The organism is Arthrobacter sp. NPDC093128 (assembly GCF_040683875.1).
In the GTDB taxonomy this organism is placed as follows: Bacteria; Actinomycetota; Actinomycetes; order Actinomycetales; family Micrococcaceae; genus Arthrobacter.
In genome coordinates, this window is record NZ_JBFBEY010000029.1 from 1 (window position 1) to 51,327 (window position 51,327).

46 protein-coding genes and 6 pseudogenes are annotated in these 51,327 nt (G+C 63.3%); 29 read left to right on the top strand and 23 right to left on the bottom strand.

From position 1 onward, the window contains the following. The 3 genes and pseudogenes from AB0N24_RS23880 to katG all read left to right on the top strand — a co-directional run. Window positions 1–213: pseudogene (locus AB0N24_RS23880) on the top strand (BCCT family transporter); the annotation flags it as partial. 332 nt (window positions 214–545) lie between these two features. After that, window positions 546–656: pseudogene (locus AB0N24_RS23885) on the top strand (DUF6457 domain-containing protein); the annotation flags it as partial. Between the two features lie 222 nt (window positions 657–878). Then, window positions 879–3,173: a catalase/peroxidase HPI gene (gene katG, locus AB0N24_RS23890; RefSeq protein WP_364130113.1), complete on the top strand. Its 2,295-nt coding sequence runs from the start codon at window positions 879–881 to the stop codon at window positions 3,171–3,173. Window positions 3,174–3,331: 158 nt separating this feature from the next. On the opposite strand, the pseudogene AB0N24_RS23895 reads toward katG, so the two are convergent. After that, window positions 3,332–3,489 (bottom strand): annotated as a pseudogene (locus AB0N24_RS23895) (leucine zipper domain-containing protein); the annotation flags it as partial. A 38-nt stretch (window positions 3,490–3,527) separates the two neighbouring features. Further along, window positions 3,528–4,460 (bottom strand): LysR family transcriptional regulator, encoded by a 933-nt coding sequence (locus AB0N24_RS23900; protein ID WP_364129990.1) that lies wholly within the window; start codon window positions 4,458–4,460, stop codon window positions 3,528–3,530. Between the two features lie 161 nt (window positions 4,461–4,621). On the opposite strand from AB0N24_RS23900, the gene AB0N24_RS23905 reads away from it, so the two are divergent. From AB0N24_RS23905 to fdhA, 3 genes are all read left to right on the top strand, one after another. Next, entirely contained in the window at window positions 4,622–5,923 is a 1,302-nt protein-coding gene (locus tag AB0N24_RS23905; protein WP_364129992.1) for an aromatic ring-hydroxylating dioxygenase subunit alpha, read from the top strand. Beyond that, window positions 5,920–7,335, top strand: coding sequence for a ferredoxin reductase (locus tag AB0N24_RS23910; RefSeq protein WP_364129995.1), 1,416 nt, complete (start codon window positions 5,920–5,922; stop codon window positions 7,333–7,335). The genes AB0N24_RS23905 and AB0N24_RS23910 overlap by 4 nt, the downstream gene beginning before the upstream one ends. Before the next feature lie 371 nt (window positions 7,336–7,706). Further along, a complete protein-coding gene (gene fdhA / locus AB0N24_RS23915) occupies window positions 7,707–8,927 on the top strand; it encodes a formaldehyde dehydrogenase, glutathione-independent (RefSeq protein ID WP_364129998.1) in 1,221 nt (406 codons plus the stop codon). A gap of 385 nt (window positions 8,928–9,312) precedes the next feature. Here fdhA and AB0N24_RS23920 read toward each other — a convergent pair whose 3' ends face one another. Then, window positions 9,313–9,786, bottom strand: a complete 474-nt coding sequence (locus tag AB0N24_RS23920) for a DUF805 domain-containing protein (protein WP_364130001.1) — start codon at window positions 9,784–9,786, stop codon at window positions 9,313–9,315. 688 nt (window positions 9,787–10,474) lie between these two features. On the opposite strand from AB0N24_RS23920, the gene AB0N24_RS23925 reads away from it, so the two are divergent. From AB0N24_RS23925 to AB0N24_RS23935, 3 genes are all read left to right on the top strand, one after another. Continuing rightward, complete coding sequence (locus AB0N24_RS23925) at window positions 10,475–12,160, top strand: hypothetical protein (RefSeq protein WP_364130004.1); 1,686 nt, start codon at window positions 10,475–10,477, stop codon at window positions 12,158–12,160. A gap of 120 nt (window positions 12,161–12,280) precedes the next feature. Continuing rightward, window positions 12,281–12,559 carry a hypothetical protein gene (locus AB0N24_RS23930; RefSeq protein ID WP_364130007.1) on the top strand — a complete coding sequence of 93 codons (279 nt, stop codon included), beginning with the start codon at window positions 12,281–12,283 and terminating at the stop codon, window positions 12,557–12,559. Between the two features lie 176 nt (window positions 12,560–12,735). Then, entirely contained in the window at window positions 12,736–13,548 is an 813-nt protein-coding gene (locus AB0N24_RS23935; RefSeq protein ID WP_364130010.1) for a biosynthetic peptidoglycan transglycosylase, read from the top strand. A 358-nt stretch (window positions 13,549–13,906) separates the two neighbouring features. Here the strand turns inward: AB0N24_RS23935 and AB0N24_RS23940 are convergent, their stop codons facing one another. Together AB0N24_RS23940 and AB0N24_RS23945 are read right to left on the bottom strand one after the other, a co-directional pair. Then, window positions 13,907–14,938 carry an NADPH:quinone reductase gene (locus tag AB0N24_RS23940; RefSeq protein WP_364130013.1) on the bottom strand — a complete coding sequence of 344 codons (1,032 nt, stop codon included), beginning with the start codon at window positions 14,936–14,938 and terminating at the stop codon, window positions 13,907–13,909. A 364-nt stretch (window positions 14,939–15,302) separates the two neighbouring features. Further along, window positions 15,303–15,416 (bottom strand): annotated as a pseudogene (locus AB0N24_RS23945) (recombinase family protein); the annotation flags it as partial. A gap of 149 nt (window positions 15,417–15,565) precedes the next feature. Here AB0N24_RS23945 and AB0N24_RS23950 point away from each other — a divergent pair. Continuing rightward, window positions 15,566–16,321: a GAF and ANTAR domain-containing protein gene (locus AB0N24_RS23950; RefSeq protein WP_364130015.1), complete on the top strand. Its 756-nt coding sequence runs from the start codon at window positions 15,566–15,568 to the stop codon at window positions 16,319–16,321. 37 nt (window positions 16,322–16,358) lie between these two features. Here AB0N24_RS23950 and AB0N24_RS23955 read toward each other — a convergent pair whose 3' ends face one another. Together AB0N24_RS23955 and AB0N24_RS23960 are read right to left on the bottom strand one after the other, a co-directional pair. Then, window positions 16,359–17,708, bottom strand: coding sequence for a permease prefix domain 1-containing protein (locus AB0N24_RS23955; protein WP_364130017.1), 1,350 nt, complete (start codon window positions 17,706–17,708; stop codon window positions 16,359–16,361). Then, window positions 17,708–18,070: a helix-turn-helix transcriptional regulator gene (locus AB0N24_RS23960; RefSeq protein WP_364130020.1), complete on the bottom strand. Its 363-nt coding sequence runs from the start codon at window positions 18,068–18,070 to the stop codon at window positions 17,708–17,710. Before AB0N24_RS23960 ends, AB0N24_RS23955 begins: the two co-directional genes overlap by 1 nt. 383 nt (window positions 18,071–18,453) lie before the next feature. On the opposite strand from AB0N24_RS23960, the gene AB0N24_RS23965 reads away from it, so the two are divergent. Beyond that, a complete protein-coding gene (locus AB0N24_RS23965) occupies window positions 18,454–18,708 on the top strand; it encodes a hypothetical protein (protein WP_364130023.1) in 255 nt (84 codons plus the stop codon). Window positions 18,709–18,919: 211 nt separating this feature from the next. Here AB0N24_RS23965 and AB0N24_RS23970 read toward each other — a convergent pair whose 3' ends face one another. Beyond that, window positions 18,920–19,459, bottom strand: a complete 540-nt coding sequence (locus AB0N24_RS23970) for a hypothetical protein (protein WP_364130026.1) — start codon at window positions 19,457–19,459, stop codon at window positions 18,920–18,922. A gap of 161 nt (window positions 19,460–19,620) precedes the next feature. On the opposite strand from AB0N24_RS23970, the gene AB0N24_RS23975 reads away from it, so the two are divergent. Both AB0N24_RS23975 and AB0N24_RS23980 read left to right on the top strand, forming a co-directional pair. Continuing rightward, a complete protein-coding gene (locus AB0N24_RS23975) occupies window positions 19,621–22,119 on the top strand; it encodes a nitrate reductase (protein ID WP_364130029.1) in 2,499 nt (832 codons plus the stop codon). After that, complete coding sequence (locus AB0N24_RS23980) at window positions 22,116–22,577, top strand: hypothetical protein (protein ID WP_364130032.1); 462 nt, start codon at window positions 22,116–22,118, stop codon at window positions 22,575–22,577. Before AB0N24_RS23975 ends, AB0N24_RS23980 begins: the two co-directional genes overlap by 4 nt. A gap of 232 nt (window positions 22,578–22,809) precedes the next feature. Here AB0N24_RS23980 and AB0N24_RS23985 read toward each other — a convergent pair whose 3' ends face one another. The 3 genes from AB0N24_RS23985 to AB0N24_RS23995 all read right to left on the bottom strand — a co-directional run bounded on the left by AB0N24_RS23985 (window position 22,810) and on the right by AB0N24_RS23995 (window position 24,658). Then, window positions 22,810–23,244 (bottom strand): nuclear transport factor 2 family protein, encoded by a 435-nt coding sequence (locus tag AB0N24_RS23985; protein ID WP_364130034.1) that lies wholly within the window; start codon window positions 23,242–23,244, stop codon window positions 22,810–22,812. Then, entirely contained in the window at window positions 23,235–24,041 is an 807-nt protein-coding gene (locus tag AB0N24_RS23990; protein ID WP_364130037.1) for an MBL fold metallo-hydrolase, read from the bottom strand. The genes AB0N24_RS23985 and AB0N24_RS23990 overlap by 10 nt, the downstream gene beginning before the upstream one ends. 122 nt (window positions 24,042–24,163) lie before the next feature. Next, complete coding sequence (locus AB0N24_RS23995) at window positions 24,164–24,658, bottom strand: MarR family winged helix-turn-helix transcriptional regulator (RefSeq protein ID WP_364130116.1); 495 nt, start codon at window positions 24,656–24,658, stop codon at window positions 24,164–24,166. A gap of 34 nt (window positions 24,659–24,692) precedes the next feature. Between AB0N24_RS23995 and AB0N24_RS24000 the strand changes: the two are divergent. Beyond that, window positions 24,693–24,909, top strand: a pseudogene (locus AB0N24_RS24000) (IS110 family transposase); the annotation flags it as partial. Between the two features lie 125 nt (window positions 24,910–25,034). Here AB0N24_RS24000 and AB0N24_RS24005 read toward each other — a convergent pair. Together AB0N24_RS24005 and AB0N24_RS24010 are read right to left on the bottom strand one after the other, a co-directional pair. After that, a complete protein-coding gene (locus AB0N24_RS24005; RefSeq protein ID WP_364130039.1) occupies window positions 25,035–25,964 on the bottom strand; it encodes an SDR family NAD(P)-dependent oxidoreductase in 930 nt (309 codons plus the stop codon). Window positions 25,965–25,999: 35 nt separating this feature from the next. Continuing rightward, window positions 26,000–27,040, bottom strand: coding sequence for an aldo/keto reductase (locus AB0N24_RS24010; RefSeq protein ID WP_364130042.1), 1,041 nt, complete (start codon window positions 27,038–27,040; stop codon window positions 26,000–26,002). Window positions 27,041–27,288: 248 nt separating this feature from the next. On the opposite strand from AB0N24_RS24010, the gene AB0N24_RS24015 reads away from it, so the two are divergent. Continuing rightward, complete coding sequence (locus AB0N24_RS24015; RefSeq protein WP_364130044.1) at window positions 27,289–27,912, top strand: TetR/AcrR family transcriptional regulator; 624 nt, start codon at window positions 27,289–27,291, stop codon at window positions 27,910–27,912. A 357-nt stretch (window positions 27,913–28,269) separates the two neighbouring features. Here AB0N24_RS24015 and AB0N24_RS24020 read toward each other — a convergent pair whose 3' ends face one another. Next, complete coding sequence (locus tag AB0N24_RS24020; RefSeq protein ID WP_364130046.1) at window positions 28,270–28,983, bottom strand: SDR family oxidoreductase; 714 nt, start codon at window positions 28,981–28,983, stop codon at window positions 28,270–28,272. A gap of 54 nt (window positions 28,984–29,037) precedes the next feature. Next, window positions 29,038–30,117, bottom strand: coding sequence for an alkene reductase (locus AB0N24_RS24025; protein WP_364130049.1), 1,080 nt, complete (start codon window positions 30,115–30,117; stop codon window positions 29,038–29,040). A gap of 171 nt (window positions 30,118–30,288) precedes the next feature. Between AB0N24_RS24025 and AB0N24_RS24030 the strand changes: the two genes are divergently transcribed. Next, the gene (locus AB0N24_RS24030) at window positions 30,289–30,891 is read left to right on the top strand and encodes a TetR/AcrR family transcriptional regulator (RefSeq protein WP_364130051.1); all 603 of its coding nucleotides are present in this window, start codon (window positions 30,289–30,291) and stop codon (window positions 30,889–30,891) included. Between the two features lie 275 nt (window positions 30,892–31,166). Here the strand turns inward: AB0N24_RS24030 and AB0N24_RS24035 are convergent, their stop codons facing one another. Together AB0N24_RS24035 and AB0N24_RS24040 are read right to left on the bottom strand one after the other, a co-directional pair. Then, window positions 31,167–32,027 carry an alpha/beta hydrolase gene (locus tag AB0N24_RS24035; RefSeq protein WP_364130054.1) on the bottom strand — a complete coding sequence of 287 codons (861 nt, stop codon included), beginning with the start codon at window positions 32,025–32,027 and terminating at the stop codon, window positions 31,167–31,169. 50 nt (window positions 32,028–32,077) lie between these two features. Next, a complete protein-coding gene (locus AB0N24_RS24040) occupies window positions 32,078–33,073 on the bottom strand; it encodes an NADP-dependent oxidoreductase (RefSeq protein ID WP_364130057.1) in 996 nt (331 codons plus the stop codon). Window positions 33,074–33,235: 162 nt separating this feature from the next. Between AB0N24_RS24040 and AB0N24_RS24045 the strand changes: the two genes are divergently transcribed. From AB0N24_RS24045 to AB0N24_RS24055, 3 genes are all read left to right on the top strand, one after another. Continuing rightward, window positions 33,236–33,925: a TetR/AcrR family transcriptional regulator gene (locus AB0N24_RS24045; protein ID WP_364130060.1), complete on the top strand. Its 690-nt coding sequence runs from the start codon at window positions 33,236–33,238 to the stop codon at window positions 33,923–33,925. Window positions 33,926–34,042: 117 nt separating this feature from the next. Then, the gene (locus AB0N24_RS24050; protein WP_364130063.1) at window positions 34,043–34,264 is read left to right on the top strand and encodes a HipA N-terminal domain-containing protein; all 222 of its coding nucleotides are present in this window, start codon (window positions 34,043–34,045) and stop codon (window positions 34,262–34,264) included. Beyond that, window positions 34,261–34,854, top strand: a complete 594-nt coding sequence (locus tag AB0N24_RS24055) for a HipA domain-containing protein (RefSeq protein WP_364130065.1) — start codon at window positions 34,261–34,263, stop codon at window positions 34,852–34,854. Before AB0N24_RS24050 ends, AB0N24_RS24055 begins: the two co-directional genes overlap by 4 nt. 267 nt (window positions 34,855–35,121) lie before the next feature. Here AB0N24_RS24055 and AB0N24_RS24060 read toward each other — a convergent pair. After that, window positions 35,122–35,199 (bottom strand): annotated as a pseudogene (locus tag AB0N24_RS24060) (IclR family transcriptional regulator C-terminal domain-containing protein); the annotation flags it as partial. A gap of 124 nt (window positions 35,200–35,323) precedes the next feature. Continuing rightward, complete coding sequence (locus AB0N24_RS24065; RefSeq protein WP_364130068.1) at window positions 35,324–36,658, bottom strand: MFS transporter; 1,335 nt, start codon at window positions 36,656–36,658, stop codon at window positions 35,324–35,326. 528 nt (window positions 36,659–37,186) lie between these two features. Here AB0N24_RS24065 and AB0N24_RS24070 point away from each other — a divergent pair. Beyond that, the gene (locus AB0N24_RS24070; protein ID WP_364130071.1) at window positions 37,187–38,035 is read left to right on the top strand and encodes an IclR family transcriptional regulator; all 849 of its coding nucleotides are present in this window, start codon (window positions 37,187–37,189) and stop codon (window positions 38,033–38,035) included. 42 nt (window positions 38,036–38,077) lie between these two features. Here AB0N24_RS24070 and AB0N24_RS24075 read toward each other — a convergent pair whose 3' ends face one another. After that, entirely contained in the window at window positions 38,078–38,377 is a 300-nt protein-coding gene (locus AB0N24_RS24075) for a hypothetical protein (RefSeq protein WP_364130075.1), read from the bottom strand. 27 nt (window positions 38,378–38,404) lie between these two features. Beyond that, entirely contained in the window at window positions 38,405–39,544 is a 1,140-nt protein-coding gene (locus AB0N24_RS24080) for an alcohol dehydrogenase family protein (protein ID WP_364130078.1), read from the bottom strand. Between the two features lie 345 nt (window positions 39,545–39,889). Here AB0N24_RS24080 and AB0N24_RS24085 point away from each other — a divergent pair, with 345 nt between their 5' ends. From AB0N24_RS24085 to AB0N24_RS24110, 6 genes are all read left to right on the top strand, one after another. Next, complete coding sequence (locus AB0N24_RS24085) at window positions 39,890–41,287, top strand: LLM class flavin-dependent oxidoreductase (RefSeq protein ID WP_364130081.1); 1,398 nt, start codon at window positions 39,890–39,892, stop codon at window positions 41,285–41,287. Further along, window positions 41,284–41,823 (top strand): flavin reductase family protein, encoded by a 540-nt coding sequence (locus AB0N24_RS24090; RefSeq protein WP_364130084.1) that lies wholly within the window; start codon window positions 41,284–41,286, stop codon window positions 41,821–41,823. The genes AB0N24_RS24085 and AB0N24_RS24090 overlap by 4 nt, the downstream gene beginning before the upstream one ends. A gap of 85 nt (window positions 41,824–41,908) precedes the next feature. Next, window positions 41,909–42,985, top strand: a complete 1,077-nt coding sequence (locus AB0N24_RS24095) for a betaine/proline/choline family ABC transporter ATP-binding protein (RefSeq protein WP_364130087.1) — start codon at window positions 41,909–41,911, stop codon at window positions 42,983–42,985. Then, window positions 42,975–43,892, top strand: a complete 918-nt coding sequence (locus AB0N24_RS24100; protein WP_364130090.1) for an ABC transporter permease subunit — start codon at window positions 42,975–42,977, stop codon at window positions 43,890–43,892. The genes AB0N24_RS24095 and AB0N24_RS24100 overlap by 11 nt, the downstream gene beginning before the upstream one ends. Further along, window positions 43,864–44,820 (top strand): glycine betaine ABC transporter substrate-binding protein, encoded by a 957-nt coding sequence (locus tag AB0N24_RS24105; RefSeq protein WP_364130093.1) that lies wholly within the window; start codon window positions 43,864–43,866, stop codon window positions 44,818–44,820. Before AB0N24_RS24100 ends, AB0N24_RS24105 begins: the two co-directional genes overlap by 29 nt. A 448-nt stretch (window positions 44,821–45,268) precedes the next feature. After that, window positions 45,269–47,425 (top strand): glycogen debranching N-terminal domain-containing protein, encoded by a 2,157-nt coding sequence (locus AB0N24_RS24110; protein WP_364130096.1) that lies wholly within the window; start codon window positions 45,269–45,271, stop codon window positions 47,423–47,425. Between the two features lie 79 nt (window positions 47,426–47,504). Here AB0N24_RS24110 and AB0N24_RS24115 read toward each other — a convergent pair whose 3' ends face one another. Together AB0N24_RS24115 and dapA are read right to left on the bottom strand one after the other, a co-directional pair. After that, window positions 47,505–49,016: an aldehyde dehydrogenase family protein gene (locus tag AB0N24_RS24115; RefSeq protein WP_364130099.1), complete on the bottom strand. Its 1,512-nt coding sequence runs from the start codon at window positions 49,014–49,016 to the stop codon at window positions 47,505–47,507. Between the two features lie 91 nt (window positions 49,017–49,107). Beyond that, on the bottom strand, window positions 49,108–50,007 hold the full coding sequence (dapA, locus tag AB0N24_RS24120; protein ID WP_364130102.1) for a 4-hydroxy-tetrahydrodipicolinate synthase: 900 nt from the start codon (window positions 50,005–50,007) through the stop codon (window positions 49,108–49,110). 508 nt (window positions 50,008–50,515) lie between these two features. Here dapA and AB0N24_RS24125 point away from each other — a divergent pair. The 3 genes from AB0N24_RS24125 to AB0N24_RS24135 form a co-directional block, all read left to right on the top strand. Next, window positions 50,516–50,755, top strand: a complete 240-nt coding sequence (locus tag AB0N24_RS24125; RefSeq protein ID WP_364130105.1) for a hypothetical protein — start codon at window positions 50,516–50,518, stop codon at window positions 50,753–50,755. 62 nt (window positions 50,756–50,817) lie between these two features. Then, entirely contained in the window at window positions 50,818–50,940 is a 123-nt protein-coding gene (locus tag AB0N24_RS24130) for a hypothetical protein (protein ID WP_364130108.1), read from the top strand. A gap of 73 nt (window positions 50,941–51,013) precedes the next feature. Next, on the top strand, window positions 51,014–51,327 hold a 314-nt coding region (locus tag AB0N24_RS24135; RefSeq protein ID WP_364130110.1), incomplete at its 3' end, for an aldehyde dehydrogenase family protein.

Below are 51,327 nucleotides of genomic sequence, written 5' to 3' on the forward strand. Positions count from 1 at the left end.
CGCGACCCCCTCGCCCTGCGGCAGCGACTCGCCACAACCGTCGTCGAACGCGCCATCCGCACCGGCGTGGAACAACACGGCGGCGTCCAATTCGACCTCGTGACAAAGCACGACTGCGCCGAAAAGTGCCCCGACTCGGACTGTCTGGGAGGGACTCCCACGGGGAGCATCCCAACCGTCCAGCCCCAGCATCCGGACCCAGACAGTAAATAGCTGCGCACCTTAAGTAGCAACCCACCTCGGCGGCTCGCGGCTTGTTCCGGCCCGTGCCGCCTAGGTACACCCACCTCCAACGCATAGCAAAGGTTATCGACATGTCCCAGCACCACGACCAAGAACAGATTCTCCGGGTTAGCAGCGAAGGGAAGGATTTCGTGAATATCCAGTTGGAGTCCTCGAGTCCAGTGACTGTTCGGCTGCAGCTGGATGGGGGCTGCAATTGCCAACACGACAACGGAACCCGCCCCGGCTCGTATGTTGACAGTGACCCCGGTCCCCGCTGACTGCGGCGGCGTCCCGCGGTCTGAATAGTAGTCCTTGGTGCCATGGCCATAGTTGCGACGGCCTCGGCATCAATACTGCTGGATCTGGCCCGGAAGTCAGCGGCCACAATTGCCCGTGCCGCCGCGCCGGTCACAGCCTTCCTGGTCGGTATCGGCACCACAAGATGGACCGGGGGAGGCTCCGAGGCGCCAATCCTGTGCGGCCCATCGGGGCGGGCGGGCGTACTGTCAACACGAAGGTTCTCGGTGCGTCAGGCAACCGGAGGTTTCCTTGCCGATGGGGCTCTTCCCCGCACACCCGCTCATGGTCAAATAGGAGGGTTGCACCGGCTGTCCGAGTCCGACCGCGGCCTCGGCCATATGGAAGGAAAGCACATGACTGATAGGCAGGAACACCCACCGGTCCCCACCCCCGGAAGCGCCCAGGGTTTGGACAGCAAGGTTGAGGGCGGATGCCCGGTGGCGCACGGCAGCGTGACCTCGCACGGCAGCGAAAGTGAGAATCCGGCGATCGACTCGCCGCAGCCCAAGGCGCACCGGCCGCGGACCATCGCGGACTGGTGGCCCAACCAGCTCGACCTCAGCGTGCTCCACACCGATCACCCAGCAGGCAATCCGCTCGGCCCAGCATTCAGCTACCGGGAGGAGTTCCAAAAGCTCGACGTCGAGGCACTGAAACAGGACATCATCCAGGTCCTGACCACCTCCCAGGACTGGTGGCCCGCAGACTTCGGCCACTACGGCGGCCTGATGATCCGCATGAGCTGGCATGCCGCCGGCACCTACCGCGTCCACGACGGCCGCGGCGGTGCCGGGGACGGCAGCCAGCGGTTTGCGCCGCTCAACAGCTGGCCGGACAACGCCAACCTCGACAAGGCCCGGCGGCTGCTATGGCCGGTGAAGCAGAAATACGGCCAAAAGCTCTCCTGGGCCGACCTGCTGGTCCTTGCGGGCAACGTAGCCCTCGAGTCGATGGGATTCAAGACCTTTGGCTTCGCCTTCGGCCGTGAGGACGTGTGGGAGCCTGAGGAGATTTTCTGGGGGCCCGAGGACACGTGGCTGGGCGACGAACGCTATACCGGTGAAGGCAAGATGGCGGACGACGTCGGCGCCACCGAAATGGGCCTGATCTACGTCAACCCCGAGGGTCCGATGGGCAATCCGGACCCGGCCGCCGCCGCCGCCTTCATCCGCGAAACCTTCAAGCGCATGGCGATGAACGACGAGGAGACCGTCGCACTGATCGCCGGCGGCCACACCTTCGGCAAGACCCACGGCGCCGGCAGCGCTGACGACCACGTCGGCCCCGAACCTGAGGCCGGCGATCTCGATGCGCAGGGCTTGGGCTGGCTCAGCACGCACGGGACCGGCAAGGGGGCGGACACCATCACCTCGGGCCTCGAAGTCACCTGGACCGACAAGCCGACCCAATGGAGCAACCGCTTCTTCGAGATCCTGTTCGCGCACGAGTGGGAGCTCACCCAGAGCCCTGCCGGTGCCAAGCAATGGGTAGCCAAGGACGGTCCGAAGATCATCCCGGACGCCCACGATCCGGAGAAGAAGCACCGGCCCACGATGCTCACCACCGATCTCTCGCTGCGCGTCGACCCGACCTACGAGAAGATCTCGCGGCACTTCCTGGAGAATCCGGACGAGTTCGCCCTCGCGTTCGCCAAGGCCTGGTACAAACTGCTGCACCGCGACATGGGCCCCGTCAGCCCCAACCTGCTTGGGCCATGGGTCCCGGACCCGCAGCTCTGGCAGGACCCCATCCCCGCCGTCGACCACCAGCTGATTGATGAGCGGGACATCGCATCCCTCAAGGGCAGCCTCCTGGAGTCCGGCCTGTCCATCGCACAGCTCGCCGGCACGGCGTGGGCGGCGGCCTCCACGTTCCGCAAGACTGACAAGCGCGGCGGCGCCAACGGGGCACGGATCCGGCTGGAGCCCCAGAGCGGCTGGGAGATCAACGAGCCCGGGCAGCTGGGAACTGCGCTGCAGGCCATCGGGGCCGTGCAGCAGCAGTTCAACTCCGGCCAGGCCGGGGGCAAGAAAGTCTCGCTCGCTGACCTGATCGTCCTCGGCGGCTGCGCGGCGGTGGAGAAGGCCGCGAAGGACGCCGGCTTCGCCGTCACCGTGCCGTTCCGGCCAGGGCGTACCGACGCCGCCCAGGACCAGACCGACGTCGAGTCCTTCCAGTACCTGCAGCCGCGGGCGGACGGTTTCCGCAATTACGTGCGCCCGGGGGTGAAGCTCCAGCCGGAGACCCTCCTGCTGGACAAGGCATACATGCTGGATCTGTCCGCGCCGGAGATGACAGCGCTCCTGGGCGGCATGCGCGCCCTCGGCACCAACGTCGGCGGTTCCGCCCACGGCGTCCTCACCGACAGGCCCGGGGTCCTGACGAACGACTTCTTCGTCAACCTGCTCTCCCCCGGCACCAAGTGGAAGGGCTCGGAGGTGGAGGAGAACGTCTACGAGATCAGCGACGTCGCCACCGGCGAGCTGAAGTGGACAGCCACCCCGGTGGACCTGCTGTTCGGCTCCAACTCCCAGCTCCGGGCGCTGGCCGAGGTCTACGCGAGCGACGATGCCAAGGAGAAATTCGTCAACGACTTCGTGGCGGCCTGGGTGAAGGTCATGGAGCTGGACCGCTTCGACCTGAACTGACCGATGCCTCCGGCCGGCCGCAGAACGCCCCGCCCTCCATCTACGGAGGGCGGGGCGTTTCGTCATTGAGATACAGGTCCCCACTGATGTAGCGCGCTACCAGATGTATTGACCTGGGAGGTTGGTGACGGCCGGTGTCTGACCTTTGAGTGAGGTGTGATTCTCGCAGGACCCCACCTGCGGTTCACGCGCACGGAGATAATCCGCCGCTCAGTCCGCGTCGCCGTGCGCCGGGAGAGAAATGCGGGCGGCTCGAGGGGTCCGCCATCGCCTCCGGGCCGTATTTGCTGTAACGCTGCGCCCAGCGCGCCGCCGTCGGGTGGCCCGTCGGCAACGAATCGCGGCCATGCGATTTCAGAGATCGTCTTCGGGTCGGGCGGCAAGGATCCGATTGGCGCTGACCTGCAGGATGCCGAGCGACTCCTGGATCAGGGGCGATGCGATGCTGCCCCTGCGCACCGCAGCGACAATGCGGCGCGCGGGCTTCCCTTTGCCAGTAATGCGCAGTCGAACCACGTTTTCGGCACTACGCAGGGGTGCCAGTCGCGGCAGCAGGCCTACGCCCAGCCCCGCACCAACGAAGGCGATCTGGGTTTCCCATTCAACGGCCTCATGGGCAATGCGCGGTGTCACCCCGACAGCCGTGAACGCCGCTGTGAACAGGGAATGGTACGTGGAACCGGCGGCCTCGGTGATCCATGGTTCCGATGCCAGCTCTTCGAGCGTCACCGTTTCCCGCGATGCCAACGGATGGTCAGCGGGAATGATCACGTCCAGGGGATCGTCGAGCAGAACGGTCTGTTCGAAGCGCGGATCGTCCTCAACATAGGTGTCGGACTGCATGGCGACGATGACCGCGAGGTCAATTCGCTCGGCAACCAACAAATCGAAGCAGCGGGCTGGGTTGGCCTCTAGTACCTGCACCTCCAGCTGGGGGCGTGTTGAGCGGAGGGTGGCGGCAAGCGGCGCGAGCAACTGGGCGGCCGCCGTCGAGAATCCGCCAAGGCCAAAACGGGACTGCACCTGGTCGCCGGCCTCCATGGCTGCGGCGCGAAGGCTCTCCCATTCGGCGATGAGCGTGTCCGAGCCCGCCACGAGAAACCGGCCCGTGGCGGTGAGCCGCACGCCCCTGCCGTCCTTCGTCAGCAGCTGCATTCCAAGCACGCGCTGGAGCTCCCGCAATTGCGCGGAGACAGCGGAGGGAGAATAACCCGTGAGCTCCGCGGTTGCGCCAATGGTGCCGCACCGGGCAAACACCCGAAGTGTGATGAGCCTCGCATCGATCATGCATCTATTGTGCACGGTTATCTTCCAAATCTTGCGCTTTTGTTGCGGTTCAATCATCCCTAATCTCATGAGTACAAGGTTTTTCGACAACGCCGCTCGCACCCACGCAGCCGTGGTCCCGACGAAACACACACTTACCCACGCCTCCCGGGAGGAAACACATGTCTGCTCCAGTCTTGCCCCTCAACTCACGCGGAAAACTCGCTTCTTCCTTGCCTGCAGAGCAGCTGGCGGAAATCAGCGGGTTGTTCGAGTTCCGGCGCAAGGGATATTCCCTCGATGCCCCCTTCTACACCGATCCCACGATTTTCAAAATCGACATGGAAGCCATTTTTGGCCAGCACTGGATCTTTGCCGCCAGCATCGCCGAACTGCCGGAGCCGGGCGACTACGTCACCGTCGACTACGGGCCCTACTCCCTGATCGTGCTGCGCAACGACGACGGCGGCGTGAACGTCCTGCACAACGTATGCCGCCACCGCGGCGCCCGCGTCCTGACCGAACCCGCGGGGTCAACAGGAAACCTGGTCTGCGGCTACCACTCTTGGACATACTCCCCCGACGGCAATCTGATCCACGCCTCGGCACCGGGGGAAACGAAGTTCGACAAGGGCTGCTTCGGCCTCAAGCGTGCCCACAGCCGCGTGGTCGCCGGACTCATCTTCGTCTGCATTGCGAACGAACCGCCGGCGGATTTCGACGAAACCGCTAAGATCTTCGAGCCTTACCTCGCACCCCACGATCTGTCGAAGACGAAAATCGCCTACCAGCAGAACATCGTCGAGGAGGGCAACTGGAAGCTCGTCATGGAGAACAACCGTGAGTGCTACCACTGCGACGGCCACCCGGAGCTCGCCTGTTCCCTCTTTCCCACCTGGGGCCTGACGGAGGGCCTGATCCCGGCCCACCTTGAGGAAGTGTGGGACCGCAACAAGGAGGCACAGTCCTCGCTCGAGGAGCGTTGCCGCCGCTATGGCCTTCCCTATGAGGTGGTGGAGGAGCTTGATACGCGCATAGCGGGTATCCGCATCTCACGGGAATCGCTCGATGGTGACGGCGAATCGTTCTCGCCCGATGGACACCGGCTCTCCAAGAAGCTGCTCGGCGACTTGCGGGACTTCCGCCTCGGCCGCTGCTCGATGCACCTGCAGCCCAACAGCTGGTTCCACTTCCAGAGTGACCACGTCATCACGTTCGGCGTCTTCCCCGTCAACGAGCACCAGACCCTGGTACGTACCACCTGGCTGGTAGCTGACGACGCCGTGGAAGGCGTCGACTACGACCTGGAGAAACTCACCTACACCTGGAAGCAGACCAACCTCCAGGACAAGGCGTTCGTGGAGCTGTGCCAGACGGGCGCCGGCAGCCCCGCCTACGAGCCCGGCCCGTACATGAAGAGCGAATACCAGGTGGAGGCGTTCATCAACTGGTACGTGCAGCGCGTGCAGGAGCACTTGGCATGATCGAAGTCCTCACTGAGACGGCAGTCCAGGAGCCACAGCGCATTCGCGGTCTTGAGATGCCGTGGAACAGGGTGATGGGCAGCACCGAGGGACCCGCCGGTGCCGCCCGTGCTTTGGGTCCCTGGCATCCGCAGGAGTTCATGGCCGAATGTGTCGAGGTTGTTCCCGAGGTGGGCGGCATGATGACCTTCGTGTTCCGTCGCTCCGACGGTGCGCCACTGGCGTTCCGTGCCGGCCAGTACGTGAACGTTGCCTTCCCCGTGAACGGCGAGGACCAGGATCCGGTGGACCGCAGCTACTCGCTGTCCAGTTCGCCCACCAAACCTTGGACCTTCGACATCACAGTCAAATGCGATCCCACTGGACTGGTCTCGCCCTGGGTGCACGAGAACGTCAAACCCGGCACCGTCCTCGAGATGCTCGGACCGGTCGGGGCATTCCACCTGCCCGACGCCGACCGGCGGGCAAGATACCTCTTGCTGGCCGCCGGCGCAGGCATCACCCCCATCATGTCGATGGTGCGGACTATTCACTCCCTGCCCGGACAGGCCGATGTGGTGGTGCTTTACCACGGAGCGGAGGCCGGAGGCTTTGCCTTCAACAAGGAGCTGGCCTACATCGCATCCGTGGACTCGCGCGTCAAGGTCTTCTACTCCTTGGGCGACCGCAGCATACCCGAGGGGTGGGAAGGGCTCACCGGAAGGCTGACGGCAGCCATGCTCGACGAGGTGGCCCCCGATGCCAACGGCCGTCAGGTCTACGCCTGCGGCCCCGAGGGTTACCTGAACATCACCACGGAGCTCCTGGGGAAGGTGGGTGTCGACGACACCTCCATCTACATGGAATTCTTCTCGGGAGACCGCCAGACGATCCTTGAATACCAGGCGGAGCTCGCGTTTGCAGTGGACATTGCGGAGGAAATCGCCGAGGAAATCGCCGATTCCCCCGAGGACTACTACGAAAGCCAGCCCGCCGCGTTCGGGCTCTACGAGCCCGGCTACGACGCCGAGGGAACCCTGAAGGCCACGGGGCTGCCGCTGGAAACCGTCGACCCGGAAGCGCCCAGTCCTGAAGCCCCCGACGGCAGTCCGGAGGTGGGGCCGGAGGCAGGGACCCCCGATGCCTCGAGCTTCGACACGGTCGGAACGGGAAGCCTCACCCTGGCCTTCATGCGCACCGGCATCAATGTGCGCATCGACCCCGACGAACATATCCTCGGGGTGGCCCAGCGTGCGGGCGTCAGGATCGGTGCGAACTGCAAGGAAGGCATGTGCGGCTCCTGCAAGGTCGTCAAGCTTTCCGGGGAGGTGGACATGAACCACCAAGGCGGGATACGGGCACGGGAAATCGATGCAGGCAAGTTCCTGCCCTGCTGCTCCACCGCACGGACCGATATGGTGATCGATGCCTAGCCGCTGCCAGCTGCTCTAGGCCGGACAGCGTCAGGGATTGTATCCACGGCAAGAATACAAGCGCGAGAATGCCACGCGTGGCGTATCGCTTGCCCCCTTTGGATCCCCGGGCTCCCCCGCCCACGTCGTGCCTTCCCGGGACATTAACGCACCACCGGCTCGAGGGCATGTGCGATCAAGATGCCGGCCACCAAACCCCCATCTATCGCCACAGCCGGCCTGAACGCCTTCGTTGCCCCGTAGCGATATGCGCTGCACGTATCAATTGACCCAACTTGCTTCACGAAAACTGACCACAACTACCTCACAGACAGTCTGATGCGACCAGCATCACCCGTGAGGGTTCGATCGCCAACCATAGGAGCCATTCAATGTCAGGTAACAAAGCCGTTGCATACAAGGCGCCGGGGATCGTGGAAATCATCGATACCCCGTTTCCCACCTTTGAACTGCAGGCCGGTCCCGGCGTCAATCCCGTCAATGTTGGCCGGAAGGTCCCGCACGGGGTCATCCTGCGCACCGTGAGCACCAACATCTGCGGCTCGGACCAGCACATGGTTCGCGGCCGCACCACCGCCCCTGCCGGTCTCGTCCTGGGGCACGAGATCACCGGGGAAGTCATCGAGACCGGGCCCGACGTCGAGTTCATCAAGGTCGGGGACATCGTCTCGGTCCCCTTCAACATCTCCTGTGGGCGCTGCCGGAACTGCAAGGAGGGCAAGACCGGGATCTGCCTGAACGTGAACCCCGACCGTCCCGGGTCCGCCTACGGCTATGTCGACATGGGCGGATGGGTCGGCGGGCAGGCGGAGTTCGTCCTGGTCCCCTACGCGGACTGGAACCTGTTGCGGTTCCCCGACCGGGACCAGGCCCTGGAGAAGATCATGGACCTGACCATGCTCTCGGACATCCTCCCGACCGGTTTCCACGGTGCTGTCACGGCAGGTGTCGGCGTCGGCTCCACCGTCTATGTTGCCGGGGCCGGTCCCGTGGGGCTTGCCGCGGCGGCCAGCGCCCAACTGCTGGGGGCCGCGGTGGTCATCGTGGGGGATCTGAATGAGGATCGCCTGGCCCAGGCCCGATCCTTTGGCTGCGAAACCGTCAATGTGGCCAACGGCGACCCGGCTGACCAGATCGAGCAGCTTCTCGGCGTCCGGGAGGTCGATGCTGGTATCGACGCGGTCGGTTTCGAGGCCCGTGGACACGGACACGGCACCGCAGCCCAGGAGGCGCCGGCCACCGTGCTCAATTCGCTGATGGACCTCACCGCCGCCGGCGGGTCCGTGGGCATTCCCGGCCTTTATGTCACAGGAGATCCGGGTGCCGCGGACGCGGCGGCCCAGAAGGGCAGCCTGTCCCTGTCCCTGGGCACCGGCTGGGCAAAGTCCCTCTCCTTCACGACCGGCCAGTGCCCGGTGATGAAGTACAACCGGCAGCTGATGATGGCCATCCTGCATGACAGGATCCACATCGCCAAGGCGGTCAACGCCACGGCCATTTCGCTCCAGGACGCCCCGCGCGGGTACGCGGAATTCGATGCCGGAGCCGCCACGAAGTATGTCCTGGACCCGAACGGCTACCTCAGCAACTAGTCCGAGGTAAAGGAAGGGGTTCTCTACAGGCAGGATAGAGCGGTCGTTGCACCACCCAGACAGTGTGGGTGGTGCAACGACCGCGTCGTAGTTGACAATGAAACCACCCGCCGCTGGAGATCCGTTGGGCCCGCGGGTCGGATCTGCGGCAGCGGATCTGCATGGCGCAGATTTGACGGAAGCAAACGTAGCAGGCGCGCATCTGTGGAGTGCCTCGGGCCCAACCGACATGCGAAATGGATCGGCAAGCCCCATTGCGTGCCGGGGCCCCGGAATGCCGAGAAAGTCGGAAGAAGGCCAAGGCTGAGGAACGGCTCAGCAGCACTGGCGCTGGCCACAAATGAGAAGGACCCGTCCGAAGACGGGCCCTTCTGTGTTGGGTGGTTCAGTTGCCGACCAGTACCTGCGCCTGGACGTTGCCCGGATGGTCGAAACGCTGGCCTTCCGGCTTGGGTCCCGTCAGGACGAACACGAGGAGGACAATGCCGCCGACGAGTGGAATAAGGCCGAGGAGCGCCATCCACCCGCTGTAGTTGGCATCATGCAGACGGCGAACAACCAGCGCCACTCCGGGGACGAGCGTGGCCAGCGTCCAGGCGAACAGGAGACCAAGCGCGATGACCGATGCAACGTTGGCATCGTTGACTCCGGCAAGCATAGCCAGGAGGTAGAACAGGTTGCTGACAACACCGTTGACGAGAATCATCCACCAGTATTCGCTGGGGCTGGCGCGGCCTGAGAACGTGGCGTACTTCTTGAAGAATCTGATGACGGCGTCCGGGGCGGATGCGCCGTAGAGGGGTGCCCACAGGGGCACATCAATGGACTCGACATACTGTTGTTGCGGTGCGTAGGTCATGCGGTTCTCCATGTGTGGTCGTGTGACGTTTGTGGTCGTGTGACGTTTGTGGTCGGTCGATGGGCGTCCATGCGGCGCAGCAGCCCAAGCGACAAAGGGATGAGTCGTAAGATGTGTGCCGCAGCGGCATTGCCGGCGAGATGAACCCGCCTGACCGGCGGGCCAAGATTTGCCCAGATGCTGCCGCCCCCAATCGGCGCCGATAGACATCGTATAGGGGCTTATCCATCCATCCGTGGCAGGAACTTGGGGAGAAGTGCCCATGCTGAACGTTCGGCTGGGCGGCGACATACTTCACGCGGATCAAAAAAGAGCGATCGCAAGTGCAGATCCTGCTTAACTATGGGAAAGTCGGACGCTGCCGATGACATGTGCAAGACGCCGGCCTCCAGGAAGTGAGCACGGGCCACCAACGGCGCAGCAGAGCCGACCGCAAGTCCGCCTCTTCCCCGGCCAAGAGGTGCTCGACTGGCTGGCGGCAGGCAACTGATAGCGGCCGTTATGTCGTGTTTGTGTTCAAAACGGGTGGCGGCGGCCGATCGTCAGCGTTCGGCCACTCCTCGATGCTCGAGGACCGCGGGATGCATGGGTCAGAAGTTACAGGTGTGAAACATGGTGGTGATCGGGTCGTCGCCGCACGTGGTTAGTGTCAGGGGCGACGACGCACCCACAACGAAAGTGATGACGCATGAGCGAGCAGCTGACGAGTACCCGAACACTGGAGCCGACTACGACGGCAGGTAACGCCGACGCCATGAGCGCAGCAAAGGAGAGCCTGGAGGATTACACGCTCCGGTTCGCTCCTCGCTCGTACCGGAAATGGAGCGCCGGGGTTGTGGCAACGAGTGCCCTGGGTGGCATCGCATACCTGGCCGACTTCTCCATCGGCGCGAATATCGGCATCGCATACGGTACGGTGAACGCCATCTTCGGCATCGTCGTGGCCGCCGTGATCATCTTCGCCACGGGTTTCCCGCTCGCGTATTACGCGGCCCGTTACAACATCGATCTTGACCTCATCACGCGCGGGTCCGGATTCGGCTACTACGGTTCGGTGGTGACGAACGTCATCTTCGCGACCTTCACATTCATCTTCTTCGCCCTCGAAGGCTCCATCATGGCCCAAGGCCTGGAATTGGGGCTCGGAGTCCCGCAGTGGCTTGGCTACGCGGTCTCCACGATCATCATCATTCCGCTGGTGATCTACGGAATGAAGACACTGGCCACTTTGCAGGTCTGGACCACTCCCCTGTGGCTGCTCCTCATGGTGGTTCCCGTTGGCTACCTATTGCTGTCCCACCCGGAAAGCATCGACGCCTTCTTCGCCTATACCGGCGCTTCCGGTGAGGATGGCACAAACCTCGCGTCGGTGATGCTGGCCGCCGGTGTTTGTCTTTCACTCATGGCCCAGATCGCCGAACAAATCGACTACCTGCGCTTCATGCCGCCCAAGACCGCCGAAAACAAGGGCGCCTGGTGGCGTGCTGTGATCCTCGCCGGACCGGGCTGGGTCATCTTCGGCGCCATCAAGCAGATCGTTGGCATGTTTATTGCCATCTACCTCATTGCCACCCTCGATCCCGCAGCATCCGTCCACGCCAACGAGCCCGTCCACCAGTTCCTTGGCGTGTACCAGGAGATGATGCCCGCGTGGCTGGCGATGTCCCTCGCCGTGGTGCTCGTGGTCATTTCACAGATCAAAATCAACGTCACCAACGCCTACTCAGGCTCGCTGGCCTGGACCAACAGCTTCACCCGTATCACCAAGACTTACCCGGGCCGCATGGTGTTCGTGGTGGTAAACCTGGTCATCGCGCTGATACTCATGGAGTCAAACATGTTCGAATTCCTGAATACGATCCTCGGCTTCTACGCGAACTGCGCCATGGCCTGGGTGGTAACAGTGGCCTCGGATATCGCCATCAACAAGTACCTGCTGAAGATCTCGCCGAAGGTACCCGAATTCCGCCGCGGCATGCTCCACGCAGTGAATCCGGTTGGCTTCGTGTCCATGTTGGTCTCGGCCGGAGTTTCCATCGCCGTGTTCTTCGGGGCGTTCGGCGCCGGGGTCCAGCCGTACTCCCCGATTTTCGCCGTGGCGTTGGCGCTCATACTCCCGCCAGTCCTCGCGCTGGCGACGCAGGGCCGCTACTACCTTCGGCGCACGGACGACGGCATTGACCTGCCAATGTTCGACGCCGACGGCAACCCGAGCGATACAAAACTGCTCTGCCACGTCACGGGACTTGAGTTCGAACGCCCGGACATGCTCCGCTCAGGTCAGGACGGGCCCGACGGCGAACCCCGGTTCATCTCCTCCCTCGCCTTGTCAACGGACAAGTCCGGCGAGCTCGTGCTGCCGGCCCGAAAGTAGGCTGTGCCGGGTCCAACTCACAATGCGAACTGGAGCCCGTCGGGGAACCGCAGAAGCAAGCGCGGTTCCCCGACGTAATCCTTAGTTGGACGGGAAGTTGTACGAAGCTCCCCCGATGAGGTGAAGATTGCGGTTCCGTTTCCGAACGGGCTGGCGTTGATCAGGTTGATGCCTGCTGCAGGTCCTCCACCCGGACCACCACCGGACGGGACCGAAGATCTCCACGCCCGGCTCGGTCTCCGTGACAGTCCTAACGATGAACTCGCGCCTAACGATGAACTCGCGGGATTCGGCGCTGATCACAGGGCCCATATCCGCATCGGCCTCAGTGCCGTTCCTGACCTTGATGTCGAGGGCGCGGTCTTCGATCTTCTTGACGAGGAGGTCGGCGGAATTTGAACAGGACCGCGGTGCTCTTGGCCAGGGAAACGTCGCCCTAGGATTCGTCGAGGCAGTACCTCAGTACGCAGTCCGGCGATCAGCGTTGAACTTAGAAAAAACGCTTCACGCATTGTCAGACCCTTGGTTCATCCTTTCCTCATGAACTATCTACGAGGAAGATTAAAGGGTGCGTCTTGAAAGTCGCTGACTGGTTCCTCAAACTCGTCGTCGCCCTGGTCATCATCACAGAAGCTGCGGCCGTTTCGTTCATCTGGCTCACTCCCCCGCGCACCTCCTACATGCTGCAGGAAGGCGAGCCGGTTGCGTACCAGTTCGTCTCGATCGACCACATGAGCCGGTATGTTCTGGCGGCGACAATCGCCCATGAGGATCAGCAGCTCGGCACCCGCGAGGGCGCCTTCGATCTCGATGACTTCAACGCCAGGGTTATGGCATTTCTGGAGGGCGGGAAAGATCCCAGCGGTTCAACCATCCCCCAACAGCTCGCCAAGAACATCTATCTATGGCCGGATCAGAACGCATTTAGAAAGGCTTTGGAGGCCGGCCTTGCCGCTGAGTTCAGTCTAACGCTGTCGCCCAGGCGCATCTTGGAGCTGTACCTCAACTATGCACAGTTCGGCCCTAATCTCTACGGCATCTGCGCGGCAACCTGGTACTACTTTGGCCATGCCCCATTCGAGATGACGCCGTATGAGGCCGCGCAGTTAATTGGCGTCTTGCCTTTTCCGAACCGGGTACGGCGTTTGAAGGACGGCGGCATCTACCTCAACAGGGAAGTAGATAGCTTGGTCTGGAAAAACGTCAAGGAAGCGGCTAACGTCCGGATACCCGGACAGCTGGAAGGACTCGGCGGCTGGGAGGCAGCCGTCGGGACAATCGGCATCACCGATCAAGCAGCTGACCATAGGGCAAAGCGGAACAACCCTGATGCGTGCTCGACTATGCCAGAGAGTGTGAGGGTGACGCTGGCATCGGCTACTCAGTAGCTCAGCACCGCCCGGGACCATCATGACGATATTTCTCGTCGGCCTCGGGGTTGAAGGGAGCCGTATTCCGAGAAGGGCAGCATCACCTGCCGCGGTCGATCAACGACTCAGTTCGTCTCATCATCATGGCCTAGTGCCAGAGGCGCTTTCGACGTATGGTGCATAAAAATCCTGATAAGCCATGCCGTGAGGGGCTCGGCCGCCGGGTTCCTCGCTCCGGAAACCGGGGGCCGGGACCTAGATCCGGAGGCCGAGGCCTTCTGGATCGCTCCCCGTCCGCCGCACGGACTGCTCGGCCCGCTCAGTTCCTCGGCTGCACGGCGTGATGACTCCCGCGAGGCTCCCGATGCGTTCTCGGTCAGCCCGCTGACACATCGATCAGCACCTTGCCGATGATGCTCTCTTCCACCGCCGCGTGGGCCGCAGCCGTGTCAGCCAGGTCAAAGCGATGCAGCGGCAGACCTGCGGCTTCTCCCACCGGAAGGGCGCCGGCGGCGATGGCCGCATTGATGTCCTCGGCGGCGGCTTGCACCGCCGCCATGCCAACGGTGTAGAGCAGCACGAACTGATAGCGGACATTGAGGCTGAAATGCCTGCGCACGTCCAGGCTCATCTGATCGCCGCCGTTGTTGGCGTAGACCGCGATAGAGCCGCGGTTGCGGATCACTGCCAGGTCAAGTTCCGCGTTCTGCGCGGGTGCCACCTCCGCGATCTGGTCAACGCCCTCGGGAGCGATGCGGCGGATCTCCGCGGCAGCATCAGTTTCCCGGTAATTGATGACGTGATCGGCGCCGGCAGCCGTGACCAGCGCAGCCTTCGCCGGCCCGCTCACGGTCGTGATCACAACGGCGCCGGCCCACTTGGCGAGCTGGATCGCCGCATGGCCCACGGCGCCGGCCCCTCCCGCGACGAGAACCACTTTGCCATCCAAGGTTCCCGGGTGCAGCCGCCGCGGGCCGTCCTCGGCGATGGTCAGGGCCCGGTGGGCGGTGATCGCGGGAACGCCCAGGCTTGCGCCGAGATCGAACCCGGCGTTCTCCGGCAGCGGAAAGACCCGCTCGGCCGGCAGGACGGCGAACTCCTGGGCTGTCCCGCCGTCGGCACGCTGGTAGGCGGCCAGGGCCAGCCAAACCCTGTCACCGACGCGGAGATGCCCGACGCCGGGTCCAACGGCGTCCACCACTCCGGCGCCGTCCTGATTCGGCACGACCTCCGCGAAGGGCAAGGGCTCGCCCGGTTTGGCGCCGCGGCGCGACTTCCAGTCGGTGGGGTTCACCGCGGAGACCATGATCCGTACGCGCACCTCCCCGCGGCCCGGGTCGCGGCTCTCGCGGTCGGCGAGCTCGAGAACAGACGGATCGCCGGTGGCACGATACACGATTGCTTTCATACTCAGACCCAACGCCGGCCCCGACCGAAAATTCCCGCCACGTGCCGGACCTGATGCGGGTAACGGTAACTCCTGGCCCTGGAACCCTCCATGCCCGGTGCCTGTCCCAAAGGATTTGAGATGCTGATCCGGGCACCCGCGCGCGTACCTAAGGCATAAACCGGTATCCGATCACCGTCTCGGTGAGCGGTTGGCGGGGTTGACGGTCAGGTCACACAAAACTTGCGGCCCCATGAAGGCGTGCCAGCAGGAGTATGTAATGAGGGAGCCACAAAAGGATCAACGGCAGAACACTCGCTCCGGTGGTGGAGGCGAGATGCCATGCAAGGAGTTGACTGGGCTGCCGCCGAAACCCGGTGTGTAGATGGCGGTAGGGCGTTGCGCGGCTCCAGCCGACGAGGCGGCCGGCTTCTTCCGCGGTTCGTCCCTTCGCGCGACCGTCCCGGGCGATCCCCAGTTTGTTGTTTAGGGAGACAGCATCTGGTCCGGCAGCGGTACCAGGCCGTGGCAACGGGGACCTGCTGGCTATCGCAGGAGAGGCGGAGCATACTCAAAAGACAGCCGCACGCGCTGCGTCGCCGTCCTCCGGTGCCCCCGTCAAGGGTTGTTGTCAGGGCACAATGCGGAATGAGGCCAGTCATCGCCAACCAACCACAGCTGCTGCCCCCGGATCTCGTCGTCGACCACTTGCAGGATTTTGTGTTGAAAACCTCGGACGTGAAGGAGATGCTGGACGAACTCGCCGAGTTCTCCGCCGTCACCCTGGCCGACCCGGCCACTGCCTTCTGTAGCATCACGCTGATTCAGCGAAAGAAACCAGTGACCGTCGCCAGTAGCGAAGAAAAGGCGAGCCGCCTGGATGAAACCCAATACAGTAGCGGCGATGGGCCCTGCCTGACAGCGATCCGCCGGCAGCTCGTCGTGCATATCCCTGACCTGACTAGCGACGACCGCTGGCCCGCCTACACCGCGGCCGCGCTGGAGGCGGGAGTAGGATCCAGCCTGTCCGTGCCGCTGCTCCTTGCGGGGGAAGCGGAAGCCGGCCTTAACCTGTACTCCACCCGGTCCCATGGCTTCACCGGTGACGACATCAGCATGGTCGAAACGTATTCATATCATGCCTCTAAAGCACTGCGCCTGGCCGTGCGGATCAGCCAGCTGGCCGAGGCGAAAGCCCACCTCACTGCTGCTATGGAATCCCGGACGACCATCGATCTGGCGACCGGCGCCATCATGGCGCAAAACCGCTGCAGCCAGGAGACGGCCATGAAGATCCTGAAAATCGCTTCCAGCACCCGCAACGTCAAACTCCGGGACATCGCCGCATCAGTGGTCGCTTCGCTTTCACAGGACCCAACAGTCAGGACGCACTTCGACGCGTAAGGACGTGTTCAAACGGCGTCAAGCCGGGGGCCAAGGACTAGGCGAACCCGAACAGGGGCGGGAAGAGCAGAACTACGACGGCGGCCCAGGCGCCGTAGACCGGCAGGTATCGTGTTTGCCAGCGCTCGACGGCGGTGAACAGTCGCCGGCCGCGCAGGAATCCGACGGCGAGCCATGCCGCCCCGAACAGGTGGACCAGAAGTACAACGTTTAGGCCAAGCGCGGCGATCTTATTGGGGCTGTAGCCGAACTCGGCGATGCGCGTAATCATCGCCGTCAACATCACGGCATCGACACCAAGGGCCCCGGCCACCAGGACCAACTGCAGGGCATCAAACAGCCCGGGAGGAGCGAGTGAGTCGCGGGCGGAAATCGAGTAGAGCAGCAGGCAGAGCACGAGCACGAGGATTGCGTCCATGAGGATGAGCAGATTCCGGTCGATGTCGACGAAGCCACCCGCGGTGGCAAGCAGGGGCAGAAGCCCCAGCAGCATGACAACCGTCAAGGGCGTGAACACGCGCGTGAGGACGGGCGCGATGTTTTCGACGACCTGCTGCTTGGCTTCGACGAGCCAGCCCGCGACCACAAGCGCCCCGGGCACCGCGAACGGCAGGATCCAGTCTTCCAGAACCGGTTCGAAGTCGGCGCCAATGATCCGGAGGGTGGCGAGTGTGAGCGCGATCAGGACGGCGCCCCCGAGCGCGAGTAGCGTGAAGTAGATCGCAAGCTCACCGGTAAACCGGACGAAGTCCATGCGTCGCCGGTCCGACCGCCACCTCCCTCCGACGTAGGCCCCTCCGGCCAGCAGCCACAGGACTACCAGGGCGTGGAGTGCGGCGAGCGTCCCGGTGGATCCGCCTGACGCGAACGGGTAGAGGTTGAGCGCGACTGCCAGAACGGCGAAGGGGACGAACAGTGTCACCGTCACCGCCACGGAGAATCGGCGCTTCCACATGAAGTACGCGGCCAGGAAAGGAAAGACGAGCAGGCCGACGTTGCGCATCAGTGCTTCGCCTCCGTTGATCCATGCAAGGCCAGCCTTGACCGCCAGGCCCGCCCCGACAGCCAGTGCAAGGACGACTGCCAGCTCGCGCCAGGGTGGCGTGCCGGCGTCGTCGGAACCCTCCGGAACCAGGACGAGCTGCTTCCACAGCCGGTCGGAGTGTTCGCGGGCAAACTCGTGGGAGACCGCGTCGAGGTTGCCTAGGCGCTTGATGGCGACCAGGAAAGCCTCCTCATCATCCAGGCCGGTCGCTCGCCGGTCGGAAATCTGCTCGCGCAGGTGGTCCTCCAGCTCGACAACGTCCGCGGGGGAGATCGCCTGGCTACGCTGAACAAATCCGCGCCACCGGTCGATCTGGGCCTCCAGCTCAGCGTGTGACTCCATTACGCCCACCCCTCCACCGAGGCAGGGAACCGGGGCGTGGTCTGCCACACCTGGCGCAGCGCGTCTGCGACGACGGTCCACTGCTCCTGCCGGTCGGCGAGTGCTTCCCGGCCCGTTGGCGTGATTGCGTAGTGCTTGCGCCGGCGCCCGGCGTCGGAAGTACCCCACAACGACGATACGAAGCCGAGCCGCTCGAGTCGGTGCAGCAGCGGGTAGAGCATCCCCTCGGTCCACTGCATGCCACCGCCTGACAGCTCACTCACCCGCTTGAGTATTGCGTAGCCATACAGGTCCCCGTCCGACAGGATGCCCAGAACAAGCGGGGTGGCCGATGCAGCGACCAGGTCTTTATCAATGCGCACCGCGCCTCCTATACCTAGAACTGAAGGGTATCAAACATAGAAGCTCTAGGTATGAAAGTTGGCGAGGACGCGGCGCGCCCCTTTGAGGCGCCCGGCTGAGGATTGCAATTGGAGTACTCCTTGGAGGAACGTTCCGCATTGGATGCTAGATCCTGCCCGGTGACTTCGTGGACACCCCAGATGGCGGCGCCATCCTGTCAGGTCAAACGCTCCGTGGTGCGCCGCTTCGTGCTCTGGACAGGCACGCCGACATTTTGTAAATTCATATCAGTCCTGTTCACCCTTCCTGGGTGGGGACCCTTTACCGCCGGGTGCACGGCGGCAAAGAGAGCCGCTGTAGCCGAACGGTGGCACACTGATGCACCCGCGGAAAAGAGCCCGAAATGGCCACCTCGCACTTCGAACGATTCCTCCTCGACGCCACCGTTCCGGATGAAACCTGCTGGCCCCTGGGCCCGGACTGTCTCTACGGCCTGTACACCAGCTGGTGCCTGCTCCAGAACATCACCCCCGTAAGCGACATCGCCTTCCGGTCCGCGATGAAGCGCCGCGGGATCGATCTGCGCACCAGCAGACGGCGGATGATCGGTCCGGCCGCAGCGGACTACATCCTGGCCAGCTACCCGGCAACGGCCTGACTATCCGCTGGATCCGTAGGCCCGCCAACGGATGGACAACATTTCGCCCCGCAGTGGCTTTGAAGTCCCCGGGCACGTCCGCCGCTTCCTACAGGGCGAAACTGACTCCTGGCTACGGATTGAGGAATACCGGGACGGCACCACGCAAGTCGTCAGAGCCGATATCCCCGGTGTCGACCCCGACAATGACGTGGCTTTCTGTCCGGCGTCGTCACTGGCTTGCGTCGGTAAACCGTTCCGCAGCGGTTTCCAAGAGAATCTCCTCGAGTTCGCGGAGCTGCCCAGTCGCGCGTGCCAGCAGGTTGGTGACCCTCTCCTGCCCGATGCGTGTATCGCTGCGGGCGAGGAGGGCCAATGTCTTCCAGAGAAGTGACTTGCCGGTTACCGCGCTGATCAGGGCTTCGAGCTCCAGCTGACCGGGAGCGCCTGTCCTTGAGTGCAGCGGATTGAGCGGGCCAAGGGAAGCAACTTGCGCGCCGATCCAGGCGAAAGGCTCTTTATAGGCGGGGACGGTTAGGCCAAGACCGTCGGTGATGCCCTGGAGGGCCGTTTTATCGTCAGTTACTTCCAGCCATAGCCGGCCAAGGGTTTGGCCGTGGGGCGAGTCCTCCCAGGACTTGGCGGCCTGCTTGAAGAGACGCTCACCGGCCGCCGCGGCGATCAAGTGGCTGTGCAGGTAAGCCGCCAACGAACGTTCGCCGCCTGTCTCGCTCCTGCCGCCTGTATTGCTACCGTGCTGTCCCGCGTTCATGATCATGCCTTTCTCGTCGACCGGCCCGCTTCGCCCGGTCTGGGCACGCGGTCGGCGGCCGCCAGGGTTGGCAACGCTATGGACTAATCATAAGGGTGCTGATAATTCTGTTGTAAGGCTTGCAGCACCCAACTTGGCGGCACAGCGAAAAAGGAGGGCCCGTGGTGGACCGGATTGCGAATATTTGGGGGACACGGACACCCTATGCTCGTGACGGGCACTGGCCGATCCGCGTTGACCAGGCACTCGACGCGGCGGTGGCTGAAGATGAGGTGGACTCGTGGGTGCAGTCGGCGTGCGTGTTGTGCAGCAACGGTTGCGCCTGTGATATCGCGGTCAAGGACGGAGCGATGGTCGGCATCCGCGGGCGAGCGGCGGACCTGGTCAATCATGGAAGGCTGGGGCCGAAGGGTCTCTTCGGTAGCCGGCAGGGCATGTCCAGCCGGGAGCGGTTGACAAGGCCGCTGATCCGCGCCAAGGGGAAGCTGGTGGAGTGCGACTGGGACACTGCCATGAACAGGATCGTCGGGCGCAGCACCGAATTGCTGCGCGAACGGGGGCCGCTCAGCCACGGCTTCTACACCAGCGGCCAACTGTTTCTTGAGGAGTACTACGCTCTCGCTGTCATCGGCAAGGCCGGAATCGGCACTCCGCACATGGACGGCAACACGCGCCTGTGCACGGCCACGGCAGCGGCGGCCCTGAAGGAGACCTTCGGTGCCGATGGGCAGCCTGGAGCGTACGAGGATATCGATAGCTGCGACGCCATCTTCCTCTACGGTCACAACATGGCTGAAACCCAGACGGTGCTGTGGTCGCGGATTCTGGATCGTCTGGCAGGCCAGGACCGGCCGAAGCTGGTGTGCATCGACCCCAGGGACACTGAAGTCGCGCGCCACGCGGACGTTCACCTCGCTCTCCGCCCCGGAACCAACCTCGCCCTGATGAACGCACTAACCCACGAAATCCTTGACCACCACTGGGACGATCCCGGCTACGTACAGAACCACACCCTTGGGCTCGAGGCCCTCCGCGAGACAGTGGCGCCCTGGACGGCCGAAGCCGCCGCGGTCGTCTGTGATGTCAGGGCCGCTGACGTTGAGGAAGCGGCCCGGATTTTCGGCACCTCAGGCAGGGTTCTGTCCACGGTCCTTCAGGGCTTTTATCAGTCCTCGCAGGCCACAGCTGCCTCCTGTCAGGTCAACAACCTGCACCTGCTGCGAGGCATGCTGGGCCGGCCGGGCTGCGGGATCCTGCAAATGAACGGCCAGCCGACGGCGCAGAACAACAGGGAGTGCGGCGCGGACGGCGACCTGCCGGGGTTCCGGAACTGGGAGAACCCACAACACGTTGACGAGCTTGCCGAACTCTGGAACGTGGACCCGGCGATCATCCCGGACTGGGCACCGCCGACGCATGCGATGCAGATTTTCCGGTACGCAGAGCAGGGTTCCATCGGGTTGCTGTGGATCTCCGCCACCAACCCCGCCGTGTCCATGCCGGAACTGCCCAGGATCAGGGACATCCTCGCCAAACCGGAACTCTTCCTCGTGGTCCAGGACCTGTATCTGACGGAGACAGCACAGTACGCGGAGGTGGTCCTCCCGGCGGCGGGTTGGGGTGAGAAAACCGGGACGTTCACCAACGCCAGCCGCACCGTCCATCTCTCCGACCAGGCTGTCGATCCGCCCGGAGACGCCCGAAGCGACCTCGACATCTTTCTCGACTACGCCCGCCGGATGGGATTCACCACCCGGGACGGCACACCGCTACTGCCCTGGAGCGGACCGGAGGACGCGTTCGAAGCGTGGAAAGCCTGCTCGCGCGGCCGGCCCTGCGACTACACGGGCATCAGTTACGGGCGACTGCGCGGCGGCAGCGGAATCCCCTGGCCCTGCAATGAGGACAACCCTGACGGCAGGACCCGGCTATACGAGGACGGTACATTCCCGACGGACCCTGACTACTGCGAAGACTATGGCCACGATCTGCTGACCGGCGCCACCGTCGGTGAGCAGGCCTTTCGTGCCCAGGCCCCGGACGGCCGGGCCTTCCTCAAGACGGCGGACTACCATCCCCCGCACGAGGACCCCGACGGGCAATACCCGTTCCGGTACACCACTGGCCGTACCGCATATCACTTCCACACCCGCACCAAGACCGGCAGGTCCCGGCAGCTCTCGGCCGCCGCGCCCGGCCCGTGGGTGGAACTGGCAGCCGTTGATGCGGACAGGCTCGGCATCACCGAGGGCGACCTGGTCCGGGTATCCTCCCGGCGTGGCCTGATCGAAGTCCCGGCCCGGGTCAGCGGGATCCGGCCCGGCACCGTGTTCGCCCCGTTCCACTACGGATACTGGGACACCGGCGGCAGCCCCGGCCAGCACCCGACAGCAGCCAACGAACTGACCCTGACCGACTGGGACCCCGTGTCCAAGCAACCGATGTTCAAAAATGCGGCAGTAAAAGTGCAGAAGATCGCTGACGCCTCCGGTGCCGCGCCAGCGCCGACAACCACAGCGTCCAGGCCCACCGACCACTCCGGCGCCCAGCAGGTCCCGCCGACAGCAGGGGGTCCGGACGGGGAAGCCACCGAGACCTTCCCACGGATGCCGGGCCAGTTCCTCGATCCCAACACCAACGCCCAGGAGCGCCGCCCATGAACCTCAACATTTATCTGGGCATGCTCCGCCAAGCCGAAAAGACACTGGCCGAATCCTTCCGCCAGGTGGCCCAAGGCCACGGCATCGAGCCTGACATTCACTTCCTGTGCCACACCCTGGCCAGCCAATGCGACCACCACCGGGACCTTCTCGAGCCATTAAGACAGCGATATGGTGAAGTCACCCCGGGCAACGAACCCGAACGGCTTCACGCCGACGGCCTGTCCACCACACGCAGCGGACCGGTCGGCCTCCTGCGCGACCTCCAAGACCTGTATCTTCTGGCCTGCCTCGTGGACATCACCTGGACCATGGTGAAACAAGCCGGATCCGCCTTGCGCGACGACGAGCTGCTCGCCGTCGTTCGGCAGTGCGACGCACAAACCTCCACCCAGCTGCGCTGGCTACAGACACGGATGAAGCAGGCTGCCCCCCAGGCGCTCGTCGCGGCGCCCTAACAGCACCTGGTTCGCAGAAGGCAGCTATCCGCGGAAGATCCTCGAAGAAAATTCGGCTTGGTCATGTCGTCACAGGCATGGGCCAGTGACGGCTCGCTCCTCGATGATTTCGCAATCGACCAGGTCGGACCCGTCACGCTACTGCGCAACGCTCCAGCCAGGACTGCCCTCGGCTTCCGGTGAGAGGCCGACTCTTTTGGCGTTGGCGCCGTCAGAACCTAAGCGGATTTGGTCAGCTGTCCGCGGGCAGGCTCGCTTCGGCAACTTTTGCGGTGTCGACGAATTGTTCGAAGCGTACGATAAGTCCGCCGCGGACGATGAAATGGTGGGCCACGCGGACGTTCAGGGGGTTCCCGGTTGCCCGGTGTTTGGCGGTGTACCGGGCGAGGACGACGACGTTTTCACCTTCGACGATGTAGTCGTCGTCATGGGCCGCCCACGCCTCCCAGTCTATTCCGAGGATTTCCATGACGTTGGACGTGACTTCGCTGGGCGTGCGGTAGGTCCCTGCAAGGGGAAAGCCGGCCATCTCAGTCCATTCGACATCAGGGGCCATCGTGGCGCGGAGCGCTTCGAGGTCACCTGCTGCTGATGCCAGATACTGCCGGCGGACGACGTCGCGGGGTGCAGTTGAGATGCCGGGACCGGTTGCGTCGTTCAGCCCCATGTCATTTCCCCCTTGGCGACCTTCGGCCCGATTTGCGCGGCGATCAGCATCCCGGCGTTGGGGTAGCGTTCGATCAGGCCGGCAGTGACGGCCGCGGCATCGGCTGAGCGGGCGAGTATCCGTTCGAATTCCTGGAGGTAGGACCGCGTGTAGTCGATGCACGTGGCATCGTTGGCCGTTCCGGGCAGCCGGTGGCCCGCGACCACGATCTCCGGGTTCAAGGCCTGCATCTGGTCAAGGAGGTCGACCCATGCCGAGCGCTGTTCGGGGGTGGCGGTGTCTGCGGTCCAGACGTGTTCTTCCTGGAAGACCAGGACTCCGCCGACAATTGCTTTCTGATCTGCATTGAAGAGGTAGTGCCTGTCAGGAAGCAGGTCAGACCCGCCGCGAAGTTCGAAGAGGTACCCGTCGAGTTCGATTGCGCCTGCAGTCAGGGGCGCGATTGCTGCCAGGCGGGTCGGGAGGTTGGCGCCCAGGGCTGCCCAGGCTTTGAGTTTGCCTTCGAAGCTTGCCTGGATGTGCTCGATGACTATCGGGGTCGCCAGGATTGCGGCATTCGGGAACGCAACGGCGATGGCTTCCAGACCGAAGTAGTAGTCGGGGTCGGCGTGGCTAATGAAGACGGTTTCCAGTTCTTTGCCGGAGTCCAGGACGGCCGCAACGAGACGGTGGCCGTCGGCCCGGGTGAAGCCTGCGTCCACAAGCATTGCCTTGGACGGGCCGGTAATCAGTGTCGCTGACTTATTGGGTGAACCTGCGGGGAAGTCGAGATCGAAGACCTCAAAATTCAGTGACATGCTGGTGAACCTTTCTCGGATGCCCCCGGGAACACCCCGAGGCGAGTCGCGCCACGGCACGCTCACTAAGATCCAACAATAGCTGACTAGTCAGCTATTTCCGATGGTTCCGCCCAATTCGTTCACGGCATGACTGGCAGTTCCTGCGCAGCATTCTTGCTGATCCTTTTGATGGCCTCCGAGAACACCTCGGCCTCTGTAGGTGAGAGCAGGTCGAGCAGGTACCGTTCGATATTTTCCACGTGGCGGCTGCTGGCCTTGAGGAGCAAATCTTCGCCATGCGCGGAGAGGCGGATCAGCTGGACGCGGGCATCGGAAACGGAGTTCTTCCGTTCAATAAGGCCTAGCACTGACGCGCGCTGCACCAGCCGCGTGGCTCCGCCTGACGTCAACACCCGCGCCTGAGCGATGTCACGCACCGGAATTCCCGCGTCGCCAGCCCGTCCTGCCAGGAGAAGCAGCTCAAAGAGGGAATGGCTGATGCCAAACTCCTGCTCCAGGTCGCGGCCAAGAAGAAACTCCAGCCGGTTCGCCGCCCCCAGAAGGCGCCCGAAGACCAGGACGCGATGATCATTGGCGGCCTCTTGGCCGGAGCTAAAGTCCCTCGTACTGTTCACCGTCCAACATTATGCTTTTCTCCCTGAAACAATCTCCCGCACCATGCCGCACACGCTGCGATCCATCCAGATCGCCGACGAACAGCCCGGCCGTGTTGGATTTGCTGCGGTCCTGGCCGACCCCCGAAGCTCTCCGCCATGCCGGCGCAGGATCGGGAACCGGCTGACAAAGCTCGCACCCAGGATGGGTGAACGCCTTGCCGGCGAGATCATCGACGCCCTGGATCAGCAAAACGGTGTCAGTGGTCGGGGCCAACCAGAGACGGCACCTTCTACGAACTCCGGCTGCCCTCAGCCGCTTGACGAAAACCATAGAGGCACCCCCAGGTGTCAGCCATGGTCACCCATGACACTAGGTCGCGACGTCTCCCCTTCGTCATTTTGGTCCTTCTTGGATCGTGATTCCCGTGTAGTCGGCAAGTGAGCTGAGGAGCGCAGCCTGGAAGCGTTCATCACGTACCGCCCGATGCGGTGTCTGGGTTTTCTGGTGGTGCCAGTACTGACCGCTCCGGAGAGCTTTCGGGTTCCCGGCCGCCGCGAGCCAGGCCTGCGTGACATGGCCGAGGCGAAGGTCATCGCTGGCTCCCGGCCCGCCCATCCGGGTCGGCACCCAGCCGGGATCCACGGCGTGCGCGCTCACTTCGGGCCACAACCTTGCAACGGCCGCCGCGAGGGCAGTGACAAACAGTTTGCTGTCGGAGTACGAACGGGACTCCCGTCCCCCGCTCCAGTCGACCCCGGCGAGATCCGCGCGGCCGCCGCGGTGCATGCTGCTGCTCAGGTAAATCAGCCGGTCAGGCCGTTCCATTTCCGCGGTGAGCACGAAGGGAGCCACGACGTTCACCGGCAGCAGGGAGGGCCCGCCGATGACTCCGGCGTTGTGGATCACAGCGACGAAGCGGCCCAAGGCGTTTGCTTGTTCGGCCAGGGCGCGCACCTCCTCGGGCTTGGCGAGGTCGCCCACCACGGCCTGTGCCCCGCGGTCAAGGAGGTCCTTGACGGCCGCCATCCGCTCGCTCGTGCGAGCATGCAGGATGACCTGGTGCCCGTCGTCGAGCAGGGCGGCAGCCGCGGCCCGTCCAAGCCCTTGGGCGGAACCGGTAATCAGGATGCGAGCCACAAGGGTCCTCTCGTTCGTTCGTTCGTCAGTTGAGAAGATAACCACTCCACCTTCGTCCTGCCAGACGTTGGTCAGTGGGTGGGCCAGCGACTTGACCTTGCCGAGCAGGGTCGTTATCTGTTCCAGCACGGTGGCTCGGCCGGTTATGGTCGGTGCGTTAGCGAACGGCGGTTGGTCTACGGGCATGACCGGTTCGCTTCCCGGCTGCCAGGTTGAGTACCTCAGTCGATGGAGGCCGTTCCGGTGGCGGCGGGTGGCCGTTCCGGTCCGTCACCGGCACGGTGATGGAAGGCTGCGGCTTGGCTGGCCAACGCGGTGAGCGAGTCGAGCTGCGCCTGTTCGAGTTCGATGTCGGCTGCTGTGGCGTTGGCGCGGAGCTCTTCGGGGGTCTCGGCACCAACGATGGCCGAGGCGACGGCCGGGCGGGACAGCAGCCAGGCCAGCGAGGCCTGGTACGGCTCCAGGCCCCATGCTCGGCTGAGTCGCTCGGTCTCCCGGGCGACGGCGATCTCGGCGTCGGTGAACCCTGCTCCGGCGAAGCGTTGGTCGCCGGAGACATCGCGGTCGAGAACCCGGAGGTCGGCGAGCAGGCCGCCGTGCAACGGCGCGTAGGGGACGATGGACAGCCCGAATTGCTGGCAGGCGGGCGCGAGTTCGCGTTCGACGGCCCGATCGAGGAGGTTGTACTTCACCTGGGCGGCCACAGGCGCATTCAGCCGGCGGTCGTCCGCGATCCACAGGGCCTGTGCGACCTGCCAGGCGGGGTGGTTGGACAAGCCGACGTAACGAATTTTGCCCTGCCGGATCAGGTCGTCGTATGCCGCGAGGGTCTGCTCCAACGGCGTGTTGGGGTCGGGGTCGTGGGCGTAGTAGAGGTCGATGTAGTCGGTCTCCAGGCGGCGCAGGCTGGTCTCGACCTGACGAAAGATGTGGCGGCGTGACAGGCCACGGTCGTTGACGTCGCGCCCGACGATTCCGTTGGACTTGGTGGCGATCACCATTTCGTCGCGGCGGCCGCGGAGCGCACGGCCGAGGATCTGCTCAGCGGGTTCACGTTCGGCGGCGGCCGGGGCACCGGGCCGGTCGAAGACCGGCATGTTGCCATAGACGTCGGCGGTGTCGACGAAGTTGATGCCGAGGTCGATGGCGGCGCCGACGACCCTGTTGGCGTCCTGTGTGGTGGGGGCGACCCCGAAGGTGGCGGTGCCCAGACAGATGCGGGACACCCTGACGCCGGTTGAGCCGAGGATGGAGTACTGCATCAGCAAATTTCCTTTCTCTTCCGTGATGATGAGGGGCGGGGCTAGCGGGCGGTGTAGCCGCCGTGCTGTCGCCGGTCAGGCGTTTTCGTGGGCGAATACAGCCATCCCTCGCCCATGCCGGTGATGAACCACACTTGCGTGTCGGTCATTGCTCTCCTCGGGTAAGTCGTGTGGTCCGCTGCTGCCGTGGCGATAAACTATAACCGAGTGGTAGGTTTTGGTCAACGGAGTATGAGAGGGTGGTGCGCATGCCAAACAGCACAGGGACTAACGCGCGGGGTCCCTACCGCACAGGGATCCGGCGGCGGGAACAGATAGTCGCCACGGCGATCGCTGTCTTCGGCGAGTACGGCTACGCTGGCGGCTCGATCCGGACCATCGCTGAGCGGGTCGGGGTCTCCCACGCCACGCTGCTCCAGCACTTCGGCAGCAAAGAAGGACTCCTGACGGCGGTGCTGCAGGAGTGGGACCGCCGAACGGTGGAAGCCAACCTGGCCGGCGTTGTCGGGCTGGACTATTTCCGCCGGTTGCCTGAGGTCATGACTGCCCACCTGAGCAACCGTGGGCTGCTCGAGTTGTTCACCACCATCGCGGCTGAGGCTTCCAGCCCGGCCCATCCGGCCCACGTCTTCATCCAGCACCGCTATACGGACAACCTCGCCACCCTTGCCATCCATCTGCAGCACGCTGTCGATACCGGCGACGTGGCACCACTCACCCCGGCCGAAATCAAAATAGAGGTTCGTCTGGTCACCGCCGTGCTTGACGGGATCGGGCTGCAATGGCTGCTTGACCCATGCACCGACGTCACCGTCAGCGTCGAGACCTATATCAACCGAACGATCGCAGCCTGGCGTAGTAGCCGGCCATAGGGGGCCCGTAGCGGAAACTCCGCGCCACCCAAGGGCCGAAGCAGTCCAGTCTTGGGCATGCCGCAGCTGGATCGTGCCACGGCGGCCATCCAAACTACCGCCGGCCTCTGTCTTATGGAGTTGGCAGCGCACCTCTCGGGCATTAGCAATGTCGCTGTTTGATGCTCCACGGGAGCGTTGGCGGCGCACAAGCCGTAGGCGTTTCGACGACGACAGGTCGGTGAGTGCCGCCGTCGCGTCCTGGTGGGTGGCTGCTGATCTTTAGAGTCGAAGCAGCCTTACTGCGTTTTCTTTGTTGCACACGAGGCGGCGCCGCGACCAGGTCGAAACCCGGTCACGGCGCCGCCGTCGGATATATCAGACGTCCACGGACTTCAGCTGCGGGTAGACGGCTTCCAGGGGTGCACTGAGCCCGGCCTTGAGTTGCACGGACGTCTCATCTGCGAGGACTTCGTACGCGCCCGCCTGGACGGCGTCGAATACTGTTGCCACCAAGTCCGCGGGAGCGGTCTTGGGTTCGACGGCGTTCGCGGCCATGGGCGTGTCGACGTAACCCACGTGAACCCCCACCACGTGCACATTCTCGCCAGCGAGCTCGATACGCAGAGAGTTTGTGGCGGACCATAGTGCCGCCTTGGTTGCGCTATAGATCCCTGCCACCGCGTACCAGCTCAGCACGGAGTGGATATCGATCAGCACCGGCTGCTCCTTGGCGGACAGGATCGGAGCGAAAGCCCGGGCGAGGAAAAGCGGCCCCAGGAAGTTCGTCTCCACATTGTTGCGGATCTCCTGATCGGTGTGGGTCAGGATGCCGGGGCTTGGCGTACTCGCTCCGGCGTTGTTGATGAGCACCGTTGTATCCGGGGCGGACTCGACTGCCGCCCGGATGGATGCCGGGTCGGTGACGTCCAAGGTAAGCGGCACGATGCGTTCATCGTCCCAGGTGCGCGGATTACGGGCCGTGGCATAAACCTTGCTAGCGCCGCGGGCGAGTGCTTCGTGGACGAAGTGGGTGCCGATGCCACCGTTGGCTCCGGTGACGAGGACGACGGCGTTGTTCAGTGAGGGCATGTTCTTTTTCTTCCTGATGGTGGGGAACTGGTGGTCTACGTTCAGATGCGCGTTCTAGGCGGGAGCGAGTGCCGGGTAGTCGATGTACCCAGCCGGGCCGCCGCTGTAAAGGGTGGCCGGGTCGACGTCGTTCAGGTCAGCGCCCGAGCGCAGTCGCTCAACGACGTCGGGGTTAGCCAGCGCGAACCGACCGAGCGGGGCAATATCCGCCAGCCCGGCGTCGATGTCGTCGGCGATCTGCTCGCGGCTGCGCCCATATCGCACAACCAGGACGGCGGTGGGCCACATATCACGCAGGGACCGCAGCAGCTCGTCGTCCCCAATGTGGTGGACGTGCAGGTACGCGAGGTTGAGTGGGGCGAGTTCGCCTACAAGATGCAGGTACTGGGCGCGGACCGCCCCGACGTCGCCCTCGTCGATGCCGCCAAGCGGAAATGCCGGCGAAATGCGGATACCTGTGCGGTCCGCACCGATCTCATCCGCCACGGCGCGGGCAACCTCGACAACGAACCGCGCCCGATTCTCCACCGACCCGCCATAGGCATCTTCCCGGTGGTTGGCGTTCGGGGACAGGAATTGGTGCAGCAAGTAGCCGTTTGCTCCATGGATCTCCACCCCGTCGGCACCGGCAGCGATCGCAGAAGCGGCCGCGTGACGGAAGTCCGCGATGGTGGCCTGGATGTCCTCAGCGCCCAACTCCCTGGGCACCGGGGTCTTCAGGGGACCGGCCGCTGTAAAGATATCCTGGCCGGCGGAAATCGCCGACGGCGCGACCGGCAGGCGGTGATGCGGGGTGTTATCAGGATGCGCAACCCGTCCGGCATGCATCAGCTGGATAAACAGTGCCCCGCCCTCCGTGCGTACCGCGTCAGCGACCTTCCGCCAGCCCTCCACGTGCTCTGGAGTGTAGATCCCGGGCGTGTTCTGGTAGCCCTGTCCATCCGCCGAGGGCTGCGTACCTTCGGAGATGACCAACCCCAACGACGCGCGTTGACCGTAATATTCGGCGGCCAACTCCCCTACCGTGCCGTCGGGGTTGGCGCGACTGCGTGTCATTGGCGCCAGCGCCAGCCGATGTGGAAGCTCGACATTGCCCAGCGTGAACGGCTGCCAGAGAGTGGAAGATGAAGTCATGGGGTTTGTTGTCCGTTTCGTCGATCCATCATGAACGCCACTTCTGCGCCCGAAGGGGCATATGCCCCACGTGCCTCGTGGAAGAATGAACGAAGCACCTGTCCGAGCCCATGCATTAGCGACTACACTCATAACTGAGTGCGATCAGAATCTATTCCCGGAGAAACCGCAATGACTCTAGCCTCCCAGCCGACTGGTCGGCGCGAGCGGAACAAGCAGGCCAAACTGGACCGCATCACTGCCGCCGCCAGCGAACTTTTCGCCGAAAAAGGCGTCGAGGAAGTCACGACCCAGCAGATCGCAGACAAAGCTGACATCGGGACCGGCACATTGTTCCTGTACGCGAAGACCAAGGGCGAGCTTCTGCTGCTGGTTCAGAACGCGCACTACACCGAGGCGCTGCAGCGTGGCCGCGCGAAGGCGGAAGGTATCCCCCACACTTTAGACGCGGTGCTGGCGATCGTCCGACCGATTGTGGAATGCAACCGCGTCCAAATCGACAACGGGCGCACGTACCTTCGTGAAATGGTCTTCGGCGACCCCGAGGAGCCTCGCCACGCCGAGGCTCTCGCGATCGTGTCACAGACCGAGGAGGCCATCGCAGAGGTGCTCCGCCGCAGCGGACAAGATCGGACACGTGACGCTGCAACCCTCGCGCGCGTGGTGTCAGCGATCATGTTCCTGAGCATGGCCGCAAGTGTGAACGTCACTTCCAGCGTTGACGACATTTCGGAGGACATCCGGGCGCAGATCAGCGTCATCCTCCCTGACTGACGTCAGTTGCAAACGACCCTTCGGCGACAGATCGCAGGGCAGTTTCATCACCTTTGGCAGTGCCGGAGCATGACCGCTCTTCGGGGTCAGCTTTGAGGTTCGGGAAGGATGGCACCGTCTTTGACGTAGGTCAGGGCGGTCACTGCGGCCATGAAAGTCCCGTTGCTTGGGGTTGTCGTGGGCCACGTTCGGGGTGTCCCACATCCGTTGGGCCCGGTGCAGGGATGTCTGGAGGCGGAGTTCCGTGAGGCCTTCGTATGCCTTGTGGCTGATGGTCAGTTGGTGAGGAACTTAGTGGCGACCGGAGCGAACTTTTCGTGGAACTGGAAGATTCCACCGTGTCCTGAGTTGGGGTAGATGATCAGTTCGGATGCTTTGATCCGGCGGTGCAGGTCTTCGGAGAGGACCGACGGTACCATCCGGTCATTGTCGCCGTTGGCGATCAACGTGGGCTGTGTGTATCTGCCGAGATCTGCTGCGGTTCCGCGCCCCCAGGTCTTAATGGCCTTCAGCTGCGTCCGGAAGGCCTTGATCTTAATGGCAGCATCCCTATTTTCCGCACGCTCCTCAAGCCTCTTGATAAACGCTTTGGCGGCACGTTTGCCATCGGTGTCGCGGTTGAAGAAGAGGAACTCCTTCGGGTCGGACCGAGTCAGGGCCGCCCTGACAATGTCGTAGTAGGTGGTGCCGGCAACTTTGTCCATATCCTTACCGCCCTTGGGCCCGGTTCCGGTCAAGACCAGCTTACGGACCAACTCGGGGTGGGCTGAGACCAGGGCTTGGGCAACCATGCCACCCAAGGAGAAGGAGAAGACATCGATGGCGTCGAATCCCAGCGCCGTGATGAAGGCGTAGGCGTCTTCGGCCATCTCCTCTATGGTGTCCGGTACTTGACCTGTGGAAGCTCCCACCCCCTTGTTGTCGAAGGTAATGACGTGGCGGTTCGCAGCAATGGAATCGACGATGCGGGGATCCCAGTTGTCCAGTGTTGCTGCGAGGTGGACAAAGAAGATGACTGGTATGCCGCCCCGGGGACCGAGTTCACGGTAGGCGTAGCTGACGCCGTTCGCCGTGATGGTGTGGGTGGGGGCTTGCGCGTAAGAGGTGATGATGGGTTCCGTGCCGGAGCGATTCATGGTGTGTATCCTTTGGCCTTGGATGACGGGTGAGGGGCGGGAGCGTGGAATCAGGCGTTGGTGAGCACAACCTTGCCGCGTATACCACCCTTTTCAAGGGCACCGAGTGCTTTGGCTGCGTCGTTGAAGGGATGAACCTGTCCAACCACGGGACGGATTGCGCCGTTTTCGATCAATGCTGTGATTTCACGGAGCTGGTCTCCGCTGGCCCGCATGAACAGGAAGCTGTACGTCACGCCAAGCTTTTTGGCCTGACGGCGGATTCCACTGCTCAGTGCGGCGACGCCCAGGCGCAGAACTCCATTGAGGCCGGCAGCAGCAGCAAAGTCAGGGTCAGGAGGACCTGCAATGCCAATGACTTTTCCGCCGCGTCGTAGGACGCGGAGGGACTTTTCCAGGTTCTTCCCGCCGAGGCTGTCCAGAACCAGGTCGTAGCCGTGGACTTCCTTTTCGAAATCCTGGGTACGGTAATCGATGACGATGTCTGCTCCGAGTTCCCGCACGAAATCGGCATTTGCACCACTTGCCGTGGTCGCGACCGTGGCGCCGAGGTGCTTCGCGAGCTGGATGGCGATGGAGCCAACGCCGCCGGAACCTGCGTGGACTAGGACCTTCTGGCCCCGTTTGAGGTTGCCTTCGACTACCAGTGCCTGCCAAGCAGTCAGTGCCACCAGCGGCAGTGCGCCTGCCTCTGCCATGATGATGGAAGTAGGCTTCAGGGCCAGGTCGGCCTCAGCCACGGAAATGCGCTCAGCGAAGGTGCCGATCCTGTCCTCGTCCGGACGGCCGTAGACGTCATCTCCGATCTTGAAGCTGCGGACCTTTGGGCCGACGGCAATGACGGTCCCTGCTAGGTCGTTGCCGAGAATGAGGGGCAGCTGGTAGGGCAGGATCTGTTTGAACTCGCCCACGCGGATCTTTTCATCGAGCTGGTTGAGTCCTGCTGCCTTGATCTGGACCAACACGTCTGCTTCTCCCACCGTGGGCTCGGGGGCGTTGATCTCGTGGAGCGCGCCCTTGTACTTAGTAATAGAGAAAGCTCTCATTGCTGTGTTTCCTTGCCTGTGAAGTCGTCGGTGCGGGGCGGTTCATGGTTGGCAGCGGAGGATTCGTAGGTCGCAACCATCAGGGAGTCCTGCGGTCTTCCATTCTCCACATACCCGAGTATGCTCAATTATGAGCACACTCAGTTAAGCGAGTCAAGAGAGGTGAGCCTAGTCATCGACCACCCACCAACAGGTCGCCGCGAGAGGGCCAGGCGGGACAAGCAGGCCAGGATCAAGGACGCTGCGCGGATGCTCTTCGCACAACGCGCCGCGGGATCAGTGACCACCCGGGAGATCGCAGATCGGGCGGGCGTCGCCATAGGCACCCTCTTTTGCTATGTGTCCTCGAAAGCCGAGTTGCTGATCATGGTTCAGAACGAAAAGTTTGCGGCCGCCATCGACGCGGGTCTCACGGCCGCAGCCAACGCCGCGGGACAGGGATTGCTCGACGAGGTTCTGGAACTCATACGGCCCGTGATTGTCTGCGTCCGCGAACACAAAGAAAATGGGCGCTTCTACCTGCACGAGCTGGTCTTCGGCGACCCGAACGAACAGTTCAGGAGCGACGGCCTGGCGTTGGCGGCCCGGCTGGAGGCAGGAATCCAAGCTACGGTGGCCCGCGACGGTGGCATAGGACATGCCGACGCTTTTGACCTGGCCCGCGTCATTTCAGCCATCATCCACGTCAACATCACGGCAAAAGTATATTTAGGCCTCACTGCCGAGGAGGTCCTGGCCGACATCCGCAAGCAGATCGCCGTCGTCCTCCGGCAAGACCGTCGCGACGCTTTCGCAGAGGCCACCCGGAGCCCAACATCGCTCCCGGAGGGAGAACCAATGACAGAGTCGTAATATCGTCCGGCTCGAACGCGGGGAAGCCGTGTCCCTGGTCGTCGCCATGCAGGCCATTAGGGTCCTTGGCCGTGACGTCGCCCTCGTCCCGCGGTTTTCGAAGCTTCAGGTCCGCCCGTGAGCCCCCGCAAAACCCTGGACGTCTTCCTTCGCGGCACGCGGATCGGCGAACTGAAAGGCAGCGGACTTCGCCTGTCCTACCAGTACGACCGGGCAACTGTGGCCGAGTACGGCTCCGGCTCCATCCTGTTGTCACTGTCCTTGCCCGTTAGCCGGAACACGTTCAAATCCTCCCACCCGGGGACGCCCCGGACGTACCGGGCGCCGCCATTCCCATGACCGAGGATGAAGTCACCACGGTAGTCGGGTCGCTCCCCACCTGGGACCTGCCCGATGACTTTCTCATCACCGCATCCCTCGCCGGGGTCCAGTCCAAGGTGCTACTGACCCGGCACGACGGCGGCTTGGCATGGCCGGGCCGTGGAGCTGTATCCACCCACATCATCAAGCCCGAGCCTCTGGAGTCGTCCATCCCGGCCCTCCTCGCCGCCGAGGACTGGGCGCTGAAGACGGCGGCTGCGGCCGGAATCCCCGCAGCCACGGCACGGCTGGAGATGTTCGGCTCACGCCAGGCGATCATCGTGGACCGCTTTGACCGTGCGCCGGCCGGCTGCCGGCTCCACCAGGAGGACTTCACCCAGGCCCTGGCACTGGCCAGCGAAGCGAAATACGAGGGCAGTTCAGCCCCGCCGTCCCGGCTGACACGCCTGGTCAAAGCAGCCGCCCCGCACACGCGCGACGACGACGCCTTCCGCCGGGACCTGCTAAAGGCAGTGACCTTCAACCTGGCGATCGGTAACGGAGACGCAGACCGCGGTGTCGGCACTGGAAGCCATCGCTGCAGCGGCCGCCACGACCCACACCCGTGAGGGGTTGCAATTCCTCCAGGACCTGGTGCCCGCCCGCGTCAGCGATCTGTTGCAAGGCGGCACTGCCCGGCGGGAACTGCGCTAGCCAGCTCTCGAATGTAGCGCTTGCATTTCTCAATTCGGTTGGACCTTCAGCGAATCGCCGTCATGTCGCTAAGGCTGTGTACCCAGCTCTCCAGGTCATGTCGTGATCAGCACCCCACCCATGAGGAGGTGTAGGCCACCAACGACCTACCGGACGAACCACTAAAGGAACGCATGCCCCCAGCTGACAGCTGAAACGACCGAGCCGCTGGCGTCACGGATGGGCGCGGCCACGCAGCGGATCTCGGGCTCGTTGTCCTCCCGCAACGACGTTCTGGTGGAAGACGCCCGGGCTGTAGCCGATCTGTGGACGCGACAGGCGCGTGGTCCTGTTGGATTCGTCCAACAGGACCACGCGCCTTGACCGAGCTAGGCCAGGTCGGCCTTAGTGCGAGTAGCCAGATGCCGCCTCGGTCAGGGTCTTTCCCTTCGTTTCCGGAGCCAGCCACTGGGACAGCGCAGCACCTAGGAGGGCGACTCCGGCGGCGATAAGCATCGTGGGACCGGCTCCGAGGCTCTCCATTGACATCGGGAAGAGGAAGATGCCGATGCCCGCCCCGACCCGGCTGACCGCCGCCGCGAAGCCTGTTCCGATCCCCCGGATCTCGGTCGGGAGAACCTCGCCCGGGTAGACGCCCGTCAACGTGGTGTACATCGCGTTGAAGAACGAGAAGACCAGGAAGAGGATGAGCACGACGGGCGCCGGCGCGCCGGCCCACAGCCCGATGATCGCGAGGACAACGGCGCACAGCCACTGCGGCGGGACGCACAATACGCGGCGGCCGGCCTTGTCGATCAAGAAGAACGTGACCACGACCCCGGCCAAGGCCACGGCGGAGAGCCCGACTCCGCCAGCGAGCCCGCCGGCGAGGCCGTACTGATTCAACACGCTGTCGGCGAAGGTGGCGATCGCGAAGTATGGTGTCACGGCGCAGAACCAGAACGCCGAGATGAATAATGTTGACCGCCAGTGCGCCTTGGAGAACAGCATCCCGAAGCTGCCCTTACGGACGTCCTCGTGTTGGAGATCGTCGAGCGCGTCGGCGGGCATGTACTTTGCGGCGAGGGCGCGGGCCTCGTCCTTGCGGCCCACGCTCCACAGCCAGCGTGGCGACTCCGGGAGGCCGAGCCGGGCGAGGAACAGTGCCACGGCGATGAACGTGCTCGTACCCAGAATGAAGTGCCAACTCAGGCTGGTGTACTCACTGAGCAAATGGCCGATCAGGAACGCGATCATGAAGCCGCCGTACCAGGCGATCTCCATTGCGCCCATGAGCCGCCCCCGCAGATGGGTGGCCGAGAACTCGGCCATCAGGGGCCATCCGACGGCGTACTCGGCGCCGATCGCGACGCCCATCAGCAGCCGCACCACGAGCAGCCATGGCGGTGAGTCGATAAAGAACTGCATGCCCGACGCGATCGCGAACAGAGCGATGTCGAACATGAAAATTGGCTTACGGCCCCATTTGTCGGCGGCCCAGCCACCGAGCGGTGAGCCGATCAGGATGCCGATCAGGGCGGCCGCGGCGATCAGTCCCTGCCAGACCACATCGAGCTGCAGGTCCTCGGTCATCCGCCCCGATACCGGTCCGATAATGCCGAGGATGTAGCCGTCCAGGAACATGCCGCCGATCAGGACGATGACCATTCTGATCATGAAGCGTTTCTTACTGGCAGTCGAGGCGCCCTGCTGGGCGGTTGCATTATCTATGGCTGACATGTTGTCACATCCCCACAGTCGGGGACATGGGCTTCGCCTCGTTTGAGGCACGGAAATGTTGTCGCGTGAGCATATTTTGACCTCCGGTCAGTCGGGGCACTGGGCGTGCAATCGGCGCTGGGGTGTCGTGCAGACCGGCGTCCGCCACGTGCCTCAGGCGCCATTGCCCGCCCAGTACGACTATGAAGTTGTTCTTCAGCGCTAGCTGGACGGCCAGATCACGACGGACCGCGCATGGATCTCGGTAACGTGCGTGCTGGCGCCATTCTCTTGCTACATTGCTCGAGAATTCCTGCTTAGTGAACCGAGTGGTCCAGGGAACTAAGCAGCTCCGAACCGTTCAATAAGCGAACATCATGCTCAAAATATGACAGTCATCACAGTCCGAGTCAAGGCCGGCAAGCAAAATTACGCGTCTCCGGCGCCACCATTGACAGTGACAGAAATTACACATAAATTTGAATGCGACGTTCAGTGAGTGAACGTCAGGTGGTGGAAGAGTGGGTGCCACGTACCGGAGACATCCTCATGACCAGCAACGAAGCGGGAGCGCAAATGGCAGCGGTACGAAGTGCAGCACCGGAGGAAGCACTGGTAGACGGTGAGTTGGCGACTTCCCAAGAGCCCTTGGACCTGACCAACAAGTCCGTCGTCAAGGCCACGCTGCTACTAAAGAAACTGGGCCACCACCGGCACGGCGTCACCGTCACGGAATTGGCGCAGGCGTGTGAAATGACCCGCCCAACCGCCTTTCGCTTGCTCCTGAGCTTGGAGCACACAGGCTTTGTCGAGCGCGTGGACAACCATTACATGCTCGGATGGCAAGTGGCACGTTTAGGAAGGCTGGCCGATCCTTATGCAGGCGCTGTTGCCAAAATACAGCCCGTCCTGGACGAATACGCAGCCAGTCTCAATGAGACGCTCAGCTTCGTCATGGTGCGCGGCGGAGGGGACCACAGGGTGATCGCTGAAGCCCTGGGGTCACGCTACCTCAGCGCATCCCACCAGTATCTCGGTGGGATCTATCCGCTACATGCAAGTGCTACGGGAAAGCTAATTCTCGCTGAGCAGAGCGACGATCAGATCGCAGCCGAACTGCCTGAGACGCTGAACGCGCACACCCCTTACACCATCACCAGCCGGGACACGCTTCTCCGGGAGCTGGGCAAAGTCCGGGAGCAGGGCTACGCAATCCTTGATAGCGAGCTTGAAGAAGGCCTCTTCGCAGTCGGCTGCCCGGTCCGCCACGCCGCGGGCGGGCTCATTGGCGTTGTGACGGTCAACGGGCCCACGCAGCGCCTCAAGTCGTACCGGCTTCCACAAACGATTAACGAAGTACGCCAAGCCGCAGAAGAGATAACCGAGGCCCTGGCGTAGCCGCCGCCGGCCCGACTCCGATAACGGCCGATGGTGGAACAATTACTGACGGACGGCCGCGAGGGGAACCAGTACCGCCATGCGTGCCGCGCAATCCTCGCCCTTACGCCCGAAATCGTCGTCGCCCAACGCGGCGGGCGGATGTTCGTTGGAGTTCATCGTTGTGGGCCCAGGGGCGTCCATGAGGTCGTTGATGCGGTCGACCTGGCGCGGATCGCGGCCGAGGAGGGCAGGGGCGAGTTCGGCGATGCCCGCTCTGGCTCCGAGCGCGTGGGCCGCGATGTAAGTGGATCCGAAGGGTGTGCTCTCGCCCCATCCCTGCGTGCCGTCGTCGCAGGTCAACCTGGAAAAGTTCGATCCTTGAGATCTTCACTGCGCGGCGTCCGTTTTGGTCGAATCGAGCGTTGGGGTGACAGGCGTGACCGGCGGTGGAAGGAGGACCAGCTTTCCGGTGTGTTTCTTGGTGAGGAAGTCCTGCTGCGCCTGTGCAATCTCCGACAAGGGGTACGTCTTGGAGACGATGGGACGGACCTCGTTGCGTTCGATGTACCCAATGAGGTTTTCGAACACTTCGTCGTCCTGGAAAGTGCATCCGAGCAGGCTTAGATCTTTGAGGTACACGGTTCGCAGATCGATTTCGACGACCGGACCACCGATGGCTCCGGCAACCGCGTACCGGCCGCCCTGGCGCAACAGGTCAAGAAGATCCGTGGTTTGGGAACCGCCCACAATGTCAATCACGACGTCGAGGGAGTTGGGTCCCAGCGCGCCGACCAGGTCCGCCCCTCGCTCCAGCGTCAGGTCCGCGCCTTCGGCCAGGACGTCGGCGGCCTTCTCCGGGGAGCAGACGGCGATCACAGTGGCACCGCGGCGTTTCGCGAGCTGGACGGCGGCGAGACCGACTCCTCCGGATGCGCCCGTCACCAGAACCCGCTCCGCCCCGACGCCGGCGCGATGCATCATGTTTTCCGCCGTCGAATATGCGCAGGGAATGGCGGCCAGTTCAGCATCACTCCAGTCAGAGTGGACAGTGTGGGTCTCCCGGTCCGGCGCTACCGCGAACTGGGCGAACCCGCCATCGCATTCCCCTCCCAAAGTCCAACATTCGAAGGGACGGTACCCCACATAGCTGCGCAGCATGTTCCGCACGAGGACCCGCTCCCCGATCCGTTCTTCGGAAACACCCTCACCGACAGCGGCGATTCGTCCGCATACGTCCGCGCCTTGGATCCGGGGAAATGCCATGGCTTTACCCGACCACGCCGCATCGGCAGTCGTGATCGTCGAAAACCCATCCCTGCCGCCGGCATTGGTATCCGAGGCCACGACCTTGGAATACCAGCCAATCCTCGTATTGATATCGGTGTTGTTGATAGCGGCGGCGGTGACTTCGATCAGGACCTCCCGGTGCCCCGGGCGGGGTACGGGAACGTCTGTCCGGTAATCGAGCTTATCCAGACCACCGTGGCCCGTAAGCAGCGCAGCTGCCATAACCTCAGGTAAAGACATTTGACTCCCTTGCGTCCAGGTCCCCATTGACCTGCCTGGTAGTTGAAAGACGGACTCGCGAGGGGACTCGTTCAGACCACTTCGTTCGTAAAATGAACGTCACGATCAAAGCTATGAGTAGGCCGAGCCCCGCGTCAATAGGCGGCTGCTGAACCAGGGCAAGCGCGGAGATGGCCATCCCAGCGCCACCGAGGGCGCCATGGTGACAACCCGGGCTGGCGTCGACAGGGCTGGGGGCGGAGGAAAATTCCCATCACCTGTTGACGGTGTGACCTCTACCACTCTATTCTTTTGTTCAGTAGCTAATCGACGTGTTCATTTACTGAACGTACAGAAAGCACGGAAATGAACCAAATGAGACTCTTCGCCTTCGACTTCACGGGTCCGGCCCACTTGTCCGCGGGCCTGTGGAGGCATCCCGATGATCGCGGCAGCCAGTACAAATCCGTGCAGTACTGGGTCGACTATGCCCGCATGCTTGAACAGGCCTGCTTCGACGGCATCTTCTTCGCCGACAACGTCGGATATCACGACGTCTACCGCGGAAATGTTGACGCTGCCCTTAGGGACGCCGCCCAGATCCCTGCCAACGACCCCGCGTTCGCTATTCCCGCCATGGCGGCGGCCACAACCCATCTTGGTTTCGGAGTTACGTCCACGACCGCATATGACCACCCGTACTCGTTGGCGCGGAAGTTCTCCACGCTGGATCACCTCACTGACGGGCGCATCGGATGGAATGTCGTGACGTCCTACGCCGACAGCGCCGCCAAGAATCTCGGAACCGGCGTCCAACGCGCCCATGACGACAGGTACGAGGTGGCCGAGGAATTCATAGAGGTCGCCCTCAAGCTATGGGAAGGCTCCTGGGAGGAACAGTCGGCAGTGGCCGACGCCCCATCTTCCACGTACATCGACCCGGAGCGGGTCCACCCCATCAGGCACACTGGCAAGCACTTCACCGTGCCGGGCATTTTCCTGTGCGAACCATCACCGCAGCGCACTCCTGTGATCTTCCAGGCGGGCGGTTCCAGCCGCGGCGTCGCGCTGGCGGCAGCCACAGCCGAGGCAGTCTTTATGAACGCCACATCCAAGCCGGGACTGAAGCAGCAGGTCGACAAGCTCCGCAAGCAGGCAGCGGACGCCGGACGGAATCCCGCCCATATCGCCGTATTGCAGATGATCACCGTCATCAGCGGGCCCACGGACGCCGACGCACAGAAAAAGTACGACGAGTACCGCGAACTGGTCTCCTACGAAGGTGCCATGGCGCGTTACAGCGGCTGGAGCGGGCTGGATATGTCCACCTTTGATCCGGACGTTCCCCTCCGCCATGTCAAGACAAACGCCGGCCAGACGATGGTGGACATCTTCTCCAAAATGGATCCGGACAAGGAATGGACACCACGCGATATCGCAGAGTACATCGGCATCGGCGGCACCTCGCCTGTCATCGTGGGAGGACCCGAGACGGTCGCCGATGAACTGACCTCCTGGATGGAGGAGACAGGAATCGATGGCTTCAACGTCGCGCACGCAGTCAAATACCAGGACATCAAGGACTTCACGGACTACGTCGTCCCGGAACTGCAGCGCCGCGGCGCCATGCGCACCGGCTACGAGGGATCCACCCTGCGTGAACACCTTTTCGGCGCCGGCCAGTCACGGCTCGCCGATGATCACCCCGGAGCCGTCTACCGCGACTCCCTGTCGGCCAAAGCCCTCCAAGGAGACCGGTCATGAACGTCACCACATTGGCATCCCCGCCGGCAGTCAACCCCGGTGCCTACAGGCAGGTGTTCGGACTTCTTCCGACAGGAGTCGTGGCAATCACCGGCCGTACCAACGACGGGAAACCCACGGGGCTCGTCGTCGGGACTTTCCAGTCCCTGTCTTTGGAGCCAGCCCTGGTCACCTTCTGCGTCGACAAGTCCTCCAGCACCTGGCCCGCGCTGCGGTCCTTGGGACGATTCACGGCCAACATCCTCTCCACAGAGCAGTTGACCGTCTGCAGGGCGCTCTCACGCAAGGGCGAGGACAAGTTCCAAGGCATCGACTACGAGGAAAGCACCCTGGGCACCCCGCGGATCCTCGACTCCACCGCCTGGATCGACTGCGAAGTGCTCTCCGAAGTGGTCGCCGGTGACCACTACATGATCGTCGGCGCAGTGACGGCCATGGACGCCGGAACAGGTGATGCTCTCGTGTTCCGAGGCGGAAAATTCGGCGAATATACCCAGTGGCCGACTCCCGCGCCCACCGAAACGCCTAAGCCATGAACCGCTGGCACCCCGACAACCAAGTCAGGAGTACCCCATGAACGCCATGCACCTCGAAGCACCGATACACGATCGCAAGGAAGCTATGAATTCTGAAGCCCCCTTCATCAAGGTGGAGCACCTCACCAAGATCTTCTATCCTCCCAAGGCCAGATCCGTGCTTTCGCGCAAGACAGCCCTTCAGAACGGGTTCAGGGCCGTCAACGACGTTTCGTTCGACGTCAAGCGTGGGGAGATTTTCGTCATCATGGGCCTGTCCGGCTCCGGGAAATCGACGATTGTCCGGATGCTGAACCGGCTCATTGACACCACGGAAGGGTCCATCGTTATTGATGGGAACGATGTGGGCGCTCTCGATCCGGCCAAGCTGCGGGCGTTCAGGAACGAAACCATCAACATGGTGTTCCAGCACTTCGGGCTTTTCCCCCATCAGTCCCTGTTGCAGAACGTAGCATTCGGTTTGAAGGTCCGGGGCGTGGACAGGCAAACGCGCGAAGCAAAAGCCACGGAGGCCCTGAACCTTGTCGGACTGGGTGACCGAACACACGCGATGCCCGATCAGTTGAGCGGCGGCATGAGGCAACGCGTCGGCCTGGCGCGGGCGCTGGCAACGGACGCCGAGATCCTGCTAATGGACGAGCCCTTCAGTGCCCTTGACCCTCTCATCCGACAGGACATGCAGCAGCTTCTGATCCAACTGCAACGCAACTTCAAGAAGACCATTGTGTTCGTGACGCACGACCTGGATGAAGCGATGTACCTCGGAGACCAGATCATGGTGATGAAGGAAGGCAAGCAGATCCAGCGCGGGACCGCGCTGGACCTTCTGGAAACCCCGGCCGACCCCTATATCGAAAAGTTTGTAGCCGAAGTGAACCGCAGCAAGGTCCTCCTTGCCGGCATGCTGGCAGAGCCCTTCTCCGGGGCGGACCATGAAGACGGCTGCAGCACCGGAGCGCCGCCCCTCATGAGCACGGACGACGCCGCATCGCGCGTACAGCACGTCACCACCACCACAGTCATTGCCGATCTGCTGCCGGTGTTCGCCGCCGGATGCGACCGGATCCACGTCACTGACCCGCAGGGCCTGGTCATCGGCCAGCTCACCGCGAACAAAGTCTTCGCCGCGCTCTCTCCAAAGGAGTCTGTCCATGAATCTTAATGTCGGAGGGTGGTTTGAATCCCTCATCGATTGGTGCCTCGCAAACCTCGGCTGGTTCTTCGACGGCGTTGCCTGGCTGACCACCCAAATCGTTGGCAGCGTCGAATTTGCACTCATCGTCCTGCACCCGCTGGTGATCATTGCACTGCTGACCGCCACCGCTGCCTTCATGACCCGAAGCGTGGGCATCACCATCTTCTCAGCCGTCGCCTTCCTGCTCATCCTCTCCATGGGACTATGGCTCGAAACGATGGCCAGCCTGGCCATCGTGCTCGTCTCAGTCACTGCCGCCCTCCTGATCGGCGTCCCCCTTGGAATTTGGGCAGCCCTGAGTTCCCCCGTGAGCGCCGTCATGCGCCCGGTCCTGGACCTCATGCAGGCCATGCCCGTTTTCGTGTACCTCATCCCGGCCGTCTTCTTCTTCGGAGTAGGCCAAGTCCCCGGTATCGCAGCGACCATCGTCTTCGCCATACCTCCCGCCGTGCGCCTGACCGAGCTCGGCATCCGCCAGATGGACCACGAACTCCTCGAAGCAGCGCAAGCCTTCGGCGCGAAAAAGAGCCTTATCCTGCGCGACGTTCAGCTTCCCCTGGCCTTCCCATCCATCATGGTGGGCGTCAACCAGGTCATCATGCTAGCGCTATCCATGGTTGTCGTCGCCGGCCTCGTGGGAGCAGGAGGACTGGGCGGCGTCGTTGTCCAAGGCGTCGCCCAGCTCGACACCGCCCGAGGCTTTGAAGGCGGCCTCGCCGTTGTCATCCTGGCCGTATACCTGGACCGCGTCACAGGCGGAGCAAGCTCCCTGCCCGGCGTGCTTCGCAAGAGCAACCGGCTCAGGAAAGAACGCGCCGCCGCCAAAGCCATCACCCCGCGGGTCAATGCCGACGCAGCCCCCGCAGTCCAGTAACCACCAACAACCACCCACCAGGAGACTACCTTTGAAAAGCAAGATTAGAACTGCAATCGCTTGCGCTGCCATCCTTGCCAGCCTTAGCGCCTGTTCCGGAGTAACCCCGGCTGCAAGTGGAGGCGGCGATAACACCGGCGATAATAAGACCGTCAACTTCGCCACTGTCCCCGGATTTGATGACACGGTGGCAGTCACAGGCCTTTGGTCCGTGCTGCTGAAAGAAAAGGGCTATACGGTCAAAACCACCAGCGTGGACCTGGCAGCCGGATTCTCCGGCATCGCCCGGGGAGACCTCGATGGTTACCTCAACGCGTGGCTGCCGTCAACGCATGCGGCCTACATCGACAAGTACAAAAACGACCTCGTGATCCCGGAGAAGCCGTACTTCGCCAATGACGAGCTGGTGTTGGCGGTGCCGGACTTCGTCGAGGAAAACAGCATCAGCGACTTGGCCCAGAACGCCGCGAAATACGACTCCAAAATCATCGGGATCGAGGCCGGCTCGGGAGAGATGAAACTGCTCCCCGATGTTTTGTCCAAGTACTCGGCCCAGGACAAGCTAAAGATCGTTGAAGGCAGCACCCCGGCCGCCCTTGCCGCACTCAAGAGCGGAGTCGACAACAAGAAGCCGGTAGTTGTAGCGCTGTGGCAGCCCCACTGGGCCTTTGCCTCCATGCCGATCAAAGCCCTTGAAGACGACCGCCAGGGCTGGCCGAAGCCCGATGGATCCTACGTCGTACTCTCCAAAAAATTCGCTGAGAAGCACGCAGACGTGCGCGGCTGGATGGAACACTCCAAACTCACAGACGAGCAGTACGCCTCATTGATGCTCGCTGTCAGCGAAGCGAAGGACCCCGCCCAAGGAGCCAGCAAATGGCTGGAAACGCCCGAGAACCGGAAAGCAGCGGACGAATGGCTTAAGTAGAACGCCCGTACTGCAACCCTGGGAACATCCACGTCCCCGACCGCCCAGGCCAGTCTAGCGAGACGCGGGGTTCAGGGCCTGGAGCGCGATCAAATGCAGCCTTCACAGGTTCCGAAAGTCCGTAGCACGCTTCATCAGCGTGCTACGGACTTTTCGTTCGTCCCTTAAAAAGAGTCCCACCAATCTGAACCGCGGAGAACCAAACGGCAAGACCGTGGAACTTCCCGATAAAGCGGATTTTCCTGGAACCGCAGGCTCGGGTCCCGGTGCAGGCAAATACCCTCCGAAAATAGTCCCTCGGCCACCGACGTGTTTCCCGCGGGCACAGTGCCTGTTATCAACGGGCGTATAGGCGTAGCGTCTATCCAACGGAGTAAGGCGGCGACCGAAGGTTCGGCCCAGCGTCGCATCCCGCCGCCCCGCTCTTGAGCCGTTGAAGGAGGCGGGGATGGCTGGATGGAATGCCGACACGGCTGCGGGGCCCGTGGGGTCCGGCACGGTTACTTTGGTGGAGGGTTCATCCTTCTGTATTTCCTCAGCGAATGGAGACATCCACCCGGAACATCCGCATGGGGCTTTCTATGAGGACACCCGCATCCTGTCGCGCTGGAACCTGGAAATTAATGGGCAATCTCTGGAACCGCTGACAGCCTCGACAAAGGAACCCTATCGGGCCCTGTTCATTGGCCGCGTTCCCCGCTCCGATGGGTACGCGGACAGCCCCCTGATCGTGGAGCGCCTGCGGGAAGTCGGTGCCGGCATCCTGGAGGAGATCACCATCCGGAACTACTCCGCGGACGATGCCGAATGCGTGGTCACCCTCGACGTCGAATCGGACTTCGCGGATCTCTTCGAAGTCAAAGAGGCGCGCATCCAGCGGCTCTGGGACGAATCCCGCCAACCTGACGGCGACTCACTGACAATTACAGCCGTCTGGCAGAACGTCCGGAAGGGCGTGGTCGTTACCGCCGGCGGCGCCGACGTGACCTCGGACGCCCTGACCTATCGGGTGGTCGTCGCGCCGCATGGACACTGGAGTGCCCGGCTGACCGTAGTGCCCACCGTCGACGGCACCGGACGGGTGGCGCCGTTTGTTCGTCCGGCTGGCGGTGAGATATCTCCCAGCGACCGCCGCCGCGAGGAATGGGTCGCGAAGATTCCCAAACTGCATATGGGCAACCGTTCCATCGAGCGGACCCTGCGGCGCAGCTACGACGACCTTGGCGCCCTTCGCATCGAAGATCCGGCCCATCCGGAGCGGATTGTAGTGGCCGCCGGCGCCCCGTGGTTCATGACGCTCTTCGGCCGGGATTCACTCTGGGCCTCGGAAATGGCGTTACCGGTGGACCCTTCCCTGGCACTCGGCACCCTGCAGACGCTGGCTGACCGGCAAGGCAGTGTGGTGGATCCCATGAGCGAAGAGGAACCGGGCAAGATCCTGCACGAGGTCAGGCTCGGTGTCTCCAGCGGGCTCTCCCTAGGCGGCAAGTCCGTCTACTACGGAAGTGTAGACGCGACACCGCAGTTCGTGATGACCCTCGCCTCGGTCAGCCGCTGGGGTTTTGCCAAGGACATCATCGCTGCGCTGCTCCCCCACGCCGACCGCGCACTGGACTGGATCCGGAAATACGGCGACAAAGACGGTGACGGATTCGTCGAATATCAGCGCCTCAACGACCAGGGCCTCATCAACCAAGGCTGGAAGGACTCCTGGGACGGCATCAACTTCGCTGACGGCCGGCTCGCCGAGCCCCCGATCGCACTGTGCGAAGCCCAGGCACTGGCGTACAGCGCATTTCTGTCCCGGGCATGGATGGCATACGACGCCGGCGACACGGCTTTGGCAGCCCGGCTCACCGACGAAGCGGCACGGCTGAAGAAGAGGTTCAACGAAGAGTTCTGGATGCCTGACCGCGGCTACTTCGCCATCGCACTCGACGGCAGGAAACGGCAGGTCGACGCGTGCGCGTCCAACATGGGCCAGTGCCTGTGGCACGGCATCGTCGACGAGGACAAGGTACCGCTGGTGGCTGAGCGGCTGATGTCCCCCGAGATGTTCAGCGGCTGGGGCGTACGCACTCTCGCATCCGACATGGGTGCCTACAATCCCGCCAGTTACCACAACGGGTCGGTCTGGCCGCATGACAACGCGATCATCGCCGCCGGTCTGATGCGCTACGGCTTCGTGAACGAGGCCCAGCGGATCGCCACGGCCCTCTTCGAGGCGGCCGATTACACCGACGGCCGGCTCCCGGAACTGTTCTGCGGCTTCAGCCGTGACCGGGTCGCCGAGCCCGTGCCGTACCCGACGGCATGCTCCCCGCAGGCCTGGGCCGCGACCACACCGATCATGCTGGTCACGAGTCTGATGCGGTATGACGCCCATATTTCCCGCGGCGGATTCTGGATGGATCCGGTACTCCCGGAGTCATACGGCGATCTGCACATCACCAACGCGCCCATGGCGGCAGGCCGGATCACCATCGACATCACGGGTTCCGAACCTTCCGTGCAGGGGCTGCCCGAAGGAATAGTTTTTCACCGCGAACACCGGCCATGGCTGACAGAAATGTTGGAGCAAGCCGGGCTGGGTGACGAGGACTAGACCGGCCGCTGACACCCCTCCCCCTGTGCAGGGCACTCCGGGGAGGGGCGTCAGCGGCGGCAGTCAGGGGTGCCGCTTGCTACCTGGCCTTGTTATGCATGACGTGCTTGGTGCGTGAGTAGTCGTCCAAGGCATAGGCCGACAGATCGCGACCGTAGCCTGAGCTTTTGAAACCGCTCCAGGGCATTTCGTTGGCCAGCACCAGGTGGGAGTTGATCCAGACAGTGCCCGCCTCCAGACGTGAGGCCATGGCGTGGCCCAGCTGCGGATTGAGCGTCCAGGCCGAGGCGGCGAGCCCGTAGGGCACTTCGTTGGCCCGGCTGACAGCCTCGTCTTCGGTGGAGAACGTCTCGACGGTGATGACGGGGCCGAAGATCTCTTCAAGCGTGCAGGCGGCGCCCTCCGGAACATCCACGAGAACCGTCGGTGCCACGAAGTAGCCTGTTCCTTCCAGGGCGCCGCCGCCGAGGGCGGCCTTCGCTCCGGCGGCCTGGGCGCGCTCGAGGTGTCCCAGGACGCGCTCGAAATGAGCCTTCGAGATCATCGGGCCCATTTCGATCTCGGCGCCGGCCGTGGGTTCACCGACGATCAGGGTGCTCACCTGCTCGACGAGCAGCTCGGTGAAGCGCTCGGCTACGGACTCGTGGACCAGCACACGGCAACCGGCACCGCACTCCTGTCCGGAGTTCCAGTATCCGGCAGCGCGCAGGGATTCGGCGGCTGCGGCCAGATCGGCGTCGGCAAAGATAACCACCGGGGCCTTGCCTCCCAGTTCCAGGTGGACGCGCTTGACCGTCTCCGCGGCCGCCCGTGCCACGGCCCGTCCGCTGTTGACCGAGCCGGTCAGCGCGATCATATCCACCTTGGGGTGTTCGGCCAGGCGTGCGCCGATTACGGGTCCGAGGCCGGTGACGACGTTAAAGACGCCCGGCGGCAGGAGGTCCGCAGTCAGTTCCGCGAATTTCAGCGTGGTAAGTGGTGTCTGTTCCGAGGGCTTGAGCACGATCGTGTTGCCCGCTGCGAGAATGGGCGCGATTTTCCATGCCGCCATCAGAAGGGGGTAGTTCCAGGGGGTCACCACCCCGACGACTCCCAGCGGTTCGCGCAGAATGACCGACAAGTGGTCCTCGGCGTACTCCCCGGCTGCCAGGGAGGTTGTGGCACGGGCTGCCCCGGCCATGAAGCGGAACGAGTCTATGGACCCGGCGATGTCGTCCTCGGCCACCATCAGGGGCTTGCCGGTGTTCAGTGCTTCGAGCCGGGCTAGCAGGTCGGCGTTCTCGGCCAGACGGTCGGCGATGGCCAGAAGGATCTCCGCGCGTTTCTTCGGCAGGGTACGGCCCCAGGCCTCCTTTGCCTCGAGGGCGGCGAGGACGGCGGCGTCGGCGTCCGCAGCGGTGCCTTGGGCCACGTCGCAGATGGTGGCCTCCGTACTCGGGTCGACTACGGACTGTGTCTCGTTGGTGGTACCCGGCCGGAACTCTCCGGCGATAAAGTGCTGGCCCGGCGGCAGCGCGTCGGTGGGCAGAAGCGAGGACGGTTCAGCGGCACGTCGAACGGTACCGGAGGTGGTTGTTGCTGTAGACGTCATAGTCTGTTTCTCCTCATTGTTACTAGATGGTGAAAGGGTTGCTGCGGTGTGGCCGTCAGCCCGGGCGGACCCGGACCAGTGGCGGCCGGCTTCAGGCGTAGGTTGCCTGCAGCTGGAGTTCGCTTGCAAGCTCCTCGATGCGGGTTAGGAACTCAGGCGCGAGGTCTGCGGTAGGGCGGCGGGGGCTGCCGATAGGGAGGCCGAGTACTTCCAGGGCGGCCTTGACGGCCGGCACGTAGGGCGCGGAGAGAATGGCGTCGATCAGCGGGTAGATGCGGTTCCATTCGGCCCTTGCCGCGGCGAAGTCACCTGCGGCAACGGCCCGGTGGACGTCCACGATCTCCCGTGGCACGAGATTGGCCGTACCGGCCATCACCGCGGTTGCCCCTTCCGTCAGGGCGGCCAGGATCAGGTTGTCCGCTCCGATGATGGTGGTAATGTGCTCGCGGTGGCGGTGGATGAGCTGGGTGGCCTGGCCCATGTCGCCGCTGGAGTCCTTGATGTAGCGGATGTTCTCCACCTCGCGGGCCAGTTTTCCCACTGTTTCGGGGTCGAGGTTGACTCCGGTGGCTGACGGGTAGTTGTAGAGCATGACAGGCAGCTCCACAGCCTCGGCCACGGCACGGAAATACCCGGTGGTCTCGGGAAGTGAGAGCGGCTCGTAGTATGGGGCGATCAGCATAAGGACGTCGGCCCCGCATTCCTGCGCGTGACGGGACAGACGGATTGCTTCGGCGGTGCTGGTCGCCCCCGTCTGCGCCACGACCGGCACGCGCCCGGCCGTCTGGCCCACAACTGTCTCCACGACCAGTCGACGTTCGTCCGTGCTGAGGGCCGCGAACTCACCGGTGGAGCCGCAGGCCACGACGCCGTCCACTCCCCCGTCGATGGAGCGGTCCACGAGGCGGCGCAGTCTTGGCTCGTCAATCAGGCCGTCGGCGGTAAATGGAGTGGCGAGGGCGGTGAGCACACCGCTGAGCTGTGAGGACATGAAGCTTCCTGTCTGCTGGTGGCGGGACGGGCTGCGCAGTGAGTTGAGACTGTGTGTTTCACTTGCGCCGTCACGCCGGGTTTCCTGCGGCTTGGGACTCAGTCCGCCGGTGGCTATCGCTCCCTGAGGAGGCTGCCCGGCGGGCCAAACCCCTTGGGATGGAATGAAGTGACGTTCATTTACTGAACGCTTCGATCAATTATTGCCTAGCGTTCACCGCCGCGCAAGGGTTTTCCCACGAGTCTTCGAGTCCGCGCCAGGTTGATGCGCTCCGGAAATGCCGCCGAAACCCAACGGAAATGCAGGGCGCGCCCGCAAAGCACCCGGAGCCCATCCGCAGGTAGCGGGGCGTCGCCGGACGGGAACGGAACCAACCCCTTGCGCGCACATTGTGACGCGTGGCATACTCATATCAGCGTTCATGCATTGAACGTGACGTTCAAATTAAGTCTCACCCTCGATCGAGTCACACATCATCCAGAGGGACTGCTTCAGAGAGGAAGCCCACATGACCATCGCCCACAGCGTTCTGTCCATCTCCTTCGGCCGCAATGGCAGCAGGACCTCGGCGACCGGGCAGGCGCAGCGTTCAGCGGCGCCCGCCTCATGCGAGGCACCTGGCGGCATGACCTGCTCCCCTTGGGAAGGCCTCTACTTCCCGACCGCGGAATCGGAGAGCAGCGAGGGGGCAACCGTTCCCAATCCGGAACTCGAGCGCTTCCTTGCCAGCCTTATGTTCGGTGAATAGGCAGGTAACGCTCCAGAGCGTTTGACGCGCCACGCGGCAAAGCCGGCAGGAAGGCTTTGACAGTGATCGGCATTACAACTAAAATTGAATACGACGTTCAGTATGTGAAATCCATTCAACAGCTTGAGCTGCTGAAAGTCAGCCCGGCTCACCAGCAATGGGGCAGTGAGGGAGGAAGCCAGTGATCCGTCGGACACCGCGTACTGTGCCCACTACGCGCTTCATCCCTCCGGGATATATCTACGTTCAGGAGAAACAGTGCGACTTAACGGACATTCACTCATCGCCGGAGAGCCGGTCATCGGCCGCAACGGGACCGCTGCGGGCTTCAACCCCGCCAGCAACGAACAGCTGGAACCCGCCTACACCCTGCTCACCGAAGAGCAGCTCAAGGCAGCCACCGCTGCAGCCGCTGAGGCGTACGCGTCTTTCAGCAGCCTGGACCCGGACACACACGCCGCATTCCTCGAGGCCATTGCGGACAACATCGAGGCCATCGGCGACGAGCTGATCATCCGCGCGGGACAGGAGACCGGCCTGCCCGCGGCCCGGCTGCAGGGCGAACGTGCCCG

What these genes read in the sequence shown, in the direction of transcription:
- AB0N24_RS24110 (WP_364130096.1), top strand. Translation starts at nt 45,269, where the DNA reads ATGGCTGGATGGAATGCCGACACGGCTGCGGGGCCCGTGGGGTCCGGC.
- AB0N24_RS24105 (WP_364130093.1), top strand. Translation starts at nt 43,864, where the DNA reads ATGCCGACGCAGCCCCCGCAGTCCAGTAACCACCAACAACCACCCACC.
- katG (WP_364130113.1), top strand. Translation starts at nt 879, where the DNA reads ATGACTGATAGGCAGGAACACCCACCGGTCCCCACCCCCGGAAGCGCC.
- AB0N24_RS24025 (WP_364130049.1), bottom strand. Translation starts at nt 30,117, where the DNA reads ATGACTTCATCTTCCACTCTCTGGCAGCCGTTCACGCTGGGCAATGTC.
- AB0N24_RS24070 (WP_364130071.1), top strand. Translation starts at nt 37,187, where the DNA reads ATGACCAGCAACGAAGCGGGAGCGCAAATGGCAGCGGTACGAAGTGCA.
- AB0N24_RS24090 (WP_364130084.1), top strand. Translation starts at nt 41,284, where the DNA reads ATGAACGTCACCACATTGGCATCCCCGCCGGCAGTCAACCCCGGTGCC.
- AB0N24_RS23905 (WP_364129992.1), top strand. Translation starts at nt 4,622, where the DNA reads ATGTCTGCTCCAGTCTTGCCCCTCAACTCACGCGGAAAACTCGCTTCT.
- AB0N24_RS24125 (WP_364130105.1), top strand. Translation starts at nt 50,516, where the DNA reads ATGACCATCGCCCACAGCGTTCTGTCCATCTCCTTCGGCCGCAATGGC.
- AB0N24_RS23940 (WP_364130013.1), bottom strand. Translation starts at nt 14,938, where the DNA reads ATGAAAGCAATCGTGTATCGTGCCACCGGCGATCCGTCTGTTCTCGAG.
- AB0N24_RS23950 (WP_364130015.1), top strand. Translation starts at nt 15,566, where the DNA reads ATGAGGCCAGTCATCGCCAACCAACCACAGCTGCTGCCCCCGGATCTC.
- fdhA (WP_364129998.1), top strand. Translation starts at nt 7,707, where the DNA reads ATGTCAGGTAACAAAGCCGTTGCATACAAGGCGCCGGGGATCGTGGAA.
- AB0N24_RS24035 (WP_364130054.1), bottom strand. Translation starts at nt 32,027, where the DNA reads ATGAATCGCTCCGGCACGGAACCCATCATCACCTCTTACGCGCAAGCC.
- AB0N24_RS24040 (WP_364130057.1), bottom strand. Translation starts at nt 33,073, where the DNA reads ATGAGAGCTTTCTCTATTACTAAGTACAAGGGCGCGCTCCACGAGATC.
- AB0N24_RS24005 (WP_364130039.1), bottom strand. Translation starts at nt 25,964, where the DNA reads ATGCCCGTAGACCAACCGCCGTTCGCTAACGCACCGACCATAACCGGC.
- AB0N24_RS23955 (WP_364130017.1), bottom strand. Translation starts at nt 17,708, where the DNA reads ATGGAGTCACACGCTGAGCTGGAGGCCCAGATCGACCGGTGGCGCGGA.
- AB0N24_RS24010 (WP_364130042.1), bottom strand. Translation starts at nt 27,040, where the DNA reads ATGCAGTACTCCATCCTCGGCTCAACCGGCGTCAGGGTGTCCCGCATC.
- AB0N24_RS23910 (WP_364129995.1), top strand. Translation starts at nt 5,920, where the DNA reads ATGATCGAAGTCCTCACTGAGACGGCAGTCCAGGAGCCACAGCGCATT.
- AB0N24_RS24115 (WP_364130099.1), bottom strand. Translation starts at nt 49,016, where the DNA reads ATGACGTCTACAGCAACAACCACCTCCGGTACCGTTCGACGTGCCGCT.
- AB0N24_RS23920 (WP_364130001.1), bottom strand. Translation starts at nt 9,786, where the DNA reads ATGACCTACGCACCGCAACAACAGTATGTCGAGTCCATTGATGTGCCC.
- AB0N24_RS23985 (WP_364130034.1), bottom strand. Translation starts at nt 23,244, where the DNA reads ATGGGGCTGAACGACGCAACCGGTCCCGGCATCTCAACTGCACCCCGC.
- AB0N24_RS24095 (WP_364130087.1), top strand. Translation starts at nt 41,909, where the DNA reads ATGAATTCTGAAGCCCCCTTCATCAAGGTGGAGCACCTCACCAAGATC.
- AB0N24_RS23965 (WP_364130023.1), top strand. Translation starts at nt 18,454, where the DNA reads ATGGCCACCTCGCACTTCGAACGATTCCTCCTCGACGCCACCGTTCCG.
- AB0N24_RS24030 (WP_364130051.1), top strand. Translation starts at nt 30,289, where the DNA reads ATGACTCTAGCCTCCCAGCCGACTGGTCGGCGCGAGCGGAACAAGCAG.
- AB0N24_RS23925 (WP_364130004.1), top strand. Translation starts at nt 10,475, where the DNA reads ATGAGCGAGCAGCTGACGAGTACCCGAACACTGGAGCCGACTACGACG.
- AB0N24_RS23970 (WP_364130026.1), bottom strand. Translation starts at nt 19,459, where the DNA reads ATGAACGCGGGACAGCACGGTAGCAATACAGGCGGCAGGAGCGAGACA.
- AB0N24_RS23980 (WP_364130032.1), top strand. Translation starts at nt 22,116, where the DNA reads ATGAACCTCAACATTTATCTGGGCATGCTCCGCCAAGCCGAAAAGACA.
- AB0N24_RS24085 (WP_364130081.1), top strand. Translation starts at nt 39,890, where the DNA reads ATGAACCAAATGAGACTCTTCGCCTTCGACTTCACGGGTCCGGCCCAC.
- AB0N24_RS24055 (WP_364130065.1), top strand. Translation starts at nt 34,261, where the DNA reads ATGACCGAGGATGAAGTCACCACGGTAGTCGGGTCGCTCCCCACCTGG.
- AB0N24_RS23900 (WP_364129990.1), bottom strand. Translation starts at nt 4,460, where the DNA reads ATGATCGATGCGAGGCTCATCACACTTCGGGTGTTTGCCCGGTGCGGC.
- dapA (WP_364130102.1), bottom strand. Translation starts at nt 50,007, where the DNA reads ATGTCCTCACAGCTCAGCGGTGTGCTCACCGCCCTCGCCACTCCATTT.
- AB0N24_RS23990 (WP_364130037.1), bottom strand. Translation starts at nt 24,041, where the DNA reads ATGTCACTGAATTTTGAGGTCTTCGATCTCGACTTCCCCGCAGGTTCA.
- AB0N24_RS24100 (WP_364130090.1), top strand. Translation starts at nt 42,975, where the DNA reads ATGAATCTTAATGTCGGAGGGTGGTTTGAATCCCTCATCGATTGGTGC.
- AB0N24_RS24020 (WP_364130046.1), bottom strand. Translation starts at nt 28,983, where the DNA reads ATGCCCTCACTGAACAACGCCGTCGTCCTCGTCACCGGAGCCAACGGT.
- AB0N24_RS24015 (WP_364130044.1), top strand. Translation starts at nt 27,289, where the DNA reads ATGCCAAACAGCACAGGGACTAACGCGCGGGGTCCCTACCGCACAGGG.
- AB0N24_RS24080 (WP_364130078.1), bottom strand. Translation starts at nt 39,544, where the DNA reads ATGTCTTTACCTGAGGTTATGGCAGCTGCGCTGCTTACGGGCCACGGT.
- AB0N24_RS24065 (WP_364130068.1), bottom strand. Translation starts at nt 36,658, where the DNA reads ATGTCAGCCATAGATAATGCAACCGCCCAGCAGGGCGCCTCGACTGCC.